At 35.7% G+C, this 57671-nt stretch carries 53 protein-coding genes (2 of these 53 running past the window's edge); 4 read left to right on the top strand and 49 right to left on the bottom strand.

The window, feature by feature from the left end:
- The 3 genes from addB to AC07YC_RS12595 all read right to left on the bottom strand — a co-directional run.
- Positions 1-971: the 5' portion of a helicase-exonuclease AddAB subunit AddB gene (gene addB / locus AC07YC_RS12585; protein ID WP_494919555.1), read on the bottom strand. Its footprint begins 2539 nt before the window's first position; only the first 971 of its 3510 coding nucleotides appear in the window; it begins with the start codon at positions 969-971; its stop codon lies beyond the left edge, outside the window.
- Positions 972-1253: 282 nt separating this feature from the next.
- A complete protein-coding gene (locus tag AC07YC_RS12590; protein WP_080709363.1) occupies positions 1254-1892 on the bottom strand; it encodes a TVP38/TMEM64 family protein in 639 nt (212 codons plus the stop codon).
- An 11-nt stretch (positions 1893-1903) separates the two neighbouring features.
- A complete protein-coding gene (locus AC07YC_RS12595) occupies positions 1904-2455 on the bottom strand; it encodes a helix-turn-helix domain-containing protein (RefSeq protein WP_336636220.1) in 552 nt (183 codons plus the stop codon).
- A gap of 125 nt (positions 2456-2580) precedes the next feature.
- Here AC07YC_RS12595 and AC07YC_RS12600 point away from each other — a divergent pair, with 125 nt between their 5' ends.
- On the top strand, positions 2581-3315 hold the full coding sequence (locus AC07YC_RS12600) for an AzlC family ABC transporter permease (RefSeq protein ID WP_494919556.1): 735 nt from the start codon (positions 2581-2583) through the stop codon (positions 3313-3315).
- Positions 3312-3638, top strand: coding sequence for an AzlD domain-containing protein (locus AC07YC_RS12605; protein WP_036123398.1), 327 nt, complete (start codon positions 3312-3314; stop codon positions 3636-3638). Before AC07YC_RS12600 ends, AC07YC_RS12605 begins: the two co-directional genes overlap by 4 nt.
- Before the next feature lie 31 nt (positions 3639-3669).
- Here the strand turns inward: AC07YC_RS12605 and AC07YC_RS12610 are convergent, their stop codons facing one another.
- The 12 genes from AC07YC_RS12610 to AC07YC_RS12665 form a co-directional block, all read right to left on the bottom strand.
- Positions 3670-3891, bottom strand: a complete 222-nt coding sequence (locus tag AC07YC_RS12610; RefSeq protein ID WP_096363606.1) for a DUF2198 family protein — start codon at positions 3889-3891, stop codon at positions 3670-3672.
- Complete coding sequence (locus AC07YC_RS12615; protein ID WP_336636219.1) at positions 3891-5072, bottom strand: PDZ domain-containing protein; 1182 nt, start codon at positions 5070-5072, stop codon at positions 3891-3893. The genes AC07YC_RS12610 and AC07YC_RS12615 overlap by 1 nt, the downstream gene beginning before the upstream one ends.
- A gap of 121 nt (positions 5073-5193) precedes the next feature.
- Positions 5194-6636: a S41 family peptidase gene (locus tag AC07YC_RS12620; protein ID WP_036123391.1), complete on the bottom strand. Its 1443-nt coding sequence runs from the start codon at positions 6634-6636 to the stop codon at positions 5194-5196.
- A 234-nt stretch (positions 6637-6870) separates the two neighbouring features.
- The gene (locus AC07YC_RS12625) at positions 6871-7458 is read right to left on the bottom strand and encodes a redoxin domain-containing protein (RefSeq protein ID WP_036147185.1); all 588 of its coding nucleotides are present in this window, start codon (positions 7456-7458) and stop codon (positions 6871-6873) included.
- A 2-nt stretch (positions 7459-7460) separates the two neighbouring features.
- Entirely contained in the window at positions 7461-8090 is a 630-nt protein-coding gene (locus AC07YC_RS12630; protein WP_494919557.1) for a hypothetical protein, read from the bottom strand.
- A gap of 289 nt (positions 8091-8379) precedes the next feature.
- On the bottom strand, positions 8380-9690 hold the full coding sequence (locus tag AC07YC_RS12635) for a murein hydrolase activator EnvC family protein (protein ID WP_336636217.1): 1311 nt from the start codon (positions 9688-9690) through the stop codon (positions 8380-8382).
- 59 nt (positions 9691-9749) lie between these two features.
- Complete coding sequence (ftsX, locus tag AC07YC_RS12640) at positions 9750-10634, bottom strand: permease-like cell division protein FtsX (protein ID WP_008178795.1); 885 nt, start codon at positions 10632-10634, stop codon at positions 9750-9752.
- Complete coding sequence (ftsE, locus tag AC07YC_RS12645) at positions 10624-11310, bottom strand: cell division ATP-binding protein FtsE (RefSeq protein ID WP_008178797.1); 687 nt, start codon at positions 11308-11310, stop codon at positions 10624-10626. Before ftsE ends, ftsX begins: the two co-directional genes overlap by 11 nt.
- A 240-nt stretch (positions 11311-11550) precedes the next feature.
- The gene (locus AC07YC_RS12650) at positions 11551-12738 is read right to left on the bottom strand and encodes a DUF4097 family beta strand repeat-containing protein (protein WP_494919558.1); all 1188 of its coding nucleotides are present in this window, start codon (positions 12736-12738) and stop codon (positions 11551-11553) included.
- A 141-nt stretch (positions 12739-12879) separates the two neighbouring features.
- Positions 12880-15747, bottom strand: a complete 2868-nt coding sequence (uvrA, locus tag AC07YC_RS12655) for an excinuclease ABC subunit UvrA (protein ID WP_494919559.1) — start codon at positions 15745-15747, stop codon at positions 12880-12882.
- A gap of 7 nt (positions 15748-15754) precedes the next feature.
- Positions 15755-17734, bottom strand: coding sequence for an excinuclease ABC subunit UvrB (gene uvrB, locus AC07YC_RS12660; protein WP_336636214.1), 1980 nt, complete (start codon positions 17732-17734; stop codon positions 15755-15757).
- Between the two features lie 327 nt (positions 17735-18061).
- Complete coding sequence (locus AC07YC_RS12665; RefSeq protein WP_144788464.1) at positions 18062-18310, bottom strand: IDEAL domain-containing protein; 249 nt, start codon at positions 18308-18310, stop codon at positions 18062-18064.
- 226 nt (positions 18311-18536) lie between these two features.
- Between AC07YC_RS12665 and AC07YC_RS12670 the strand changes: the two genes are divergently transcribed.
- A complete protein-coding gene (locus AC07YC_RS12670) occupies positions 18537-19046 on the top strand; it encodes a competence protein ComK (RefSeq protein ID WP_144788465.1) in 510 nt (169 codons plus the stop codon).
- 40 nt (positions 19047-19086) lie between these two features.
- Here AC07YC_RS12670 and prfB read toward each other — a convergent pair.
- The 11 genes from prfB to AC07YC_RS12725 all read right to left on the bottom strand — a co-directional run bounded on the left by prfB (position 19087) and on the right by AC07YC_RS12725 (position 32305).
- Positions 19087-20191, bottom strand: a protein-coding gene (prfB, locus tag AC07YC_RS12675) for a peptide chain release factor 2 (RefSeq protein ID WP_216604756.1) whose coding sequence is annotated in 2 segments (ribosomal slippage) — positions 19087-20115 and positions 20117-20191 — 1104 coding nt in all. Because the reading frame shifts where the segments join, the coding sequence is not laid out codon by codon here.
- Positions 20192-20292: 101 nt separating this feature from the next.
- Complete coding sequence (locus AC07YC_RS12680) at positions 20293-20826, bottom strand: competence protein ComK (RefSeq protein ID WP_336636212.1); 534 nt, start codon at positions 20824-20826, stop codon at positions 20293-20295.
- Positions 20827-21187: 361 nt separating this feature from the next.
- Complete coding sequence (gene secA, locus AC07YC_RS12685) at positions 21188-23698, bottom strand: preprotein translocase subunit SecA (protein WP_336636211.1); 2511 nt, start codon at positions 23696-23698, stop codon at positions 21188-21190.
- Positions 23699-23839: 141 nt separating this feature from the next.
- Positions 23840-24391 (bottom strand): ribosome hibernation-promoting factor, HPF/YfiA family, encoded by a 552-nt coding sequence (gene hpf, locus AC07YC_RS12690; protein ID WP_336636210.1) that lies wholly within the window; start codon positions 24389-24391, stop codon positions 23840-23842.
- Positions 24392-24490: 99 nt separating this feature from the next.
- Positions 24491-24871, bottom strand: coding sequence for a PilZ domain-containing protein (locus tag AC07YC_RS12695; RefSeq protein WP_336636209.1), 381 nt, complete (start codon positions 24869-24871; stop codon positions 24491-24493).
- 195 nt (positions 24872-25066) lie between these two features.
- Positions 25067-25477 carry a flagellar export chaperone FliS gene (gene fliS, locus AC07YC_RS12700; protein WP_494919560.1) on the bottom strand — a complete coding sequence of 137 codons (411 nt, stop codon included), beginning with the start codon at positions 25475-25477 and terminating at the stop codon, positions 25067-25069.
- 210 nt (positions 25478-25687) lie between these two features.
- Positions 25688-26047: a flagellar protein FliT gene (gene fliT / locus AC07YC_RS12705; RefSeq protein ID WP_336636207.1), complete on the bottom strand. Its 360-nt coding sequence runs from the start codon at positions 26045-26047 to the stop codon at positions 25688-25690.
- Between the two features lie 23 nt (positions 26048-26070).
- The gene (fliD, locus tag AC07YC_RS12710; RefSeq protein ID WP_494919562.1) at positions 26071-28314 is read right to left on the bottom strand and encodes a flagellar filament capping protein FliD; all 2244 of its coding nucleotides are present in this window, start codon (positions 28312-28314) and stop codon (positions 26071-26073) included.
- Between the two features lie 56 nt (positions 28315-28370).
- The gene (locus AC07YC_RS12715; protein WP_336636205.1) at positions 28371-28736 is read right to left on the bottom strand and encodes a flagellar protein FlaG; all 366 of its coding nucleotides are present in this window, start codon (positions 28734-28736) and stop codon (positions 28371-28373) included.
- Between the two features lie 661 nt (positions 28737-29397).
- Complete coding sequence (locus AC07YC_RS12720) at positions 29398-31098, bottom strand: phospho-sugar mutase (protein ID WP_336636204.1); 1701 nt, start codon at positions 31096-31098, stop codon at positions 29398-29400.
- Positions 31091-32305, bottom strand: coding sequence for a glucose-6-phosphate isomerase (locus AC07YC_RS12725; RefSeq protein ID WP_336636203.1), 1215 nt, complete (start codon positions 32303-32305; stop codon positions 31091-31093). Before AC07YC_RS12725 ends, AC07YC_RS12720 begins: the two co-directional genes overlap by 8 nt.
- Positions 32306-33056: 751 nt before the next feature.
- Here AC07YC_RS12725 and AC07YC_RS12730 point away from each other — a divergent pair.
- Complete coding sequence (locus tag AC07YC_RS12730) at positions 33057-34958, top strand: glycosyltransferase (RefSeq protein WP_336636202.1); 1902 nt, start codon at positions 33057-33059, stop codon at positions 34956-34958.
- Positions 34959-35260: 302 nt separating this feature from the next.
- Here AC07YC_RS12730 and AC07YC_RS12735 read toward each other — a convergent pair whose 3' ends face one another.
- The 23 genes from AC07YC_RS12735 to AC07YC_RS12845 form a co-directional block, all read right to left on the bottom strand.
- A complete protein-coding gene (locus AC07YC_RS12735; protein ID WP_336636201.1) occupies positions 35261-36202 on the bottom strand; it encodes an NAD-dependent epimerase/dehydratase family protein in 942 nt (313 codons plus the stop codon).
- Between the two features lie 161 nt (positions 36203-36363).
- The gene (locus AC07YC_RS12740) at positions 36364-38160 is read right to left on the bottom strand and encodes a thiamine pyrophosphate-binding protein (RefSeq protein ID WP_336636200.1); all 1797 of its coding nucleotides are present in this window, start codon (positions 38158-38160) and stop codon (positions 36364-36366) included.
- A 32-nt stretch (positions 38161-38192) separates the two neighbouring features.
- Entirely contained in the window at positions 38193-39203 is a 1011-nt protein-coding gene (gene dmpG / locus AC07YC_RS12745) for a 4-hydroxy-2-oxovalerate aldolase (RefSeq protein ID WP_494919563.1), read from the bottom strand.
- A 4-nt stretch (positions 39204-39207) separates the two neighbouring features.
- A complete protein-coding gene (locus tag AC07YC_RS12750; protein WP_336636198.1) occupies positions 39208-40092 on the bottom strand; it encodes an acetaldehyde dehydrogenase (acetylating) in 885 nt (294 codons plus the stop codon).
- 205 nt (positions 40093-40297) lie between these two features.
- Positions 40298-41389: a CDP-glucose 4,6-dehydratase gene (gene rfbG / locus AC07YC_RS12755; protein ID WP_336636197.1), complete on the bottom strand. Its 1092-nt coding sequence runs from the start codon at positions 41387-41389 to the stop codon at positions 40298-40300.
- Positions 41386-42186, bottom strand: coding sequence for a glucose-1-phosphate cytidylyltransferase (gene rfbF, locus AC07YC_RS12760; protein WP_336636196.1), 801 nt, complete (start codon positions 42184-42186; stop codon positions 41386-41388). Before rfbF ends, rfbG begins: the two co-directional genes overlap by 4 nt.
- A gap of 9 nt (positions 42187-42195) precedes the next feature.
- The gene (gene rfbH / locus AC07YC_RS12765) at positions 42196-43698 is read right to left on the bottom strand and encodes a lipopolysaccharide biosynthesis protein RfbH (RefSeq protein ID WP_336636195.1); all 1503 of its coding nucleotides are present in this window, start codon (positions 43696-43698) and stop codon (positions 42196-42198) included.
- A 325-nt stretch (positions 43699-44023) separates the two neighbouring features.
- Complete coding sequence (locus AC07YC_RS12770; RefSeq protein WP_336636194.1) at positions 44024-44872, bottom strand: class I SAM-dependent methyltransferase; 849 nt, start codon at positions 44870-44872, stop codon at positions 44024-44026.
- Between the two features lie 6 nt (positions 44873-44878).
- Positions 44879-46369, bottom strand: coding sequence for an N-acetylneuraminate synthase family protein (locus tag AC07YC_RS12775; protein ID WP_336636193.1), 1491 nt, complete (start codon positions 46367-46369; stop codon positions 44879-44881).
- Positions 46370-47392, bottom strand: coding sequence for an acylneuraminate cytidylyltransferase family protein (locus tag AC07YC_RS12780; protein WP_336636192.1), 1023 nt, complete (start codon positions 47390-47392; stop codon positions 46370-46372).
- Positions 47393-48616 (bottom strand): motility associated factor glycosyltransferase family protein, encoded by a 1224-nt coding sequence (locus AC07YC_RS12785; RefSeq protein ID WP_336636191.1) that lies wholly within the window; start codon positions 48614-48616, stop codon positions 47393-47395. It abuts the gene before it with no gap.
- Positions 48613-48963, bottom strand: a complete 351-nt coding sequence (locus AC07YC_RS12790; RefSeq protein WP_336636190.1) for a DUF8042 domain-containing protein — start codon at positions 48961-48963, stop codon at positions 48613-48615. Before AC07YC_RS12790 ends, AC07YC_RS12785 begins: the two co-directional genes overlap by 4 nt.
- Complete coding sequence (locus tag AC07YC_RS12795) at positions 48956-50677, bottom strand: motility associated factor glycosyltransferase family protein (protein WP_494919564.1); 1722 nt, start codon at positions 50675-50677, stop codon at positions 48956-48958. Before AC07YC_RS12795 ends, AC07YC_RS12790 begins: the two co-directional genes overlap by 8 nt.
- Positions 50678-50778: 101 nt before the next feature.
- Entirely contained in the window at positions 50779-51591 is an 813-nt protein-coding gene (gene hag, locus AC07YC_RS12800; protein WP_336636188.1) for a flagellin Hag, read from the bottom strand.
- Between the two features lie 200 nt (positions 51592-51791).
- Positions 51792-52010 (bottom strand): carbon storage regulator CsrA, encoded by a 219-nt coding sequence (gene csrA, locus AC07YC_RS12805; protein ID WP_336636187.1) that lies wholly within the window; start codon positions 52008-52010, stop codon positions 51792-51794.
- Positions 52010-52453: a flagellar assembly protein FliW gene (fliW, locus tag AC07YC_RS12810; RefSeq protein ID WP_336636186.1), complete on the bottom strand. Its 444-nt coding sequence runs from the start codon at positions 52451-52453 to the stop codon at positions 52010-52012. The genes csrA and fliW overlap by 1 nt, the downstream gene beginning before the upstream one ends.
- Positions 52454-52468: 15 nt before the next feature.
- Positions 52469-53032 (bottom strand): DUF6470 family protein, encoded by a 564-nt coding sequence (locus tag AC07YC_RS12815; RefSeq protein WP_336636185.1) that lies wholly within the window; start codon positions 53030-53032, stop codon positions 52469-52471.
- 57 nt (positions 53033-53089) lie between these two features.
- Complete coding sequence (gene flgL, locus AC07YC_RS12820; RefSeq protein ID WP_494919565.1) at positions 53090-54004, bottom strand: flagellar hook-associated protein FlgL; 915 nt, start codon at positions 54002-54004, stop codon at positions 53090-53092.
- A gap of 71 nt (positions 54005-54075) precedes the next feature.
- A complete protein-coding gene (gene flgK, locus AC07YC_RS12825; protein ID WP_233301903.1) occupies positions 54076-55668 on the bottom strand; it encodes a flagellar hook-associated protein FlgK in 1593 nt (530 codons plus the stop codon).
- 16 nt (positions 55669-55684) lie between these two features.
- Positions 55685-56185 (bottom strand): flagellar protein FlgN, encoded by a 501-nt coding sequence (locus tag AC07YC_RS12830; protein WP_036225862.1) that lies wholly within the window; start codon positions 56183-56185, stop codon positions 55685-55687.
- Between the two features lie 27 nt (positions 56186-56212).
- Entirely contained in the window at positions 56213-56473 is a 261-nt protein-coding gene (gene flgM / locus AC07YC_RS12835; protein ID WP_036123292.1) for a flagellar biosynthesis anti-sigma factor FlgM, read from the bottom strand.
- A gap of 121 nt (positions 56474-56594) precedes the next feature.
- A complete protein-coding gene (locus tag AC07YC_RS12840) occupies positions 56595-57008 on the bottom strand; it encodes a TIGR03826 family flagellar region protein (protein WP_008178864.1) in 414 nt (137 codons plus the stop codon).
- Positions 57009-57087: 79 nt separating this feature from the next.
- Positions 57088-57671 carry the 3' portion of a ComF family protein gene (locus AC07YC_RS12845; protein WP_494919566.1) on the bottom strand. 7 nt of this gene lie beyond the right edge of the window, so the window shows 584 of its 591 coding nt (coding positions 8-591); the start codon falls outside the window, past its right edge; its stop codon occupies positions 57088-57090.

The raw sequence follows: 57671 nt of genomic DNA on the forward strand, positions 1-57671 counted from the left end.
CGGGCAATCGCGTGAACCTCCGCTCGAAGATTCGATGCTTCAAACACCATTACATCTCCAGAAGTTTTTTTCGTTTGCGGCACCCTATTAGCAAAATTTGCCTCCACATGTTGTAAATCTTCAGATTGAAATCTTTGAGTATAATAAAAATGTAAAGGTGCCTCGACGTCTATGCCTTCTTCATTTGCAATATCATGTAGTCGCTGATTCGTTAACGCTGCTTCATGAAAAAGAGCCTGTTCATCAAAAGCTTCGTCTATATGATCAAACGGAAGAACGACGGTTACCTGTTTAGTTACCTTAAGCAATTCTCGTACCAGCTCTAACTCTCGCACTGTGAAGGCTGTAAATCCATCAATATAAATGGTTGCTTGCTTCATTGTTTCAGCATACTTCAAGTGCTCCGTTAATATCGGATAATAGCCCTCACTATCAACATATGTCGTACCAAGTCGTTCTTCTAATGCCTGCAAAACGACAAGTAAATCATTCGTTTTGGCTTGTAAGGTATTTGGCGCGTCAATCGCCTTTAAGGATTCTGTTACCTCAGCTAAAACAGAGCTATTGACACTATAACGACTAAATTCTTTTAAAAGTGTTTCAATTTCCTCCGTAAAACCACGTTTTCCAGCAGCTTGTCTAAATAAGGAGAACTCACTTTTTTGTTCCTCCAAAAGTTTACGAATCAGCATTCGATAACCATAGCCATTCACTTCTTTACGAGCAATACCACCTGTCTCCTGTAAAACGAGCCATGCTAAACGCTTAAACGTCATCACTTGCGCACGAATCAAGCCCTGCAAACCATGCTTATTCGTTAGCTCATATTCCGTAGAATAAGACATCTGGTCAGGAACAATGACAAAAATAGGTTGACCGAGTGGATCAGTCTTTAGCTGTTCAACAATTTCTTGATGAATAAATACGGATTTCCCTGTTCCCGAGCGTCCCGAAACAATTCGCAATGTCATATCGTTCCCCCTCCTCTATCAAATACTGTCTAACTATTTTGATTGCGTGTTAGCATCCATTCACTAACATTTATATATAGATTATTTTTTATCATTTCTATCACTTCATCTGATTCCATTGTCAGAGTGATTACGCTATAAACATCAATGAGCATCTATCTTAAATTCTATCGAAAATAACTAGCAAATACTATCTATCAACCTTCGATAGACAATAAAAACCAATGATTTCATTTCACAAAAAAACAGCCTCTTCAACAAATCAAAGAGGCTACAACTATTTTATCTTGCATGGTGATCCTGATTTTTCGTCAAATTTCGCGCTTGTTTTAAATCTCTTTCTACACGAGCATTCAAGCGCTTCTCAATTAGCTTTCCAATAAACCATAAAATAACAATCGCAACAGCCGCAATTATTAATTTCACAGGGCTTGTTAGTAATGATTTTAAATCATATCCCAATACACTCATCCCTAAAATCATCACGAATTTTCCTGCTAATAAAACGACCAAGTAAAACTTTTTATGAATATGGGATAAGCCCGCCACAATATTCACGATGACAGAAGGTGTAAAAGGGAAACATAGGAGGACAAAAAGAGGGCTTATGCCATTCATATCCACCCACTTAATAAGTTTCTGTACTTTTTTACTGCCAGTTATAAATCGCAGCCTTGGATGTTTACCAAAATGTCGGACAAGCAAAAATACCACATATGATCCAGCCGCAGAACCCAACCAAGATAATAAAAATCCAAGCCATAAACCAAATGCACTTGCATTAGCTACAACAAACACCACTAATGGTAGGAATGGTAAAAACGCTTCTAGAAAAGGTAGCAGTAAACCAATGACGGGGCCGAGTGTTCGATACTGCGCCGCAACAAGTTCAATATTTTCTACTGTAAACCATTCTTTCACTATCGACACCTCTATTTATACTGTAAAATTAAATGAAAAATTGTTAACCCTTCAGATGTATTTCGATATTCATGGGGTTGATGCCCCGAGAATACTAGTGTATCCCCTTCATCCAGTAATTCATGCATATCTCCAGCAGAAATAGCAGCTTGTCCTTTGATAATCATGACAGTTTCCTCTACCCCTTCTGTGTGGGCTTCACTCCTACTAATGGCTCCAGGCTCCATTTCAACCTTGTAGAATTCCCAACCTCGTTCAGGATTATACGGAATAATCGAATAGACACGATAGCGTCCCTCATCCTCATCAACATGTGGGACATCCTTACCGCTATAACGCATGTAATGAGCTGTTGGCGGCTGTAATAAAGAAGAAAATGAAATACGCATTCCAGCAGCTATTTTCCAAATAGTTGATACAGTAGGATTCGCTTCTCCCTTTTCTATTTGAGCGAGTTGCGCTTTACTAACACCCGTTGCTTTAGCAACATCATCTAAGCTTAAATGACGTTGTTGTCTAATTTTCTTTAATTGAAAGGCTAAATTTCTGCTCATTTGTTCCATTTTTAATCACCAATTTTCTATTGTTTATTTTATCAGACATATGTATACTTTAATAAACATCAAGAACTATCAAACTATTCCATCAACAGTATACATGGAAATTTTTAAGAAAGGATGACCTATTTATGACAAGTACAACAGAGCTTCATCATGATCCGGCAACAAACTCACCCAACGATAGCTTTATACAGGGCGTGAAGGATTGTGTACCTACTTTACTCGGTTATATTAGTATAGGACTTGCATTCGGTGTTGTAGGTTCCGCTTCAGGACTATCAGTACTCGAAATCGCCCTTTTAACTATATTGATTTACGCAGGCTCTGCACAATTTATTTTTTGTGCGCTACTTTTAACAAGTAGTCCTGCTTCTGCTATCATTGTAACCATTTTTGTCGTCAATTTACGCCATTTATTAATGAGTTTAACATTAGCCCCTCATTTTACGCGTTATTCCATGCTTAGAAATGTAGGCTTCGGTACTTTATTAACAGATGAAACCTTTGGGGTGGCTGTGACCAGGCAAATGCAAACCGGTAAATTATACGGTAAATGGATGGATGGGCTTAACTTAACAGCGTATATTTTTTGGATTTTATCTTGCGTCACGGGTGCCTTCTTAGGGCAATGGGTGGCAAATCCTGAACAATGGGGACTAGATTTCGCCTTAGTCGCTATGTTTGTCGCTCTTTTAGTTTTACAATTGAGTAGTGTCGGCAAAAGTAAAATCATGCATTATATTAAGTTAATCGGCTATATGGCTGTAATTATGTATGGTCTTTCTTATATAGTACCTTCACATGTGGCTGTTTTGCTAGCAACGGTGATCGTAGCAACTATTGGGGTGGTGACCGACAAATGACAACAACCGCTTATATGGTATGGCTGATTATTGGCTGTGCGCTTGTCACATGGCTACCACGTGTCATTCCGTTTATTTTTGTACGCAGTGTCACACTCCCAGATGTAGTGCTAAAGTGGCTTAGTTTTATTCCTGTTTGTATTTTAAGTGCTCTTGTCATCGAAAATTTAATCGATACCGAAAGCGGCAAAGTTGTGACTCTTGATTGGCCAGTCTTTATTACATTCGTGCCAACGCTAGTTATTGCGCTTATTACAAAAAGTTTATCTATTACTGTCGTTGCAGGAGTTATCATAATGGCAGCTGTGCGATTTTTCATGTAAAAAGGTCAGTCCCCTGGAGGACTGACCTTTTTTATTGCTTCATTTTACTGGCTAACCAAAAGCCCACTGTTAATGAAAATGCATCAATAACGAAAATAATTGGTGGGGATGTATACCCTGCATATACTGAGGCAGCGATAAGCGCAATAGCCAATAATAGAGCAACATAGCGATTATACGTGATTCTTGTGAATAATAGCACCAATAAAGCAGGTATGAAGAGCGCCAACATCATTTTCCCAAAAACGTCCATTATATATCCCTCGGCTCAGCAAGTAGTAATCCAATTCGGTAATGATCATTACTATAAATGACATGCTGCGTTAAACGAATTTCATTGTTTCGATCTAGCACTTCCAGACGACAATGAGCGGCATTTAATTGTAATGCCTCGTATAATTCATTTTCAGTAAAAATAGAAACACCATTTACTTTCCGAATACATTCCCCTGCAAGTAAGCCCATTTTCTCAGCTGGCGAATCAGGAAGCACTGCTGCAATAATGGCACCCTTTGTGCTAGGTGCTACCGCATAATGATCTGTTTTATCCTGCTGCGCATAATAGATGGAGATGATGATACGGATAATTGCTCCCAACCCAAGCGTCATATAACCGATCATTGGTTCAAGATATGCAGCCAGTCCTCCTATTAAAATAAGCTGTCCAAGTATAGCTACAGAACGCCCAATTTTAGGTAATACTAGGGCAGGTAATTCCCTTCTTAGCAGCTTCGAAAAGCCAATTACGAGTGGGAAAAGGACCAATGCAAAGCTAGTATCCCCTATCGTAAACTGTGGCCAGTACGGGAATACAGCAGAAATCGCATCACCAGGCATAACAAAGAAAATAGGCAGTACCCAAACATTTCTTGAACGATAGACAATCGCCTGCATACCTCGTTTTGTTTTTTCCACGCAAGGTGTTGTGACCTTCATTGCTGCACGTCGAATTAAAAGACCTTCAGCAATCACACAAAGACCTACAAGTATAGAAATGGTAACGATAGCCCCATTCTCTAAATCGACACCTGCTAAGGAAATGTTCCACCAAGTAAAGGACCAGTTGTAGTAAGACATAGCCCATATTGCTAGCGTTGCTATACCCATTGTTAAAATAGGTGACATAGCATTCAGGAAATACAATACGAGCCCTACTACCGAGACCGCTATTACAAGGATTAAAAAAACTTTTGGAACAGTAAGCCCTGCCGCCACACTAATTAGCGAAATAAGCAATGCATAAAGCCATCCATCTTTCCATTGTCCGACTAACTCTGTCCAGCCCCAAATAATCCGTCTATTAAAATATTTACGCTCCTGCTTTACGCGACGATAACCTAATAAAATAGCAAATATGATGGCTACATACAGTAATGGGTTGAGTAAAAAGCGGCCAATCGCTGTTACAATTTCTAATAATATATCACTAACCATACGAACACCCGCCGTTTCTATCTTGAATACTATGAATTTATTGTATCAAACGACTACACTCTTGCGTAGTACAAACTCATAGAAAGCTCTGTATTATGGTATTTTTGTTCTACTAGCGAGTTCATTGTTCAATTGCGTGTAGTAAAAAACTAGTTGCCATTTGGAATTGTTGGTCGTTTTGACGGTCTACTTTATAATTTTTTAATGTTTCATTCAAGCTATTAAAGAAAGTCGTATCCATATAAAATTCATCTTCTGCTAGTTTTAATTTTTTCTGTTTTCGATAAAGGTTAACCGCTTCAGCCGTTGTATCATCCATATAACCATCTAAGCGATCAATCTGATAGCCAAGTTTCTGTAAGGCGTTTTGAGAATAAGAAATTTCCTCGCTCATATCGCCCACCTTAAACTTCCCTGTCAGTGGATGTAATTGGAAAGCGAATAATTCATTTTGCTCGATTACCAGGCTTGCCTCGATGCCCTGCCCATGAATCCATTCACGTTTTGGTGTTAACCATTTATTCGTGGATAATTTAAGCTCTCCGCCATTTGAAAGCTCCCAGGATTCCTGTACAGTTCCTTTCCCAAAGCTCTTCACCCCAACAAGAGAAGCACGCCCCCAGCTTTTTAAGGCTCCGCTCAATACTTCACTTGCAGAAGCACTACCTTGATTTTGTAAAACAACAATCGGAATTTTGTTCATTTTTTCTAAATACTTTTCATCGATACCTTTTGTTTGTGTTTTTAATGGTTCCATAGCACCTTCAGCATTTTGCATATATGCAAATACCTTGCCACTATCTAATACTGTGCTTAGTAGCGCTGCGACGCTATGTAAATACCCCCCTGGATTATCACGAACATCAATAACAATTCCTTCAACATCTTTCCGAAGTAATTTACTTGTTTCAGCAACCCATTCATTTGCCGTCTTCTCACCAAACAGTGAAATCGAAACATAGCCAATTGCTGTATCCTCTACTTTTACAACTTCACTCGAGACAGTCTTGTTAGAGATTGCAGCCCGTTCCATTGTCATCTTAATATGCTTATCCTCACTTGGACGGTAAACAACAATGGTAACCTTCGTCCCCTTCTCCCCTTGAATTAAATGCATTAATTCGCTCATCGTTTTACCATCTACACGAACGCCATCAACTTGTACAATTTCATCGAGTGAACGCATTCCAGCCTTCTCTGCTGGTGATGAACGAACAGGGGAAACTACGATAAATTTCCCTTTATTTTCTGAGAGTTCAATCCCAATACCTACTCTTTCTTCAGCTAGCATTTGTCGATGTTGCTCAGCCTCTTCCTTGGAATAATAAGTGCTGTAAGGGTCCTTAATGGCATCTGCCATACCACGAAGGGCTCCTTCCACCAAAGCATCCTTTTTTGTACTGTACACTGATTTTTCTTCAATGAGGGTTATGGCCTCACCAATTGTGTCAACCTCCGTAACAGGCTCCTTTTTATCACCAATATTAAACCAATCAAAGTAAATACCACTGCCTACCACTAAACTACTAAGTAGGACACCGACACCGGCCGTTAATTTGCGCAAATCTTCCCTCCTCCGTCTCTTTTACTGTATGACACTATTTTTTCAAACATACAAGATTAGTTTTCAAAATTATGATTTGAGGAGATACTTTCTCTCACTTTGCGAGCAATCGGCATTACTCTGTGGAAATGTGGAAAACTTCTCTGCAAGATGAGATTCCCCACCACGGTGTCACCGTAAAATAAAAAAAATCTGCTCGTTTCTACGATAGAAACTGAACAGATTTTTTATAAATTAATCTAATGCGTCTACATATTCTTTTAACATATCCACGTCCATCGGTCCTTTAATGGCACGTTGAATATAGCCGTTTGAATCAATAAAATATGTTGTCGGAATGGTGATAATCTGGTAGTCTGAGCCTGCTGAATTTTCAGGATCCAATAAAATTGGGAATGTTAGCTCAAAGCTATCTCTAAAAGTCATCACCGTATCCACTTTCGCATCTGCTGTCACATCACGCTCGGCTGATGTTAAATTGACAGCTACGATTTCTACATTTTTTTCTTTGCCATATTTATCATAGAAGCTTTGCATATGGGGCATTTCTGCCTTACACGGTGGACACCATGTCGCCCAGAAATTCAATACAACCTTCTTTCCCCGAAGATCACTTAATGTAATATCTTCCCCATCTAAGCTTGTTAATGTAAAATCAGGCGGTGTATCTCCATTGCCTAAACCAATTTCTCGCTCCCCTATATCCTTGCCAAGAGCAGATTTTTCTATGGCTCGGTCTTCATTAATTTGCTGTTTCACATATGTACCAATCATCGCAACTACTAGAAGCACGACAATCAGTAGTCCAATATTTTTTTTCATTCTTACCCTCCCACTTTGATTCGTTCTCCTTGTTCTAAAACAATACCAAGACAAAGCAATATTAAACTCATACCTACAGCTGTTTGCTCTATACCAAGTGGCTGGAAGAAGGCAACAATGATTAGACCGGCTGTATACAGTATTAAGCCTCGTTTTACTCCCTGCATTTTCCATAGTATGAAGATGGTCAATACACTTAGTACCATTAATGTAGTCACTTCACTCGTTGTAGAGTTGTCGTTGAACAGCACTACAAGCCATTGATAAACGGATTGAGTTAAGATGATCGCCCAGCTATACGCCATTATATGATGGCCTTGAAACGAGAGCTTATGTCGCTTCCGCCATACTTGCAAAGATGCAGCGATGGCACCTAGCAAAACACCAACTGTACCTCCATTGAAATAAAGTAAGGAGATAGGCTGCGCTACCACTGATTTAAAGTCAGTAACAAGCAAGCTAAATTTCCACACAAGTATAAATGTAAAGGCTGCATCACTATATGCCTCAGACCACTTTTTTGAAAATTGTAAGCGCAGAATAAGCCAAACTATGAAAAATGTAATAAGTAGAGCAATTGCAGTTGCTGGTAAAGTTAGCGCTCGGATGGAGTACCAATCTGTATTGATCACTCTCTAATCCACCTCCGAAAGATATATACAGCATAGCATAGAACTTTACAACAAAAGCCAATTTCACACTGTGTTCAGAAAATCTTAAGAAATATACCCCACTACGTATATATTCATCATAACATTAAATAGAATCTGATCATAGGAAAAGGGAGGAGCTACGCTAGTTCATCACGTCCTAACAATATTGCTGTCTATCCACATAGTTACGGGTAGCTAGTAAGACCTTCATAATGCTGAACGACAAAAAAAGCTACACACTAGATTGCTCTAATGTATAGCTAATAATTTACAATGGAATATATTTTAGCGGGTTTACACTACCAACTGCTTGTCCTCTCCAAGGTCCAATATGCACTTCGAAGTGTAAGTGTGGACCAGTAGAACGGCCAGTGCTACCCATTGCAGCAATTTGCTGACCTTGTGTTACTTCTTGTCCTACACTTACATTAAATGAATTTAAATGTGCATAGACAGTTGTATAAATTTGCCCATCCACCGAATGCGTCAGAATGACAACATTTCCATAGGAACTTAGTGGTGCAGCATAAGCAACTACTCCATCCGCTGCTGCCCAAATTGGTGTCCCTGTTGAATTGGCGAGATCCACACCATAATGGAATTCAGGGCCTGCTCCAAGGTTCCGCCATCCATAGGGTGATGTTAAACGACCATTCGTTGGTTTTATCCATGTGCCGTTCGATTGTGGGGCATTAACTGTACCACCTGATGAGCCTCCACCGCCATTGTTGGCAGCTGCTGCAGCCGCTGCAGCTGCGGCTGCTTTACGTTTCGCTTCTTGCTGACGAGCAATCTCAGCCAAACGCTTTTGCTCAGAAATAATTTGATCCTGTAATTCTTGGCTTACTTCCAAAGCCTCTGAATATTCTTTTTCAAGTAATACTTTTTCTGATTTTAGCTTTTCTTGCTCTTTTTCTAATTGGTCAACTAATTTATTTTTCTCAGTCTTTTGGCTATTTAAGGAAGCCTTTAATCGTTCAAGCTCCGCTCGTTGGCCTTCCAACTTTTTACGTTTGTCTTCTACAATTTGCTTTTGTTCTTCTAATGTTTGCTTATCATCTTTTTGATCTTGAATAATTTGACGATCCGCTTCCATTAAGGCATTGACCGCAGAGAATCGATCAATAAAGTCTACAAAACTATTAGAACCTAATAATACGTCTAAATAGCTAACAGAGCCTCCTGCTTGAATTGCTCGAGCCCGCTCTTGTAATAAAACATCGCGCTCTTCAATTTTATGCAATAGTTCTTTAATAGACTCTTCTAGTTTTTTTATTTCTTCATTCGTTGCTTGAATTTCAGCTTGTACTTTTTTTATATCACTATTTGTTTTGTCGATTTCAGCGTTTAATGCTTGAATTTGATCTATGATTTTTTGTTGTTTTTCTTGATTCGCTGTAATGGCATTTGATTTGTTTGAAATGGATGAATTTAATTCATTTTTCTTTGTTTCAATTTGCTTTTTCTCTTCTTTTAAATCCGATAAACTTGTTGCAAACGCTGATGGAGTTTGGATAAAAAGAATTAGAGCAGATGCTACTGCAAGTGTTTTCAATGTGTTTTTCGCCTTACTTTTCACCGATTGAACTCCCCTTCGACTATTTTTCCCACTCACAAATATCCGCTGTGAGTGCTAAATTAAATTTTTAAAAACTTACGCACTGACATGAAGCTTCCCCAAATACCGATCAACACACCAATAAGTAACAGAAGACCGCTCACCTGATACACGAGTGGAGAAAAATCTAATACTTGAATGAGCTCCCCCTGTAAACGAGGTGCAATAATTTTATATATATTGTGGTAAAGGGTTGTGACAACCGCAATCGGAATAATAGAACCTAAAATTCCGAGCCACATACCTTCCAATAGGAACGGGATACGCACGAATGAGTTCGTGGCACCTACTAGTTTCATAATTTCAATTTCATCTCGACGCGCAATAATCGTAATTCGAATAGTATTTGAAATTAAGAAAATCGCTGTGAATAATAACCCTAAAATAAGCACGATTCCTACATTACGACTCATATTTAAGAAGTTAAATAGTTTTTCTACTTTGCCTTCACCATACATAACGTCATATGTATACTCATATTTATCAATCGCCTTCGCCACTTTTGCCGTTTGCTGAGGCTCTGTTGCTTTTACATAAATTACATTACGTAATGGGTTACTTTGTTCAAATAGCTTAAAATCGTCACCAAAATCTTTGACTAATTTGGTTAACTCATCTTCCTTGGTTGAGTAGTTCATTTCAGAGACACCAGGCAATTTTTTAACTTTCTCAATGAGCGCTTTTTCTGCCGCCTCATCTGCTGTTTCATCAATTAACACTTTAATCTCAACGTCGTTTTCTAAATCCGATGCCACTTTATTTAAATTCATCATAATAAGCGCAAAAACGCCAACTAGGATAAGTGTAACTGTGACTGCACTGACAGACGCAATGGTCATCCAGCTATTTCGTCCAAGAGACTTAATACTTTCACGGAAGTGACGCTTTACAGTACTAAATTTCATAGCCGTATTCACCTCCGTGTTCATCACGGACAATTAACCCGCCCTCAATAGCGATCACTCGACGTCGAATCGTGTTCACAATCTCGCGGTTATGGGTCGCCATTACAATGGTTGTCCCCCGCGCATTAATTTCTTCAAATAAATTCATAATCTCCCATGAAGTTTCAGGATCAAGGTTCCCTGTAGGTTCATCGGCTATCACAACCTTTGGTACATTGACGATAGAGCGTGCAATGGACACACGTTGTTGCTCTCCCCCTGAGAGCTCATTCGGAAACATTCTAGCTTTATGCTTTAATCCTACAAGCTCTAAAACTTCCATAACGCGACGTCTAATCTCATCAGGTTGTTCCTCGATTACTTCTAGCGCAAACGCTACGTTCTCATAGACATTCAAACGAGGTAATAATTTAAAATCTTGGAAAACAACTCCAAGTTGACGACGCAAATATGGGACTTTCTTATTCTTTAACGTTGCTAAATCGATACCATTCACAATAATCTGCCCCGATGTTGCTTTTTCTTCACGGTACATCAATTTGATAAATGTAGATTTACCTGCACCACTTGGGCCTACTACATACACAAATTCACCCTGCTTTATATTTACAGAAATACCATTTGTCGCAACAACGCCATTGGGGTACTTCTTCGTTACATTTTTCATTTCTATCATGATTAAACCACCTAAAACTCTCACTATGTAAGAGGTATTTCATTTACTATTATAGCACTCTATTTCTGTTTTTTTATTACAGTTTCATTTCAATCCGTGGCAGTTCCTTCTATTTCGTTCTTTCCTTGCCATAATCCTTAAAAATATGACATAAAATAAAAACAGCAATCGACGACATATAGTGTCGATTGCTGCTTCACAAGAAAAAAGCATCCAGGCAATCAGCCTGAATGCTTTGTATTAAACTTGCTCCTCTTCTGTTGTTGTGTAGCGAATTAAAACAGCACCTGTTTTTGATTCTCCTTCGATAAATAAGCGATTTGCATGTTCAACTTCTTTATCAAAACGAACAACTTTAGAGAGGAATTGATCTTGCGACTCCATTTTGGAAACATCATGTATACCGACGTCTACTTTCCCAAAATTCGTCACCACTTTACCACTTAATGAAATAGTTCGAGGCACATATAATTCAACCGCTCCTGCAACCGTTTGAGCTTTTATTTTGGATGAATTTGTTGAACATGTCGTCACCACAACATGTCCATTAACAGACTTAGCTTCTACTTCGTCCAGCGCACCATCTAAATAAACACGTCCATTTAATGTTTCAGCTTCTAAATCTTTCCCGCGAACCTTTGTTAATTCAATGGAGCCATTAGAGGAATCTACTTCCGCTTTTCCAAAACTGAACTTAGTCCCTTTAATAGCACCGTTTAATGTTTTCAACTTTAATTCTTCCACATCTGTATCCTGTAATGAAACACTACCATTCATCAATCGGACAGATAATTTTTCAAGTTTATCTTTTGGAACTAGTACCTTTGCATTGACTTGAACAAGCTTTAATTGACTCAAAATTCGAAGTGAATGCTCATCTTCTTTCACAACAAATTGCTCCAAAAAGTGATTGCGCGTTTCTTCTTCACTATCATTCATAAGCGGTGCCTTCACCTTGCAAATAACTTGAATTGTATCTCCTTCACTGGATTCCAATGAAAAGTTACCATTCGGTAATTCAGCAATAATGCTTTCTACATTGGCAGCAGCCACTTCTTCTGTATGCGTAAACTCAAATTTATCGCCAAACGGAGAAGCTACATCAAATTCCTTCACCTTTTTGACAGCTGTATTCATCATATCCATAAAGAGAGAACCAATCTGTGTTAAATCCTTACGGAAATCTTGCATCTCATCTTGGAAATGTTTCATAAAATCTTCTTTTTTCTTGTCGCCATCTTTAGTCTTTTCTTCAAATAATGACTCTTTGTCAGATGAAAATGACTGTGACTCTTTAGACACATCATCCATAACATTTTGAGTAGATTTGCCGGATTGCTCTAATGCTTCTAATAATGTAATCGCCTCTTGTGCCGAAATCGTACCTTTTTCTACAAGCTCTAAAATTCGTTGACGTTCATTTTGCATAACTAAATAGCCTCCCTCAGTTCGTTATACTATTTATACGATTCTTTTTTTGAAAAGTTTCACTGCAAAATTGAATTTTATTACAACGTTTTAATTCTATGGATCGAGTAGAGCTTTTCGCACTCCGATTGAAGACTGGGATTAAGATTTAGAAGCTTCTGCTAATACTGCTTCCATTCTCATACGGTCACGTTCTAAAATTGGTTTTAAATATTTTCCTGTGTAAGAACCTGGCGCTTCTGCTACTTCTTCAGGTGTACCTGTTGCGATAATCGTCCCCCCTTTGTCTCCACCCTCTGGACCTAAATCGATAAGAAAATCAGCCGTTTTGATAACATCTAGATTGTGTTCAATGACTAATACGGAATCGCCATTTTCAACAAGACGTTGTAGCACTACAAGTAAACGTGCAATATCGTCTGCATGTAAGCCTGTCGTTGGTTCATCTAGAATATAGAATGATTTACCTGTTGAACGTCGGTGTAATTCAGATGCTAATTTTACACGCTGCGCCTCTCCTCCGGATAATGTTGTGGCAGGTTGTCCTAATTTCATATAACCTAAGCCAACATCAACAATAGTTTGAAGCTTACGTTGAATCTTTGGAATGTTTTCGAAGAATACTACTGCATTTTCAATTGTCATATCTAAAATATCTGCAATACTTTTATCTTTATATTTTACTTCAAGTGTTTCGCGATTATAGCGTTTGCCGTGACATACTTCACAAGGAACATACACATCCGGAAGGAAATGCATTTCTATTTTAATAATTCCATCTCCACGACATGCTTCACAGCGACCACCCTTGACATTAAAGCTAAAACGCCCTTTTTTATAGCCTCGTACCTTTGCTTCATTCGTGGTAGCAAAAACATCGCGTATATCGTCAAAGACTCCCGTGTAAGTAGCTGGATTCGAGCGTGGGGTACGGCCAATTGGAGATTGGTCAATATCGATGACTTTTTCAAGCTCATCCATCCCTGTTACCTCTTTATGTTCTCCCGGTTTAACCTTGGAACGATTCAGCTTCTGTGCCAATGATTTATATAAAATTTCATTAATCAGCGTGGATTTCCCTGAACCAGATACACCTGTCACTGCGACAAATAAGCCAAGTGGAACATCGACTTTGACATTGCGTAAGTTATTTTCCTTGGCACCCTTAATCGAAAGCTTACGACCATTTGGTTGACGTCTTTCAACTGGCAATGGGATAAATTTTTTCCCGCTTAAATATTGTCCTGTTAAAGATTTATTATTTTCCATGACTTCCTGTGGTGTACCTGCTGCAACAATTTGGCCACCATGAACACCTGCACCTGGTCCAACGTCAATCAGATAATCAGCTGCTAGCATCGTATCCTCATCATGCTCCACCACAATCAGTGTATTACCAATATCTCTCATGTTTTGTAAGGTGCTAATCAAGCGATCATTATCCCGTTGGTGTAAGCCAATCGATGGTTCATCTAAAATATATAGAACGCCTGTTAATCGTGAACCGATTTGAGTAGCAAGACGAATACGTTGTGCTTCCCCACCAGATAATGTACCTGCTGCACGACTTAAAGTTAAATAGTCTAAACCTACATTAACCAGGAAGCCCAGTCGTTCTTCAATTTCCCGTAAAACTAGACGAGCAATTTTCATATCCTTTTCAGAGAGATCTAGCTCTTTGAAAAATGTGTCGGCTTCCTGAATTGAATATTGTGTCACCTCACCAATATGTTTGTCGGCAACTTTTACAGCTAATGTTTCTGGCTTTAACCGATAGCCTTTACAAGAAGGACAAGCCTGTTGTGCCATATATTTTTCCATTTGCTCACGAACATAATCTGAAGTTGTCTCTTTAAAACGACGCTCTACATTTCGAACAACACCTTCAAATTCAATCATTTGGTCTCGCACATTGCCAAATTCATTTTCATAATGGAAGTGAATCTTCTCTTTACCTGAGCCAAATAACACTTTGTCCATCTTGTCTTTTGGTAAATCCTTCACAGGCACATCCATTGGAATATGATAGTGATCACAAACTGCTTTTAATAATTGAGGATAGTACTGTGAACTTGTTGGCTCCCAAGGTGCAATAGCATGCTCTAATAAAGAACGATCCCAATCCGGCACCACTAAATCTAAATCCACCTCTTGTGTCGAGCCTAAGCCGTCACAGCTTGGACAAGCACCAAATGGACTATTAAATGAAAACATGCGTGGCTCTAGCTCACCGATAGAAAAACCGCAAATAGGACAGGCATGATGTTCACTAAATAGTAATTCCTCATGCTCCATAACGTCTACAAGCACACGACCATCGGCCAAACGAAGAGCTGTCTCTAAAGAATCACTTAAACGTGCAGCGACACCTTCCTTCATTACAACACGGTCGATCACTACCTCAATAGAGTGTTTTTTATTTTTATCAAGATCAATCGCATCATCTAAATCTCGTAAATCTCCATCAATTCGCACACGAACGAAGCCTTGCTTTTTTAAATCTTCTAGCAGTTTTACATGTGTTCCTTTACGTCCAGAAACCATTGGAGCAAGGAGTTGCATTTTGGTTCTTTCTGGATAAGTTAATAAACGGTCCACCATTTGCTCTATCGTTTGGGAAGTAATTTCTATCCCGTGATTCGGACAAATCGGCTTACCAATACGTGCATATAGTAAACGTAAGTAATCATAGATTTCTGTAACCGTCCCTACCGTAGAGCGTGGGTTACGACTCGTTGTTTTTTGGTCTATTGAAATAGCAGGCGATAATCCTTCGATTGCATCAACATCTGGTTTGTCCATCTGCCCAAGAAACTGACGTGCATAGGCGGAAAGAGACTCGACATAACGTCGTTGTCCCTCCGCATAAATCGTATCAAATGCTAATGAAGATTTACCTGATCCTGATAATCCTGTTAAAACGACTAATTGATCACGTGGAATTGTGACATTAATATTTTTTAAATTATGAGCACGTGCACCTTGCACGACAATTTCAGTATTTTTCACAAGTCATTCACCCTTCTACCTTCAATTCAAATATCGTATCTCGAAGCTCAGCTGCACGTTCGAAATCTAGCGCTTTTGCCGCTTCCTTCATTTCTATTTCTAGAGAAGCTACGAGCTGGTCTCTTTCTGCCTTTGTTAGCTTTTTGCCCTTCGTCGCCTTTGTTACATAGGATTTTTCTTCTTCTGCCACTTGTGTAGCACGAATCACTTCTGGTATTTTTTTACTAATAGTTTGAGGCGTAATACCATGCTCTTCGTTATAGGCCATTTGCAATTCACGACGACGTTTTGTTTCATCGAGCGCCTTTTTCATCGAGTCGGTTACATGATCTGCATACATGATGACATGACCGTTCGCATTACGCGCAGCTCGGCCAATCGTTTGAATGAGTGAACGTTCCGAACGTAAAAATCCTTCTTTATCCGCGTCTAATATGGCTACAAGTGATACTTCAGGAATATCGAGTCCTTCACGCAATAAGTTAATGCCAATTAGTACATCATAAGTGCCCTTCCGCAGCTCACGGATAATCTCAATACGCTCTAATGTCTTAATCTCAGAATGCAAATATTCAACCTTTAAGCCCATTTCCTTCAAATAGGCCGTTAAATCCTCTGACATCTTCTTTGTTAGCGTTGTTACTAATACTCGCTCATCACGTGCAATTCGACCTTGAATTTCATCGATTAAGTTATCTATTTGTCCTTCTATTGGGCGAACATCAATTAATGGATCTAGTAAACCTGTTGGTCGAATAATTTGCTGGATCATTTCAGGAGTATGCTCCAACTCATAGGGTCCCGGTGTGGCAGATACATAAATCGCTTGATGTACTCTATTTTCGTATTCTTCAAAACGTAATGGACGGTTATCTAGCGCAGATGGCAAACGGAAACCATGCTCAACGAGTACCCCTTTACGCGCTTGGTCACCGTTGTACATCCCTCGTACCTGTGGAAGAGTTACGTGACTTTCATCTACGACGAGCAAAAAGTCCTCAGGGAAATAATCAAGCAAAGTATATGGAGTCGCACCTGCTTCACGTAAAGTTAAGTGACGTGAATAGTTCTCAATCCCTGAACAAAAGCCCATTTCGCGCATCATTTCTAAATCATAGCGTGTCCGTTGCTCTAAACGCTGAGCCTCTAATAATCTATCCTCGGCACGCAATAATGCCAATCGTTCTTCTAATTCATTTTCAATGTTTTCAATCGCTTTTCGCATTTTTTCTTCTCGTGTAACGAAGTGGGATGCGGGGAAAATAGCGACATGCTCTCGATCTGATAGTATTTCTCCAGTTAAAGCATCTACCTCACGAATGCGATCAATTTCGTCCCCAAAAAACTCGACACGAATACAATGCTCATCACGTGAGGCTGGGAAAATCTCTACTACATCTCCTCGTACCCGAAATGTCCCGCGTGTAAAACTAACATCATTGCGCTCATATTGAACATCTACAAGTTTGCGCAATAGCTGATTACGTTCAATTTCCATACCCGTGCGGATCGAGACAACCATTTCACGGTATTCTTCAGGAGAACCAAGACCGTAAATACAGGATACAGATGCAATAATAATGACATCATCACGCTCAAATAATGCAGAGGTTGCAGAGTGGCGCAGCTTATCAATTTCATCATTAATGCTAGAATCCTTCTCTATATAAGTATCTGTCTGCGGTACATAGGCTTCTGGTTGGTAATAATCATAGTAACTAACAAAGTATTCTACAGCATTATTTGGAAAGAACTCTTTGAATTCACTATATAATTGGCCCGCCAACGTTTTATTGTGTGCCATAATGAGTGTCGGTTTTTTAACCTGCTGGATTACATTTGAAATTGTAAATGTTTTCCCAGTTCCTGTTGCACCAAGTAATGTTTGATGACGCTTGCCTGCTTTCACACCCTCCACTAATTCCGCAATTGCCTGTGGCTGATCTCCATTAGGCTGATATGGCGCTTGTAAATCAAAAGTTTGCACACCTGTCCCCGTCCTTTCTTTCCAATTTGTACATATATTTTAGCATAGCAATATTAAAATTTCGAACATTTAACGAACGAATGTTTGTAAAATTTTTTTCTATCTCTAAAATGGAAGATGGATTCTCAACCTTATACTCTCATAATAGCCGTTTCGTCAGGTTTTCAAGCCTTCTCTAGTAATGAGATGTCCATTGTAGAATGATAGTCGTTCCTTCTCTTTTCTCATTTTTTAGAGCAATACTTTTTATACATTAGGTGAATGGCACAGCCACTCTATCATCTCCAAAAAAAATCCCGCTCTCCATAGTCGCGGAGAGCGGAATTATTAGTATGATTCATCTTCTGTTTGCTGCAAGGAATTGAGTTCGGTTGCGTATTGATAAAATGCGTTTTCATCTTTTTCATCGAGTGCTCTATCTATTAACATGATGAGCTGCTCTTGTCGATGCATACGCTGGATACGATTTAAAAATAAATCTAAATAAATCTCGTTTAATAATTTCTCTGCCTCATCAACTTTTTTTGACTGACCAACGGCTTTTAGAAAATCTGTGTACGAATAATATTTATCCAACGATCTCACCCCGATCCTTTTCTAAATTATATGAAAATTGAAATTAAAAAGCAATGCTTACGATTTGAAAATAACTTGGATTAACTAGTAAACTCGTGAAATTTAAAGCAAACTCTCTAAGCATTTCATTCATTTATCAACCTTGTTTCATTACTTTGTATATTTTTTGAAATTCATTTTATGTACTACACTACGGTTATCAATAGAAAAGGGAGGCACTTCCAAAATGACTAGTAAATTTGTAAATGGCTATTTAATTTCCTTTAACACTTACTTGCTCCAACCAGTTCAGCATGACACTAAAGTTTTCACTCATGTTATAGACAAACATAATGAGCTCATTGTTACTCGGAAGCCGATGCATGTACTGCGAAAATCTTGTATTTCATTAGGCTCCACCTATGAAGCAGCAAAGCAATCTGCAAAACGCTTTTTTGGTAATCAACATAAGCTACCAATCGTCGTGGCCTTTGATTATGGGTTTCCTTGCATCTTTCTACCAACCTATTCACCTAATTCCATTCATAATATATGGATAGGGCTCCATGCGATTATCAATATTACGCCGAGCGAAACAGGATGTGTGGTCACATTAAAAAACGATCAACAGATTGAGCTACCTATTCAATACGCTTCTATTAGTAAACAGTTTGTGAATGCTTCTATGCTCTACAAACATTACATGAACGAACGAAAACAACTTAGTCAAGACTCACCCTATCATCCATTCTTTTAACTAAAAAATCCCCCAAGAAACAACTCTTGGGGGATGACTATTAGTTAATTTTTGAACGTAAGTAAGCATTAATAAATGGATCTACATCCCCATCCATTACCGCTCCGACATTCCCTGTTTCTTCATTCGTACGGTGATCTTTTACCATTGAATATGGATGGAATACATACGAGCGAATTTGCGAGCCCCAACCAATGTCCTTCTGTTCACCACGGATCTCATCAAGCTGCGCCTGTTGCTTCTCTAACTCTAATTGATATAATTTTCCTTTTAACATAGCCATCGCTTTCTCACGGTTTTTAATTTGTGAACGTTCTGCTTGGCATTGTACAACCGTACCAGTCGGGATGTGTGTAATACGAACAGCTGAATCTGTTGTATTAATATGCTGACCACCCGCACCTGTCGCACGATACGTATCAATTTTCAAATCCTCTGTACGAATATCAATTTCAATATTTTCGTCAAATTCTGGCATGACATCGCAAGAAACGAAAGAAGTATGACGACGGCCTGATGAATCAAATGGCGAAATACGCACTAGGCGATGGACACCTTTTTCAGCCTGTAAATAACCGAAAGCATTATGACCTTTAATCGAAATGGTTACAGATTTAATACCCGCCTCATCACCAGGAAGATAATCCATTGTTTCTACTTTAAAACCACGCTTCTCAGCCCATCGTGTATACATACGTAGTAGCATAGAGCCCCAGTCTTGTGACTCTGTTCCACCTGCTCCTGGATGCAACTCCAAAATAGCATTGTTTTGATCGTATGGACCACTCAATAATAATTGCAGCTCAAAATCAGCCATTTTTTGTTGGAATTCGACCAGTTCTTTTCCTAACTCTTCCTGCAATTCTTCGTCTGGCTCTTCACGTAAAAGCTCCAGTGTCATATCTAAGTTCTCATGTATTTCTTCTAACTCTTTATATTCATTGACGATTGCTTTTAAGCCATTGCCCTCATTAATGATCACCTGTGCACCTTGCTGATCATCCCAGAACCCTGGCTCTAGCATCATTTCATCTAGCTCCTGTATACGTGCCTCTTTGTTTTCTAAGTCAAAGAGACCCCCTGAAGTCCACCAATTTTTTGGCTGTAGTGTCTAACACATTGCGTACATCTGCTAATTCAATCATTGTAAAATCCTCCGAACGTTAGTAATGGAGCCTAGTATGAAAGCTCCGTATCTTTTTATTATAACGTTTTTACAGAGGAAAACATACATAAAAACACGATCCTACGTCTCGTCCTCCAGCATATCAAGTGCAAAACGTTGAAATACTTTCACACGATCATATTGAACAAGTAAATGCTTCGTTCTTCTCTCTAATCTATATTTTAATAAAAATGCCCGCTGAATACGATACTCTATCGTTTTGACACTAACATCTACAATAATTTCCTCACTATTCGTAAAAATTATCTTTGTGCTCTTTTTATCCACAGAGATATACTCATCAATATGATGGACAGCAAACCATATACATTCCGGGTGTAGTGGCGATTTGCTTGGAAACCATAAAATATTCCCACGCTCATCCACAACGATTGGGTTTTTATTAAGTTTACCTAAAATCATTTTTGATCCATCGAAAGCCCCTCTTAAGCTTGAACCATAATAACGAAGATTATAGTCCATTAACTTCGTCGGTGGTAATTTAGAAATATAGTCATTATTTTTTTCCATCACCCGAGTACATAAATTTCCAAAGGAATCATACACAGGCATATACAGCATAGTTTCACTACTCATAATATCCTTCTTATGCATCCTTATTCCCCCTTTATGCACTTATGTTTTCAGCCTAAATAAAAAAGGAATATACCAAGTTCCGTACATTCCCGATTTTTTCTACAAGTCGAAATTGCTTGGAAAACTTTCTTTTCCCTCATTTCTCCCACCTCAGCTTCTCCAATACTTTTATCACTCTCAATCCTTAGTAATCCACCCCACCTAATTATTTAGGATAATAATAGAAGAATTCACTAAACCTAAATCCCTATTATTACAGCTATTGTATACCCACATTTTACTATTGTCTATAAATTCTGACTTTTATGACAAGAATTTATTTTTCTATAGAAAAAAAGATCATTTCAACATACCGTTAAAATGATCTTTTCCATTTCTATTATTGAGCTGCACCATGACAGTTTTTAAACTTCTTACCGCTTCCACAAGGACATAAATCATTGCGTCCAACATTTTCAGCCTTACGAACAGGTTGCTTTTTCGGAGCAGGACCGCCATCTTCTTTCGGATTAACAGCCTGACCTTTCGCCACCTCTTCACGCTCAAGATTACTGCGAATTTCGGCCTTCATAGCATACTTCGCAACATCCTCGCGAATGGAAGCGACCATATCTTCGAACATCGCAAAACCTTCTTGTTGATATTCACGTAGCGGATCATTTTGACCATATGCCCGCAGATGGATACCTTGACGAAGTTGATCCATAGCATCAATATGATCAATCCATTTTGTATCAATAGAACGTAATAAAATAACTTTTTCAAACTCACGCATACGCTCTGCTGTAAGCTCTTCCTCTTTTTCATCATATCGAGCGTGGACAGCTTCTGAAATCAATTGGTTAATGTCTTCTGCAGATTTACCTTGGAAATCAGCTACTTTTAGTTGACCTTCCTCTAGCAAATTAGCAGCCACAAAGTCTTCAATAGCCTTGAGATTCCAATCTTTTTGCTCACCTTGTGTATAGAGTCCGACAACATTGTCAATCGTCTCTTGAATCATCGACTCCACAAGCACGCGCATATTTTCTGTTTCTAGAACATCATAACGCTCTTTATAAATAATTTCACGTTGCTGACGGAGAACATCATCATATTGTAATAAACGCTTACGAGCATCAAAGTTATTACCTTCGACACGTTTCTGCGCTGATTCTACAGCTCTCGACACAACTTTTGATTGCAACGGCTGTGTATCGTCCATACCTAAACGCATCATCATCGCCTTCATATTATCTGAACCGAAACGACGCATTAAATCATCTTCTAGTGATAGATAAAATTGTGTTACCCCTGGATTCCCTTGACGACCAGAACGTCCACGTAGCTGGTTATCAATACGACGAGATTCATGTCGCTCAGTACCAATAACCGCTAACCCGCCAATTTCTAATACACCTTCACCAGGTTTAATATCGGTACCACGACCCGCCATGTTTGTAGCAATCGTTACAGCACCCTTTGAACCAGCATTAGCAATAATTTCTGCTTCGCGTTCATGGTTTTTTGCATTCAGTACATTATGAGGAATTTTATGTTTATCCAGCAATTGCGAAATAATTTCAGATGTTTCAATCGCAACCGTACCAACAAGCACAGGTTGTCCTGCCTTATGGCGCTCTGCAATATCAGCTGCTACTGCTTTATATTTTCCTTCCATAGAAGCAAAAATTAAATCTGGACGGTCATCACGAGCAATTGGCTTATTCGTAGGAATCGCAATAACGCTCATATTGTAAATATTGCGGAACTCTTCTTCCTCTGTTTTCGCTGTACCTGTCATACCTGCAAGCTTTTGGTACATACGGAAATAGTTTTGGAACGTAATAGTAGCCATTGTCATTGATTCATTTTGAATCTCAACGCCTTCTTTAGCTTCAATAGCTTGGTGAAGGCCATCCGAATATCGGCGCCCTTTCATTAAACGACCAGTAAAGCCGTCAACAATGACAATTTCGCCCTCTTGGACAACATAATCGACATCATTATGCATACTCACATGTGCCTTTAACGATTGGTTAATGGCATGATTTAAGCGGACATGTGTTAAATCAAATAAATTGTCAATGCCAAATGCCTTTTCAGCCTTTTCAACACCGGCATCCGTTAATGTAACACCTTTTGTCGACTCTTCATATGTGTAATCTGTTTCTGCACTTAACATACGTACAAAAGCATTAGACTGTTTGTACAACTGTGCTGACTTTCCAGCCTGACCCGAAATGATTAATGGCGTACGCGCCTCATCAATTAAAATCGAGTCAACCTCATCGATGACAGCATAATGAAGCGGACGTTGAACACGCTCTTCTTTATAAAGCACCATATTATCACGTAAATAGTCAAATCCTAATTCATTGTTTGTACTATAAGTAATATCCGCTTCATACGCCGCACGCTTCTCTTCTTTAGACAGGCTATTTAAATTTAAGCCTACTGTAAGACCTAAGAAATTGTACAGCTGTCCCATCTCAGCAGCATCACGGCTAGCCAAATATTCATTGACTGTGACAACATGCACGCCTTTACCAGTAATCGCGTTTAAATAAACCGCCATCGTCGCTGTTAACGTTTTACCTTCACCGGTCTTCATCTCTGAAATATTACCTTCATCAAGGGAAGCCGCCCCCATAACTTGAACACGGAACGGATACATCTCTAACACACGTTTCGACGCTTCGCGACAAACAGCAAAAGCCTCTGCACGAATCGAATCTAACTGCTCCCCATCCGTATAACGCTTTTTAAACTCTTCTGTTTTCGCTTGTAATTGATCATCTGAAAGCTGTTCCACTTGAGAAGCGAATCCCTCAACCTGGTCAGCGATTTTTTCTAATTTTTTTAACTCACGTTTATTGAAATCAAATAATTTATTTAATAGGTTTGCCATGAATGTTTTTCACTTCCTATATAGATTCAACTTTCATTTTACCATTGTGTAACAGTTTCATGCAAACAGTCACCCTATTTGCAGAAGAAAGTCATACAAAAAAGACTCTCGCCATCGCGAGAGCCTTTGTCATCATGAAGTTTAAGTTGTTTCGATTAAGCCATATTTTCCGTCTTTACGTTTATACACAATATTTGTGCCGTTTGATTCAGCATCTGTAAAGACATAGAAATCATGCCCTAACATATTCATTTGTAATACAGCCTCTTCTTGATCCATCGGTTTTAAATCAAATTGCTTCGTACGTACAATGGAGTATTCTTCGTCATCCAATGTCGTATCAACGACTGCTTGAGTAGTAGCAAAATAAAGGCCTGCCCCTTCACGCTCACGGAATTTACGGTTTACTTTCGTTTTATGCTTACGAATTTGACGCTCTAATTTATCAACAATGAGATCAACCGCAGCATACATATCATTATGACGCTCTTCAGCACGAAGAGTTAAGTTCTTCATTGGGATTGTAACTTCCACTTTTGTTTGCTTGTCATTATAAACCTTTAAATTTACGTTAGCATTGGCGTTAACATCTTCGTTAAAATAACGTTCAACTTTTTCGATTTTATTCTCAACATACTCTCGAATAGCTGGAGTTACCTCAATATTTTCACCACGAATGTTAAAGTTTAACATGTAAACTCCTCCTTTATAACTGCTATACTATCTATTTCTACACAAGTGTGTGAAATTCCTCTAAAATAATTCTTTATTTTACAAAAAACTTTTATAAAATTAATATTGGCTTTGCTTTTTCGCTTCTGCCGCTTCTTTTTTACGTCGTAGCTTTAATTCATCTACAATCAACTCTTCAACGCGACCTTGATCATTAAAATAAACGCCATAATGCTTACCACTGCCAAATGGGCGACTCCAAATCACTTCGCCATAAGCCCGTACCTCTTGCGTATCAAGCACAAAATGGATATCCAATGGTGGAGGATTCACACCTAAATCCACTTCTGTATACATCTTTAACCCACGCGGACTAATATCCAGCAATTCAGCCATAGCTGTCTGCCCATGATTAACTCGCCCATTTTCATAAACAGCAAAAGTTATTTGAACAGGCTCCTCAAATTTAAATCGGAAACCTTCTTGACGCTTAAAAATCATATTCCCACCCCAGTATATTGTTAAACATTTATATTGCTTTGATTATGACACGATGCCCATCTTACAGCTAGGGGAATAAGTAACATATTTTACCGTTGAACAGCCTAATTTATGACTATTTAATGATAATTTCTAGCAGATGATTGTTGTCTTATAGAAAAGAGACCATCATTTATTGATGGTCCCTAATGGTGTCTAAATTTGTCCGCTGTTTCCCTGACCGAATTGCTGTTGTCGATTAATGCGAATAACTTCTTTCCACGTATCGCGGAATTCCGTCACCAATCCTTCTACTTCTTCAATAATGGCTATATCATTTTTAATATTTGCTTCGACTAAACGACGACTCATATATTCGTAAAGAGGTAGCATTTGTTTCGAAATCTCAATATCCATATTAAGCGTTGCCATTAATTCACTTATAATTGCCTGTGCCTTAATAAGATTTGTATTTTTTTCTTGGATATTTTTTTCTTGAATAGCTTGTTTCGCCTTATTCAAGAATTTTAAACATCCATTATAAAGCATTAACGTCAGCTCGCCAGGAGAAGCAGTGGTTACACTATTTTGTTTGTACGCATTTTGTGCTGTTAAATTTGCTGCCAATAAAGGACAACTCCTTTGAAAGGTTACTTATTTACTAGTTTAAACCATTTTCCGAAGAAAAGCTATTTGATCAATTACGCCTCGGCGTAATTGTGTCGGGATTTTGAATTGTGATAGCACAATTCACTTCTTTTAAAAATCCTTGACATACGCCGGGGCTTTAACTTCAGTCAGCTTGCGGCTTCCACCAAGCTGACTGAAGTTAAAGTGTTAATTCTTTTTGTCATAATACATGCCGTCCATCACACGAACATTTGCATAGGGATTGAAGTATTGCTCTTCACTTTTTTTCGTTTTCTGTAGGTTAGCCATGTCTTTTTTTACAGCTTCCATGACAGCAGCCAATCGTTGTTTAATACCATTATCTAATTCGAGCAATGTACGATGAATCCGATTTGGTTCATCGAAATGAAAGCCTTCCTTAACTATACTTTCAATAATCATTCCTCGCTTGTCCAACATAGTATTGATGGTCTCAATATATTCATCACGGTCTTCACCCTTTGGAATATCGCCCAAAAGCTTAAATAAATTTGCTGATACCTGCAATAGTTGCTCTGTTAGTTGCATTATAGTTCTCCTACTCTAACTTATTATTGCATAAACATGCTCGATTGCTGATTCGCTTTATTTATTGCCTGTTCCATTGCAGTGAATTGTTTCCAGTATCTAGATTCAATATCCTGTAAACGAGTTTGTAGTTTAGTAATGCGATCATCAGTTGAAATTAAAGATTTACCTAACGCATATTGATTGTCAGTCATCGTTGAACGACCTGCTTTACGTTCAATCTCACGTGTGAAATCTGTAATAGAATCACGCAATCGTCTTACTAGTCCACGTGTGTCCTCACCAGTTGCACTATTTTTTTCGCCATCTTGAATTAATGTATTAACAACACGATCCGGATCTTCAGCTAATGCTTTACGGAGTTTTGTTTCATCTATTACTAATTTACCACCATCGTTATAAGAACTTGATGTCGTAATACCCATCTCAGCCAGTGTATCAATTACTTGATCTCCCATTCCATTTACACGTCCGCCCAGAGCATTACGCATGTCGCTTAAGCCATTTCTTAAAATTGAATCACTACGTAATAAACCACTCATAGCCTTTTCATCCCATAATTTTTGCTCGCTTTCAGACATCTCTGCACGTTGTTCTGTTGTTAATGGGGCATAGGCACGATACCGAGTTTCTTTCAATTGATTATTTAATCCACCGATTAGCTCATTATATTTACTAACGAATTCTTTAATTTTATCTACCGTAGAGTCAATATCATTTGTAGAAGAAATACCTATACTATTTGTAGGTGTTCCTACAATGCTATTATTTCCATCAATATTTGATTCGTTAAAAGTACCATTTAGTTTAATTTCATAGCCAGAAATATTAACCGAATTACTTTTACTTTCCATAACTAGTCCATTTACAGCGTAAATTGCATTTTGACCTCTTGTAGACGCTAGATCTACATTGCCAGAAGTAGAGGCCTCGGCTTGCGTTAGGAAACCTAACTTTTCTAATAATTGTTTACCGGAACTATTAGCATCACCCACAACTTGAATTTCACTTGTTACTGATGCATCATTAGCTTTACCCGAATTATTTGCAGTCATCGTTATTTGCCCATTTGAAAATAACGCAGTTACACCAGCGCCCGAAGTATTTAAACGCTTAATAAACGAATCAATTGTATCGAATTTACTATACGAAAAAGTCGTTTCTTTCATCTCGCCATTCGCCTGTAAGACATTTAAAGAAAGTTTTCCATCCTCTAGACCTAAATGACCTAATACATTGTTTCCATTTGGTTGTTGAGGTGAATCACCAGGTTGATTCGCAATAATATGTGGAGAACTAGTAGTAGCTGTTTTTTTAATACCTAATTTATTTAATATTGTGTATGAATCATTATCGGCTGCTGTTAATGGTTTTTTAGCATCTGTAGAAGCAATAGAAAACTGTCCAGTTTTTTCATTATAAGATGCTTTTATCTCATTTCCTGTAGCATTAAGTTTATCTAGCAATGATTGAATCGTTTCATCGCTGTCAATTACAACTGATTTTGAGTCGTTTCCTACTTTTAATTCAAAGTTTCCAGCTGAAATACCTAATTCTGATAGTAAAGTGGTTTTTGAAGCAATGGTTTTACCGTCTGTAAGCTTAATACTTTGTGATATAGTAGAAGTTGAAAAACCAAATGCTTTTAATTTCTCTTCACTAGCACTATCTGCGAAAGAGTAACTTACATTTGCACCACCAATGTTAAATTTCCCTGTTGTTGCGTCATATTTTGTGTCAGTTAAACCAGCAGCTTTAAGCTGATCAACAAAGCTATCAATTGAATCGTTGCTATTGATTGTTATTGTCTTAGGCACCGTTGTTTCTACACCATCAGCGCCTTTTGTTGTTATATTAAGATTTATCACACCTCCAGTAATTGGATTTCCTTCACTATCCTTCAATAAATTTAAAGAATCTGTGCCTTTTGCATATCGATGACTCGTCTGATTTATATTGCTAACACCTGTGCTTGCATTTGTCGCAAGTTGTTTAATTGATTGAATATCTAAGCTTCCAGCAGCCCCAGTCCCTGATTTTACTGATACTTTACTGCTGTTAACACCACTTACTGTAGTATTTTTTTTCACAAAATTACTTGATAAAATCATATTATCGAAAGTATAATCACTGAAAGTCTTTAGTTTTGCATTTATACTGCGGTAGGCATCACGTTGCCATTCATATTTTGTCTTTTGTTGTTGTAGTTTATATAACGGAGCACGCTCTGCCTTCATCAATTTATCAACTAAACTGTCGATATCCATCCCTGAGGCTAATCCACCAATTCTATTTACCATCTCTTTATTCCTCCTAGTTATCTTTATATTTTCTCGTCTATAATCATTCCAACCATTTTTTGCATTTCATAGAAAGCATCTAATAATTTTTTCGGTGGAATCTCCTTGATTACTTCATCAGTATCTCTGTTCACTACTGATACATAATATCTGCCTAAACCTTCATGGTATATAAATTTTGAAGAACTGTAATTGATCTCTAGAAAATCATTTACTGCATCAACGGCTTGTTGCAGTTTCTCTTTTGAAATTTCTTGTTCTTCACCAACAGCAGTTACTTTTTCCACTAATTGCTGAGAGTTAGGTTCAGAGGCAAAATTAGTCTTAACGTTTTCTTCCCCATTAACAGCTTTTGTATCGATTGTTTGTCTTTGCGCGGTAATACGCATTAAACTCAACCTCCTTAGCTTTTCATTTGCTTACCATTAATATCGGAAGCATTTAGTATTATTTCACGTTTTTGGTTAAACAAAATGATTAGAGCTTTTTCGTCTAAAATTAATTATTAATTTTTTAAAAATAAAAATTTATAGGCTCAATCCCATATATTACTTTTTTCAAGACCTAGACTACTCCTCTTTCGAAAAATTGCCTTTTATTAAATTATTCTGCCGTATTTTTCACTTGTACATATAGCATTGTTAAAGTCTCTTTATACAGTTATATGCAAAATTCAAAGCCCTTGCTGGATACTAAATTTTCTTAATCTGTGTCATACTTATTTTTGAGAACCTACAGACAGTGAGAATAATCACATATCGATAGTTTGCACATTCCTTTGTTCTTATGAATAAGTGTTTTGTACTTTTCAACAAATATGCCACTTGGGTGCTTCGCGTAATTGATAAATATCAATTAGAGTTTTTCTGATCTTGACTTTTTTTGTAATGACAAAAAAATACCTACCTTTTAAAAGATAGGTATAACTGATCGACCAATATAATTATTCAAGCGAAAATCAAATATTCCTTATTTGTGCTGAAAAATATTGCAATTTTTTTATTTGATACTTTCATTTTACTAACTTTTACTGCACACTATCCAGCTCCATCATATTATAATTTTTTTTATACTATGCGCTATGCTATTAATTTTTTTTTGTGCTTCAACCTTGGTAGATTTGTGAACACCGATATAAACCTTGCACTTAGGTTCAGTTCCTGAAGGTCTAATACAAATCCACGAACCATCTGCTAATAAATATTTCAAAACATCTGCTTTTGGGAATGACAATGCTTTTGCTTCACCGCTTGCTAAATGTGAAATACCTTCTATGTAATCTTCTTTGGCTGTTATAGCAATGCCGTCAAATTCTCTTAACGGTGCTTTGCGGAATTCCCTCATAATACTTGCAATTTTTTTCTGTCCCTCTACGCCTTCAAATGTGAAAGATAATAATTTTTCTTTATAGTACCCATATTTTTCATAAAGTGCATTGAGTGCATCTAACAATGTTTGATTTTTTTCAGAATAATAAGCAGCCATCTCTGCTGTTAGTAATGCTATTTGTACAGCATCCTTATCACGTACAAAGTCACCTGCCAAATATCCATAACTTTCTTCATAGCCAAAGATAAATTTATGTACACCCGTTGCCTCAAATTCTGCTATTATTTCAGCGATATATTTAAAGCCAGTCAATGTATCAATAGTTGTCACACCAAAGGATTCTGCAATAGCTGTCCCTAATTCAGATGTCACAATCGTTTTCAACATTGCCGCATTACTAGGTAATGTACCTGCTTTTTGTTTACTTGATAAAATATACTGTAAAAGTAGTGCACCTAATTGATTGCCATTTAACAATGTATAACCCTCACCATTGTGAATCGCTACACCAAGTCGATCTGCATCAGGATCTGTTGCAAGTAGTAACTTAGCTCCAATTTGTTGTCCAAGTTCCATTGCCATCTCGAACGATGCTACTTCTTCAGGATTCGGATAACTTACTGTGGGAAAATCTCCATTTGGGACTGCTTGCTCAGTCACTACCTGCACATTTGTAAAGCCCCCTACCTCTAACGAACGCATTGTTGGGACAAGACCAGCTCCATGGAGCGGTGTGTAGACAATAGGTAAATCTTTTGAGTCAACTGCATTCTGTACTAACTTTTGAAGTGCTTCTTGATATGCATCATCTATTCGTTCAAGTATTTCTATACATAATTCTGAAGTAGTTAATTCCTCTTTAGAACAAGAATAAATAGAAAAGATATCTGTTACTCCCTTCATATGTTCTACAAGTTCATCAGCAAATTGTGGCGTCAATTGTGCTCCATCCTCACCATAAACTTTAAAGCCATTATATTCTTTAGGATTATGACTCGCTGTAATAACAACACCGGCAAAAGCACCTAAATAGCGTACAGCAAAGCTTAACTCTGGTGTTGGACGGCTTTCCTTGAAGACATAGCTTTGAATCCCATGTGCTGCCAAAACACCGGCAGTCTCATAAGCAAAATCCTGCGAAAAATGACGTGTATCATAAGCAATTACAACACCGCGTGCTTTCGCGATCACTCCTTGAGACTCTATTTGACGAGCAAGCCCTTCAGCTACTAAACGAATCGTATGAATATTCAGTCGGTTTGTACCAGCCCCTAGTTTGCCTCTCATCCCACCTGTACCAAACGGGACATATTGATAAAAACGTTCTTCTATTGCCTGGTCATCATCAGCAATGGCACAAAGTTCCTCCTGATAGAAACAGTCTGCCATCTTTCGCCATAGTTCATATAATTCTTTACTCACGAACGTTCACCACATCTTCCTTTAACAACTCAAGCATTTTCTTTTTATATGCCTCGACACCTGGCTGATCAAATGGATTAACCTCAAGGAAGCTAGCGCTTATACCACAGGACTTCATAAAGAACATCATTAAATAACCAACATGATATGCGTCCAACTTTGGCAGCTCTATACGAATAACTGGTACTCCACCTTCTTCGTGTGCAAGTGCTACTCCATCTTTTGATGTTGCATTAATATCATTCATAGAACGTCCAGCTAAATAATTGAGCCCATCCATATCATCTAATGAAAATGGAATATCTACATCTTCGTCTATTTCCTCAAAGTGAATAAGCGTCTCAAACATAATACGGCTACCGTCTTGAATAAACTGACCGATGGCATGTAAATCCGTCGAATAGTTCACTGTGGAAGGGTATAAACCTTTATGCTCTTTCCCTTCACTCTCACCAAATAACTGCTTCCACCATTCATGTAGTTTATTAAGCCTTGGCTCAAATGATGCCAATATTTCAACCGAATAACCTTGCTGATACAACGCATAGCGCGTACATGCATAATCGATAGCACTATTAGAGTCACCAGAAAAATCTAACTCTGCTTGTCTACCACCACGTACAAAAGCCTCTATATCAATACCTGCAACTGCAATCGGTAACAACCCCACCGGTGTAAATACTGAAAAACGGCCACCCACGTCAGATGGTACAACAAATTGACGATACCCTTCTTTTTCTGCAATCATCTTTAAAATACCTTTTTCGGCATCCGTTGTTACTAGAATTCGTTCTCGTGCTGTTTCCCCGTAACGCTGTTCCATGTAACCTTTCATTACCCGAAATGCTAAAGCAGGTTCCATTGTCGAACCGGATTTTGAAATAACATTAACATACACTTCTTTTGTATCTAAATAGACTAATAATTCCTTTAAGTATGCACCGCTCATATTATTTCCAGCGTATACAATCTCCACACCCTTCTTGTTGCAGAAATAAGGAGTTAAAGCGTCGATGACAGCTCGTGCACCGAGAAATGAACCACCTACACCGATGATAAGAAAAATTTGAGCTTGTGAATTCACTTCATTGGCTACTTTTTGAATCGTCAGAAGATTTCCGATTGTAACAGGATTATAGTGAGACATGTTGCTTGAATTGTTAAATTTAATTTTCGGAATATTGTTAATGGATTGATAATTGATCATATTCTCAACTCCTGTTAAAACAGCTTGTTCTTTTTAAGATCAAGTTTCGATTATTGTTATTATATCGACAGAGATAAACAATTTTTCACTATTATGTTCCGTATCCCTATTATTAAGATTACAGACATATCCTAATGATCTAGTTTTTTTATTCATGACGAACTTTTAAACTTAAGTAACACCATGTAGAGTAAAAAAATACTTACTTTACAATCGTTTATTAAAGGTGAACAAAAACGAAATAAAGAATGGCACACTACGTCATAAAAAGCACCTTATTCACAACCAGCCTGTACTAGACGTTTTTAGGGATGGCAAAAACACATAAGTAAATATTAGGATTTAAAACCAATAAATTAAAAAGACTTTTTAATCTAAAAAGGTGGAGGAACCTTACTCCAAGTCATTTGAACTAGCCGAAAAGCACTTGTCTATTTATGACTTCATCAATAGATTCGAAGACAATGCTATTATATACATAACAATATACATCTCCTTAAGATTACCCCATCTCTGTGATTGGAAAATAAATTCCGTAAATATTAAACAATTGTGTCACCTCAAGTGAAATTAAGTATTCAAAAAATGTTGATTCTTTGCTATGCTTGTCACGTATTAAAATTACTCCTTATTGTTGAGATTTGGACAGGACTGCCCATCACAATTGTAAGGGATTTTTTTATCTTAAAAATTCACTGTATTTTCAACTTTATTAGTAAAATTTATACTTAACATCTGGAGGTAATATTCAATGCAAAATGAGGCAAGTAAAGAATTTTTTGAACAATTATTACAACATATTTCAAGTTTTATACAAAACGAAAAATTAGAAGAAGCAAAGAATCTTTACGAAGAATACATAAAAAATTATATTTTTGAAATAAAAATAACTAATCAATCACTAGCAGCAGAAATCTATTATAATTATGCGATATTACTATTTAACATGCACGACTATGAAGGCTTTTTAGACAACTTATACTTTGCACAACAAAATAATTATAATACTAACATCATTCACAATATTATTTGTGAAGCTTTTATTACGCCGAATATAGAGGAATTTCAAAAAAATTATCAAAGTAACATTTTGACAATTAAAAAACGATATAAATTTTTAGACATTCCAACTTTTAAGGAGCTAAGATATTGGCTATTACCTTTTTTGGAAAGTAAATTTTATATATATGATAAAGAAAACAAAAAATTAGTAAATAAGTTGAATTTACATAATGATTTTGAACTTTTAATTAAAGAAGAAAATTTCGATGAGTTTTCTAACTTTTGCATTTTCACAGAAGGCAATCTTGACAAAGTTTTATATGTTTCTAAATTCATTTCTAAAAAAAATAAAGTTGGATATTTTGTGATAGAGGATATAATGTTATTTTATTCCTCGCTTCAAGGTAAAAAAATAAACCCTAAAGATTGGGAATCGATAAATATTTTTCATTGTATTAAAGAATTAACTGATTTTATTAAAAATGAAAACTTAATTATTCCAAGAAATATTATTAATTTTTCATCTAAAATCACTTATCCTAAAGCGTTTTTAGATGAAATCCACCAAGAACGTCTAAACTATCCATTCGAAAAAGATAATGTTCTGATTAGCATTTGTATCCCCACTTATAATAGGGGACATAGAGCTTTAAATACAATTAAAAAACTATTAGAATTCAATTATGACATTGAAATTGAAATTGTTGTTTCTAATAATGGGACAAAAAATGAGACTAAATATCACTATGATCAATTAAAGACAATTAATGATAGTAGATTAAATTATTTCGAATTTAAAGATAACATGGGTTTTGCAGTTAATTTATGTAAAGTATGCGAACTTGCAAATGGTAAATTTATATTATTGCTTAGCGATGAAGATTTAGTTAATGAAAAAATACTAGGAAAAATACTAAACTTTATTTCAAAAAATAATCAAGAAAATTCACTTGCCTTATTAAAAACTTCTGTAGAAAATTATTACAATTTACCAGATATAGCTAAAAAGAAAGGCAAAGACGCTCTAGAACAATTTATGTTAACATCCAACTATATATCTGGACTTTTAATGAATAGAGAATTATTATATGCATCTAGTGCATTAGAAAATACACTGTCTAATTTAAATAATTCTGTCTTTTATTACTATCCACATATGTATTTTGAATTGTTATTATGTGAAATGGGAAATGTCTGCTCTACTTCACTTCCTTTAATCCAACAAGGTAGTGCAGAAGAATTTGATGGAAATGACAACCAACATTATATTACATACAATAATGTTGTAATACCTCAATATGCAACTATAGAAGGTAGAATGTCTCAACACAAAGAATTTTTCAACATTATCTATAATCTCGAAGTGTCAAAAGATAATCCAGAGTTATTTAGAAAATTATATATCCATTTAGTATCAAAAACTTTATTTTTATGTAAAATAAATATTTTAATTTATTATTCCAAAATTACTAGTTTAACTTTTTGTAAAAAGGAATTTTTCAAAGTTTATAACTACTGTATTAGTGAAGAGTTCTTCAAAGGGTCAATACCGGAGAGGGATTTTGATATAAACGTTATAAACCAACTTATTATATCCAGTGACTTTGCAGGGCTAATTGAAGACGATGAATTAATATACAATATTGATTAGCGAATGGTGTTTATTGCAAAATAAAAGTGGTATTAAAAATCACCAAGAGCGCCCAGTAGATTTACTGTGGGCGCTAATTTTGTGATACTATTTTCAAATCATATATTCATGTGATGTTTTAATTCTGAAAATAAATCATAAGGTGAAACTCTTATTTCATTTGAAGTAGCTGAGCTGATGTCGATTTAGACATTGTTACTTTTCAATTCGACTTAAATTGAAGAATAAGTTTCCTCTTTTTCGCTATGGTTGGTATTGAATGGGTTAGTCGATTATCAAAGATTCACTGAAAATTACATACATTATTTTATACTAAGTTTACTATTTAATTCAAAAAGAACCGCGTCTAACGAACTATAATTTGGCTGATACCCTATCTCTTCAGCTAATTTACTTATAGAATAATAGTTTGATTTAATACCAGTAACAGAGTTAGGAATGGTTCCATGCTCAATTTCTACTTCTAGATAATATCTTTTAGATAAATAATTTAGTAAGTCCCATTTTGAAATAGGTTGAAGGCTATATACATCATAAGTAGTGTTAATATTCTTTATTTTCATTACATTCTGCACCATTCTTACTAAATCTGAGGGATGAATAAAGTCTCTTTTAAAATCGAAATCTGTAGTTATAAATTTCTTTTTATTTTTCAAACTATTAAATACTTCATTTAAAAAATATGGCATATCCTCGTTTATAAAACGGCTATAGAAACCAAATATTCTTAAATCAACAATATTTAATTCAGATAATCCTCTGTGCTTAGCTTCAGAATTAATCTTGCTAACAGTATAATAATCAGCTGAAGAAATATTATTAATATTTATCATTGCACCTTTATTTTCATCTGCTGGATTTGTAAAATCAGTACCATACGCTGCACCACTACTAAAGTTGATGTAAAGAGTATCTGAATTATTATAAAGATAGTCGAGGATTAAATTATCGAACTTCTCTGTAAGTATTAATATTTCTCCACCCATTTTTTTTAGAATTTCAGGATTTCCAATTCCAACACAGTTTATAATCACATCATATTCTCCAAGAGAAAAATTTTCGAATTTTTCAACTGTAATTTTGCTTGAAGTAGATATATTTAGGTTAATAAAACTCCTCAAATGATTAAAATCCCGAGCGAATAATACCATATGCACATAATCAACTGAAAAATAATATATTAAATTTTTGGCTACATGACTAGTAGCTCCGAGTATTGCTACTTTTTTATTATTATTCTCCATTACTCAAAACTCTCCCAGTTATCAACATATACACCATTTAAATTAATAATTCTAATAACTATATAAGTTGAAATAAAGATACTTAATACTCCAACAAACTAAAAAACAAAAATAAATCTACTAACTAAGTTTAAGTACATTAAATAGTTTATATAGGGATATTAATTTTTTATAATGCAATTACTTAGGTATTCATCTCTTGGCAGAAACGGGTACATATCATCATAAGGCATTGACATCATTGTTCCATCAGATAATTTTTTTGATGACACTCTTGGAATCAATAATTGATTAGAAGGTGTTATTACTTCACATATAATAGGACCTTGATATTCCTTAAGTTTAGAAATTTCACTATCTATTTCCGCAATAGACTCAATTCTCATATACTTGATTCCGTAAGTATCAGCAATTTTCTTAATTTCTGGGAAGCTTATTCCGGAATCCTGGCTCTCACCAATAAATCTACCATCCATAAAATTGTTTTGTGTGTGTCTGATTAATAAGTAACCATTATTATTTAATATAATAAATTTTACTGGTAGTTTATTATGGACTATCGTCTGAAACTCTTGAAGATTCATCTGTATAGAACCATCCCCAGTCAAACAATAAACTTCTTTTCCTTTATTTGCTACTGCAACCCCTATAGATGCAGGTGAGTAACCCATAGTAGATAATCCACCTGTTATTATGTGTCTTTGTCCAAATTTCACCTTAAAAGCCTGAGCATGAACATGAAAACAAGATCCAGTATCTACTACAAATACACTTTCATTTGACATATGTTTAGATAATTTATCAACAAAATAATATGAATTTACTCCCTCTTTTTCTTCTGCATAGGACGGAAGAACAACTGGATATTTTTTTTTCCAAGTTTGAGTTCGTGTTAACCAATCCACATTATCAAATCTATAGTCTTCTAATTCTTCAATTAACATCTTTATAAAAAGATCTGCATCGGCTTGTATTGAAATATCATTAACTACAGACGGCTTAGAGATTTCATCTTTATCTATATCCACATAAACCTTTTTGGCATTTTTGGCAAAGTCCTCAAAATCATATCCAACTAAACCAATTCCTAACCTGCAACCTATAGTTATTAGTAAATCTGAATTTTGGATGGTAAAATTAGCAGGTCTATCTCCGTATGTACCTGGTCTACCTATGAAAAGAGAGTGATCGTAATCTATTAAATCCATTCCAAGTCTCGAAGTGAGCACTGGAATTCCAACATTATCAATTAATTTATGAAATGATTCTATCCCGTTTGCTAGGCGCACCCCAGCTCCTACAAGGATACAAGGCCTCTTACTTCTCAAAATTTCTTTTTTTACTTTTTTAACTTGCTCTTTTAACGAAACTTTTTCATCTATTTCAGAATTACTATTTATATCTTCAGGTTTAAACCCTTCAAAATTGTCTGGATTAAAAAATGCACCTTGAATATCTACTGGTATTTCTATATAAACTGGACCTACTCTGTCCAATTTAGCTAAATAGATACACTTTTCTATTTCATATTTAACCTTTGATATATTATCAATCATTACCGCGTATTTGGTAATATTATCAAACATCGGTAAACTATTAAATCCCTGTAATGGGAACTGTCTTACACCTTGCACTTTTGCCAAAGCAGCCTTTGATTGGCCAGCAATTAATATACATGGGGAAGAATCGACGTATGCACCAGCTATCCCCGTTATTGCGTTCAAAGCACCTGGTCCTGCCGTAACATAAGCAACACCTAGCTTCGAGGTAAATCTTCCATATGCTTCGGCAGCCATAGATGCGGCTTGTTCGTGGTGACAACAAGTATATTTTTGACTTTCATGTTGTTGTAATGCATCTGTCAAGTGCATTATCATCCCACCAGTTACTAAAAAGACATGCTCCCCCCCTGCTTTATACAACATATCTGTTATATAATCAGCAACTCTAATTTCCATTTTTAAACCTCCTATTTTAAATTTATATTAAACTATATTTTATCTCTATTCTTTATTTTATTTACTACTTCAATTATTATATCTTCTTGTCCTGCAACGATTCCTTTTTGCCCAAGTTCAACTAAAATATCTCTAGGGTTTACCCCTGATTCATTAGCTATTCTTAAAACATGCTTTTTGAAACCTGAAAAAACACCTACTTTTCCACTTATTATGCTTAGAGAATCTGAAAACGGTAATTCCTTCGAAAATTCTTTTTCTATATATTCTGCAGCATCTAACATTTTATAGAAATCAATATCAATTTTAAAACCACTTTTATGAAGTACTGCAATTAATGATTCAAGTTGCGCATTCCCTGAGCCAGCTCCAAATCCGCGAGATGTACCATCAATTATTGTCGCACCTTCTTGTGCTGCAATTAGACTATTCGCAACTCCTAAACCTAAATTATTATGTGCATGGAAACCTACACGAATATCCAGTTTATTTACCAAACAAGATATTCGCTCTTTGACATCTTCAAGTAAATAAGCGCCTGCAGAGTCCATCAATATAACTCCCAACGCTCCATAAGACTCCATCTTTTTAGCTTCCTCCACTAACAAATTTGATGAAGCCATATGCGACATCATTAATACTCCATAAACTTCTTTACCTTTACTTCTCGCAAATTCAATATGTCTTTTTGTGATATCCGCTTCAGTGCAATGGGATGCGACTCGTACAACATCAACTCCATAAGAAATTGCAACATCTAGATCTCTTTTGATTGTAGCGAAACCAGGTATAACATGTATACCTAACTTAGTATTTTTTAAATTTTGTTTTGCAGTTACAAGCATTTCTTCATCAGTTAGTAAACTCTCTCCTACCTGAAGTGATGAAGCACCTAACCCGTTACCATGTCCAACTTCAACAATTGGAATATTTGCTCTCTCTGCTAATTTACAATACTCCTCTATCTGCCGCTTACTTAATTGATGGCCTATAGCATGGGAGCCGTCACGTAAAGTCGGATCACTTATCAATATTTCATTCATTATTTTACGTCACTCCTATTTTTTTTGCATATTCTTCAGCAATGGCTATCCCTGCACAATTAATAATATCTAGATTACCTGCATATTCAGGGAGATAATCTCCTAAACCTTTAACTTTCACCATAACTACTATTTTTTCATTTTCAATCATTGGTGGAACTATAATATTATAGCCAGGTACATATCTTGTTATGTTTGTTATTAGTTCACATAACTCTTCATTTAGTTTTTCAATATTAGGATTTTGAACTTTTGCAAAAATGGTAGTTTGCATATCAATACAAGGTTCTACTGGATTTAAATTTAATAATGCTTTAGTTCGTTTTGCATTTGAAAATTGTTTTAAACCTAGTTCTGTAGTTTCTATATATTCATCCAAATTTAATCTAGTAGCAGCTCCTGCGCTTTTTGAAGAAATACTAGAAATTACCTCGATGTAATCAACATTTGAATGGGATTTACCAATTGCATAAGCAATCGGTATGGATGCTTGTCCACCACAAGTAACCATATTTACATTATTTTCAGATAAAGCTTCATTTAAATTTACTGACGGAATACACATAGTACCTATTTTTGCAGGAGTCATATCTATAACAAATTTATTCATTTCTTTGAGTATTGAAGCATGATACTTATGATCCTCTGCAGACGTAGCATCAAAAACAATATCAAATTCGTTTGGATTATCTATTAAAGCGTTAATACTTTGATCTGATACATTAACACCTAAATCAATAGCTTTTTTGATACCTTCTGAATTTATATTCCTACCTACAAAAAGGGAACACTCTAAATATTTCGAACGAATGGTCTTTACTAATAAATCAGTACCTATTTTCCCACTACCTATTATCGCAACTTTTATTTTACTAGGATTATGTAGCATTTTTATCAAACCTCCTTGTTTCCAAAGTTAATAATTACCATCTATAAATAATGTTAGAAAATTCCAGACCTAATGACTAGTTTATCTTTTATTAAACAAGTTTTCATTCATATGGCAATCTTTTTATGTCGATTTAGAATATAGATTGATATTATTACTCTGGTAGCTTTCGATATGTAAGTAAAGATCTTTAGAAGGACTTTTCTCAAAAGTTCTCATTTAGCCGTTCAACTTTATTATATAATTCCAATTGTTGCAGACATACATCTAGCATATTTTTACCCAATTGATATTGATTCGTCCATTCTACAATCTTTTCAATCGTCATTTTTAAACACCATCTCGGTTGCCATCCTAGAAGGATTTTTGCCTTAGAGCAATCTAATTTCAAATAATTCGCTTCATGTAAAAGGGTTTCTCTTTCCACCTTATATTGCGCTGGACCATCCCACTCTTCAGTCATTTTTTGTACAATCCATTCAACCTGCTTTGCATCTTCATCATTAGGGCCGAAATTCCAGGCATCTGCATACTTTGGTCCATAATTATACAACTTCTCTGCGAGTAATAAATATCCACTTAATGGTTCTAGTACATGTTGCCATGGGCGAATTGCATGTGGATTACGTATAATGATTGTTTCATTTTTTTCTAATGAATTGATACAATCAGGGATAAGACGATCTTTCGCCCAATCACCGCCACCAATGACATTACCTGCTCTAGCAGAAGCGACAGCTACTCCATGATTATCATAATTAGCTGGATTAAAAAAGGAGCTACGGTATGACGCAGTCACCAACTCCGAACAAGCCTTACTATTTGAATATGGATCATATCCCCCCAGTTGTTCGTTTTCGCGATAGCCCCATGTCCATTCTTTATTTTCATAACATTTATCTGTTGTTACATTAATTATCGCTTTCACCGAGGTACATTTTCTAATACTCTCAAATAAATGAACCGTGCCCATAACATTTGTAGAGTAAGTATCTACTGGATCTTTGTATGATTCCCTTACTAACGGCTGCGCTGCCATATGAATAACGATTTCCGGATCAGCTTGCAACAAAGTTTTTTCCAAAAAATTTCTATCTCTTATATCACCTATAACTGAATGGATTAGCTTATTCACACCAGCTACTTCAAACAATGAGGGTTTAGTGGGCGGTTGCAGAGCATACCCAGTTACATTTGCTCCCATTGAATGTAACCAAATAGACAACCATGATCCTTTAAAACCTGTATGGCCCGTTAGAAAAACTTTTTTATTTTTCCAAAATAATGGATCAATCATATTTTTTTACCTTTATTTTCAGTTTTTTTAATCTTCCACGGTGCTTCATCTTTCTTCCATAGTTCCTCTAGATAATTTTTATCTCTCAACGTGTCCATAGGTTGCCAAAAACCAGTGTGTTTAAAGGCTTTAAGCTGTCCATCACATGCTAATTTCTCCAATGGAGCTTTTTCAAGAATTGTTTCGTCACCATCAATATAATCTAGTACTTCTGGTTCCATAACAAAAAATCCTGCATTAATCCAGCCACCATCTCCTTTTGGCTTCTCTTGAAAACCAAATACTTCATTATTCCCTCCTAATTCTAGCGCGCCAAATCGACCACTTGGCTGTATGGTTGTAACACTAGCTAGTTTCCCATGAGATTTGTGATACTCTATTAGATCTTTAATATTCACATCAGAAACACCATCACCGTATGTGAGCATAAATGTTTCATTATCAAGATAATCCTTTACTCGCTTTAAACGACCACCAGTCATTGTTTCTAATCCAGTATCTACTAATGTAACCTTCCATGGTTCAGCTGTCACATGATGGATAATTTGCTTATTTCCATTTCTAAAATCAAATGTAACGTCTGATTCATGTAAAAAATAATGTGCAAAATATTCTTTTACATAAAAAGATTTATACCCTAAACAAATTACAAAATCATTAAATCCATAATGCGAATATGTTTTCATAATATGCCAAAGAATAGGCTTACCGCCGATTTCAATCATTGGTTTTGGTTTAAGATGAGATTCTTCACTAATACGTGTTCCAAATCCACCAGCTAAAATAACTACTTTCATTTTATCACCTCAAAGTTTTGCGAATTCTACTGCTTCTATAATCTTCTTACTCATATAATCAATCATTTCATCAGTTAATCCCGGATATACACCAACTAAAAATGTATCATTCATAATCTTGTCCGTATTCTTTAAATCACTTGCAAGACGATATTCAGAAGTGACAAATGCAGGTTGCTTTGTTAAATTACCTGCAAATAGCATTCTTGTTTGAACTTTATTTTTTTCAAGATATTGAGCTATTTTATTGCGCGAAACCTTACTACCATCTTTTACTGTTAAAATAAAACCAAACCAACTAGGATCACTATTATGTGTTTTTTCTGGTAATATCAGATCTTCTTGAAGAACTATTAAATTTGACTTAAGTCGATTAAAATTATGAATTCTCCTTTCAATGAATTTAGGAAGTTTCTTTAACTGCTCTAAACCAATAGCAGCTTGCATATCTGTAACTTTTAAATTGTAACCAATATGTGAATATGTATATTTATGATCATACCCTTGAGGTAATTGTCCAAGTTGCCAATCAAAACGTTTGTTACACGTATCATCACAACCAGATGGGCACCAACAATCACGTCCCCAGTCTCTAAACGATTCAATAATCATCTTTAATTTCGGATTATTCGTATATACTGCTCCACCCTCACCCATAGTCATATGATGTGGAGGATAGAAACTAGAAGTACCAATATGACCATGAGTACCTGTTAATTTACCGTTATATTTTGCACCAAGAGCATCACAATTGTCTTCAATTACCCATAAACTATACTTATTAGCTACTTCCATAACTGTATCTAAATCAAAAGGGTTCCCCATTGTATGTGCAATTACAATAGCTTTCGTTTTGTCTGATAAGGCTTGCTCAATTTGATTTGCAGAAATATTATAAGTTCCTAAATCAATGTCCACAAAGACAGGGATTAGTCTATTTTGTAAAATTGGAGCTACAGTTGTAGGGAATCCCGCTGCAACTGTTATTACTTCATCGCCAGGTAGTAGACGTTTATCTCCTAACTTAGGTGAAGTTAGTGCCGAAACTGCTAATAAGTTTGCCGATGAACCTGAATTCGTTAGGAGTGCGTATTTTACACCTAAATACTTTGCAAAGTCGGTTTCAAATTGATTGCAGAAACGGCCTGAAGTTAGCCAAAAGTCTAAAGATGCATCTGTTAAAGCTATCATTTCATCTTTGTCATAGATTCTACCTGCATAACTTAATTGATTTTCTCCTGAAACAAATTCCTTTTTTTGATGAAATAAATCATGGAATTCTTCTACTTTGTTGAAAATCATTTTACGCTTTGCCTTTTCTAATAATTCTTGTGAAATTGAGCCTACTAAATTAATGGATTTCTCTTTTAATTCTTCAAATGTGAATTCTTCTATTTGATTAGAAATAATACTTTGATTTATATAACCCATTGTAACAACCGTTTTTTTATTACACTCTACAACTATCTGTAATTCATCTTCTATTTTTAGAATATCTCCTATTTTAACCATCGTATACTCCTATTTAGTTAAGTATTATTGAAGAGTTAATCAACATTTATATACTTGCTTAATAATAAACTTTTGTATTTTTTTAGTATGATAAGTTAACTTAAATAAATTACTTCATCTTTTATTTTTTTGAATTCTTTTTACGCATTTCACTAGTTATACTGTCGTTTCGGCTGCAAACTTAGAACTTACAAGCATTAAATTTACAGCTGTTAGAATTATTTTAGAAATCGACAGCAAAAAGTGAGTCTTGAAGATCTTGTTAATAACAATAATGTTACTACAAAAAATTATTTACTACTAAACCCCTTAATTTGATTAACTCTTAATCAACTACTTGAAATTCACCAATTATAGTATCGCATTTACCAAGTGCAGCTAATGAACTTTCATAAGACTGCCTTAATAATGGATTATCTAATATACCAAAATGATTATGTCCACCAGGCATTCCCTTACTGAGCCAATACAAATGATTACTTAAGGGATACCTTTGAATTTGTTTCACAGCTTTCACAGAGTACCCAGCATTTTTTAACAACGACTTTAATGTAAACTCATTATATAAATACAGATGACAACTCCAATATGTAAAATTGGCAAATGCCTCATTGTTGAATAATGTCAATAGAGCATCATCAGCATTAGGAACTTCTATCAATAAAATTCCATTTGGTTTCAAATGTTTCTTTAATTTCCCAAGTGTTTCTATAGGATCAACTAAATGCTCAACAACGTGAAATAAAGTAATTATGTCATATTTTTCTTCAATTTCATCTATATTAGAATAGCATTTAATTCCCTCCTCATTAATAATTTTATTTAAAGCTTTATCTAATTCAACACCATGAATTACTTCACATAGCTCATTTCCTAGGTGCAAGAAACCTCCAGCACCACATCCAAAATCAAGAACTTTTTTACCTATTATTTTATTTTTCAAATCATTAAATCGACGTCTATCATCAACAATTGATTGTTGACGATAATTCTTTATATAAACTTTGCCATTCATCATACCTGATTCTTCATAAAATTCATCTGATATATGCTCAAATGAAGACAAAAATACTAATGTACATCTCTCACATTCCAGAACTTGGATATCACTTCGATCCCTTACACGTTCAAAACGCATTTTTATTTTATCGGATCCACATAAAGAACATTTCATTGATACTCACCACTCTCTAATAATTGTCTTTCTCTCAATCAAATCTAATTTAGAAATTTCTTTTTCCTGATAATAAGAATCGCCTTTAACATGAGTTGTAGAAATCTCTTCGAAAATCGCACCTGTTTTAGATGAGAAGGAATGAATTTGACCTCGTAACACTGTTTTCATATCCCCTGGGTGCATAATGGATTTCGAACCATTTATCTCAACTTCTAAATCTCCATATAATAATTGGAATGTTTCTTCTTTTATTTTATGAAGATGACGTGGGTGTTTTTGTCCAGGTAAAACAATGATTAATTTTTTACAGTATTCGCGATTTACGATATTAATAATAATGGCTCCAATTTGTCTGAAATTTTTCATACCATAATGGTGCGATAATTCCACTTCGAAATCATTACCCAATGCAATACCCGCCTCGAACAGCATACCTTTTGCATCATGAATAACGCTTCTAGCACTTTTTATATCAGATGTATACTTTTTTTCATAAATTGGAGCGTTTACGCTATATTCTTTTGTCGCAACTAATCCATCATACATATCCCCACTGCTTAGCTGTCCTTCTTGATATGGCATCGCAAAGAATACATCATTTTCCGTAATCTTATCTCCAATTGCAATCGTTTTTTTCGCATAAACTCCTCTCATCAAAGAGTTTAATGAGTCAAGTTCTGATTGGCTGATATATTTTGTATTTTCTTTCTTCAAGCCACAAATATCTCTTGCAGTAACAATAGATTTTACCCATCTATCAGCTTGTGATGGATTCATTGAATATGTATTGAGTGTGATTGTTTCTGTCGGTAAACCTACATGACGCTCATGGATTTTTGCTCCTTTTGCTGCAGCTAACATCGAAACGATATTATCATCAGGATTTTCATGCCCTGAATACCCAATCGTAATATTTCGATAACGCTTCTTCATTCGGTCTATAAAATCTAGCTGAAGTCTTTCCATTGGTGCTGGATATTCTGCTACACAATGTAATAATGCAAACTCACAATTTCTATGAGTAAAGAAATTATATATTTTATCAATATCAGCTATTGTTTTCCCACCCGTTGAAATAATAAGGGGTTTGCCTGTAACAGCAGCAGCTTCAAGTAACGGCCAATCCATCGCACTACAGCTTGCTATTTTAATGACATCTAATCCTTGTTCAACGCACCAGTTAACACCCGTTTCATCAAATGGTGTACTCATCGCAATCATACCTTCTGATTTAATAGCATCTATTAATTCACAAAATTGCTCAAAATTTAATTTTGTACTCATAAATCTTGGTATGTGATTTATATCTGTTCTTTCTTTAAAGTCTGGGTGTACAAAGGAATCAATATCACGATATTGCAATTTCACAGCAGCTTTCACATTGTATTTTCTAGAAATTTTGCCCATCTCTTTAATGATGCTAATGCCATGTTCTACACTACCTTGGTGGCTATTCGCCATCTCAAAAATTATTAAATTATCAAATATACTCATTTAATTCATCTCCATTCTAGTAAAGAAACTATATAAATCGTTCATATGTATCATTTTATCATCGACATAAAAATCAGCATTTGGTTTACCGAACAGCAACTCATGATACTTTAAACCCCAATCTGACATCTGCTTCGCTGTTACTTCACGCCAATCTTGCTTCGTAACATATCCTCTCGCCGTAAATAAAATAATGTTATTCCCTGCATCATAAAGCTGATTAATGATATGTATCATTTTCTTATTAGGCGTTGCAAAGCGATAATCCAAATCTTCTCTAAATTCAGCTATTACACCATCGATATCAAATACAAAACGATAGTTTCCTTCCATCAAGCGTAAATACTGCTCCGCTTTTAAAAATTCATCCTCTGTGTCAATATCAAAGTTATGATTTAATTCATATCCTTTAATCTTTTGACCAGACATTGAATTTTTTTCAGTAATAACACTCGTTCTGATTATATCAATACACGCGTTTTGATAAAAAATCTTGGGCAATTGCTGTCTGGGCATATTATAAGCTTCTTCAATATCAGTAAGTAATGGTGTTAAAGTTTCATCATCATTTTTACGCCACATTTTATAGGCAATTTCTTTTGCTGCTACTATACAACGAACAGAATCTATTTGGTCATCTGACAATATTAAATCAATCATTTGATCAATATCCTGCACATTTCTAATAGGGTAAGTAGGTCTCAATTGAACGACAATATCTGGAACATACCCCTCTTCTTTTTTTAAATAGGCAAGGGCATGTTGAAATACTTCAATATCTAAAGATAAATCTCCTGAAATTTCTTTTGGTCGAAGAAAAGGAACTTCTGCACCATACTTACTCGCAATATTTGCATATTCCTCACTATCTGTACTTACAATCACACGATTTATTTTGCTTGAATTTAAAGCGTGCTCTATGGAATAGGCTAACATAGGTTTTCCATTTATAGGTCGAATATTTTTATCTCTTACACTTTTTGAACCTGACCTAGCAGGTATGATTGCAAGTATTTTTGTCATTTATATATTTCCTTTACTAATTAATTCACAAAATTGCTTTTCGTTTATCAATTGAGTCCCTTCGATTTTAGCACCATATAAAGCCGTATTATAAACTTCTACTCTAGTATCCTGAACTACACTATTAAACCATTTTAAATAGCTATAAAGTGTATTTGTTGTATTTATCTCTTTACCCGCATTACACTCTACCGTTAAGAGTTTTTCTATATCTGAAACAGTCCTTCCCGATGTTGACCCTATTACATGCGACTCGTTACTACTAAATCCCAAATCTTGACCAAATAATACAAGTCGTTTAAATTCAAGATATTCTAAAAGGCTGAATGCTAAAGTTGCTACCGAACCACCAGTATCTAGAGTTGGGTACTTTAATTCAGTTGCTAATTTTTCTGCCAATGAATAGCCATTTTGTAATAATACACATCTATTATATTTGTGATTATTTACTGTATTATTATCAGCTGTGCATAGGTAAAATAAATCTCCTTTAAATTCAAGCTCGCTAAATTGTTTCATTATTAATTGTTGGGGATCAGAAATTATGGCTGCATTAGGTGTGATTCCAGCATCTAATAACGGTTTCAATGCAGAACCTACACTCAAAATAAAAACATCTTCATTTACTTTTTTTAACCAATTTTTTGTTTCATTCAGTGAAGGACCACTAGAAACTAATGCGGCTATTTTCTTGTCTTTTAAACTCTCCTTTATAGTCATAAGTTTAAAATCATCTAGCTGAATATTAATTTTAAAGTTTTCTTCCATTAATGGAGCAAATCGTTTATATGACATTTGTTTCATTTTAATATCCATCAAAAAAGAATACAAAGGATGATCTTGCCCTATTACTGGTAGCCAAACATGTGGAATGATTACTTGATAGTCTGTATTCAATGCTAAATCACTAATATTAACGAATAATTGTATATTTTTTTTATGGCTTAATTCCATTTCAAATTCAGAACCTTTATAACAATTAAGCTCCTTTTGATCTAAAACCAAAACAATAATTTCTTTATGTGGCTCTACTAAATCTTGTAGTGCCTTCAGGTGATATCCAAGCCCTAAACCAACCAGTAGATATCCTTTTGCTTCTTGAATAAATTCTTTATCAATAAATCGTCTTGCATCTTCAACTGGCCGATATTTACTATATAAAAGAAGATTATTAACTTTTACTGTATCTTCTCCATTCTTTGCCTTTAATATCTCAAACTTCATGCTGTTGGCGTACTATCAATGTCTTGTAGTTTGGAAAAGAAAGGAGCAATTTCATATTCAAATAAATCTGCTACTAAATTGTAATCTTGAATTTGAAGACCATCATTAATTTCGCTTAAATATGATTGAATTGAATTGATAACTAAATAAACAGTAATTCCATTTTTCTCAATTAAGTTCCCTGCATCTATTAACCACATAACACCTTCTGTAAAATCTTTAATAAAATTTAATGCTTCCGTAATTTGATCTTCACGTAGTTTTTCTGCAATGATTCTACTACCAACTGGTAATTTATTAACATACTCATTGTAACTTTCAATCGTTTCTTTTAAAATATCATCCATTTTCTTTACCTCTCTCATTTCTTTTTGCTTTATCAATGGTATCTAGAGAATATTGTTTTGTTTTTTTTATTGCTTCTAATAATCTAGAGTAAAGTTCTTTAGATTGATTATACACCCTTGTATATGTTTCTATTGAACTCTCATTTAATTTTGGTTCATAGTTTCTTAAGATATCCAGAGTAATTGGATCTGTTAAATAATTCAATGATACTTGTTTTAATTTTTTATCCAAATTTTTATCAATCTTACTCAACTCTTTTAAAATGTCCTTATTAAATGTGCCTATAGTATTATTCTGGTTCAAAAATTTAAGTGCTAATTCCAATTGTTTTATCAAATAGTTATATATATTAATAATCGCATTCATTTTACTAATAAAAATTGAACTATTTATTTTTTTATAATTATTTTCTTTTACGATTTCTTTATTAACACCATGTTGTTGATAGACATATGATTCACAAAAATCAACAAAAGATAGCTGATTCATACCTTCAATCTTTGCTCCTCCCTCCGTACAATTAAAAATAGGGGAATCATGTTGCATTTTTTGATGTAGGACTTCAAAACTTTTTTTCATTGATAAAAATGGGTAATCCGTAATAACCATGCCTTCATAATACCCTGGTATTTCTATAATTGTTCTAGATTCACCAAAATCTAGATCTATCTCAGTAAAACGTTTATTACTTTCTGCATGGGATTTACCATCTGTATATGCTAAGTCTTGGCCTATAAGTGCTATTGGTCCTGACGTAATATACGCAGCTATTGAAAAGGCGAAGTTTGCGACTGATCCGCCACCACTTATGAGAGGTAGATCAATTGAAAATACCTTGTTAATATGTTCTCCATATACTTTATTACTAGCAGGTAGAAAGGCATATTTATTATTTGTGTATTCATCTTGAATTTTATAATGACTAGTAATAGAATAAATTAATTTTGATTCTATTTTCCTTATATCTTTAAAATGATTATAGTTTGCAAGCCCTCCATCTATAGTCACAATATAATCTGGCTCAATTTCATTAGCAAGAAGCGAATTAATGGTGGAACCAGCCGCTATTATAATTACTTGATTTTTTATTTCCTTTAACAGTGACAACTGTTTAGTTAGAGAAGGACCACCCGATGCTAAGATTACTGGACAGGTATATATATTTTTTAAATTTCCCAACGGATTATCTTGGCTTACATTAAATAAATTTTGTATATAATTTTCCTGCCAATTGTCTGAAAACAGCCTTATAGTATTTTCTTGAACTTGAAGCATTCTTTGTACTTCTTTTATTATTTCTAAAACCCTTTTCATTTCGTTTGGAAGAACTTTATCATAGTTAGGTGAACAAATTACCTTTATTTTTCTACTTAAATTTCTAAGAGCACCAGCAATTAATACTTCTAATTCATTTTTTTTAAGTTCATGAATAATTGTAAATTTACCTATTTTTTCTTCTGCATTTATTAATGGGTATATGGGATCAATAATAATTAGTTTTGTTGCATCTTCAATTTTTTCATATAATACCTCTGCTAAATATCCTAAACCGTATCCAAATAAAATATATACATAACCCTGTTCAAATTCTTTTTCAACTATTCTTGAAGCTTCTTGAATCGGATCATATTTACTATGTAATAAATAACCATTCACTGTAACTGACTCTAGATTATTTCTAGTCTTTATGTATTCAATTTTATATTCTGACAAAATGTCTCACCTCAATTACTTTATCGTCAAAATTCGAAAAAAATAAAGGAATCCGTTCAAATATTGAACGGATTCCTTAAAAATTTAATTAGATGAAATTATTATCGTAATAATTGAAGTACGCCTTGTGGTTGTTGGTTTGCTTGAGCTAACATAGATTGTGCCGCTTGCATTAAGATGTTGTTTTTAGTGAAGCCCATCATCTCTTTAGCCATGTCTGTGTCACGAATACGTGATTCAGCAGCTGTTAAGTTTTCAGAAGTTGCACCTAGGTTATTGATAGTATGCTCTAAACGATTTTGGATTGCACCTAATTTAGAACGCTCAGTTGATACTGATTCAAGTGCAGTATTAATAGTTGTGATTGCCGCATTAGCACTACTTTGTGTTGTAAGATCAATAGAAGCTACTCCTAATGATGTTGCACCCATGTTTGCAATTGAAAGCGTAAGATTTTGTGATTCATTCGCACCAATATGGAATACTTTTCCTGAGAATGAACCGTTTAATAGATTTTGCGTATTGAACTCAGTATCAGTTGAAATACGAGTAATCTCTGTTGCTAAAGCATCAATTTCTTTTTGTAATGCACCACGGTCAGAAGATACGTTTGTATCGTTCGATGATTGTACTGCTAATTCACGCATACGTTGTAGAATTGCATGTGTTTCATTAAGAGCACCCTCAGCTGTTTGGATTAAAGAGATTGAATCTTGAGCGTTTTTAGTCGCCATGTCAAGACCACGGATTTGCCCGCGCATTTTTTCAGAAATTGCTAAACCAGCAGCGTCATCGCCAGCACGGTTTACTTTGTAACCAGAAGATAATTTCTCAAGGTTTTTAGATGCTTCCGTGTTGTTGAAAGAAAGGTTACGGTGAGTATTTAAAGCTGAAATGTTGTGTTGAATTCTCATTTAGAATTCCTCCTTGAATGTTTGTTTTGTCATCCCACATCCATGTGGAATATCGGATTAGGTAGTATGTACTTCCTGCCCCTTACAATCTATATATCGTAATTAGTTGGAAATGTTTAATAGTTTTTCGAAAGTTTTTTTATTTTTTTATGTATTAGATTACAAGTTTTAAATTTCAGCTTAACTAAAGCACATATGCTTTAATTCTTCTTTAGCTGTTCTAAGAAATTTGATGATGTTGATAAAGCTTCCTTATTCTGTGCTTGGATAGCTTCAAAAACTTCGGAGCGATGTACTTTCACTGTTTTTGGTGCAACAATGCCTATTTTAATTTGTTCACCATCTACTGCTAATATTTTAATTTCTATTTGATCACCTATCATTATAGATTCATCTTTTTTTCTTGAAAGTACCAGCATTATTTCGCACTTCCTTCCAACGTTTGCATTGGGTATCGTAGTGGGTAGTGCTTATTATCTTGTAGAACAATTTGCTTACCGAGTTTTTTATCCATATTTATGATTAAAGGGGCTAGCAAATTAATAGTAGAATCCTGGAAAGTTTCCTTTATTGTAACAACAGCATATACAAGAGCATCCTCTTCTTTTTCAATTTGTAGTTGCTCACGATCCTCTTCACTAATATCAAAGCTATAGTCTTTTTTAAAGACAAAAGGATAGGCTATTATAAAGCCAATTTCCATTTGATCAACTGATTGTAGTAATACTAATGGAAGATTTGCATCAATAGGTAGTAAAATGAATTTTTTATAATCTTCAAAACCTAATAAACCTTGCTCAAATGTTAGAATTTCTTGTTTTTCAATTTCGATTTCACCTAAAAATTTAGTAGTTATTTTCATTCTTTCATACGCTCCTTAAATAATGACGTCAATGTTAACATCTGGTCTTTGTATCATTGTACTAGTTACTTTACCAGGTGTGTAGTCATGAATAGGTTTGTTCACCTTTGCGCCAATTATTGGTTCTCTTCTTTCTATATTGATGTCTGTAGTACCTGGTGTATAGTCCACTCTAACAGAGCCTACAGAAGGTACAAATTTTATGTTAAATGGCACACGATGAGGACCATGGTTTTGTTTAGCGATATTTTGAATAATCGCACGTCCTTGTCCTTTACCTGCATTCTCCATTAGTTGACGTCCCTCACTTGCTCTACGGGCCATCCCCTCTAATGCCCCTTGTTTGCCCTCCTCAGCATAGTTTGCACTTGATTCTAAAGGACCTAACATCCCGATATCCCTTCTTGCTTGAGAAGAGTCGATTTGTAAAACTCCTCTAGTTGTACGAATCTCCAAGATAGCTGCTGGTTGTTCAATCGTTTGGGTAGCTTTCGGCTGTTCAATAGATTGTTGAGGTTTGTTAATTTCAAGCTCTATCTTTGCATCAATTGTCTGAATTTGAATTTGTGGAATTCGCATTATAATTCTCCTTTCAAGAAAAGCGTTTGAACAAATTGTTCAAACGCCTTTTATTAATTAGCGGATAAAATCCACTAGTGTTTGTTGAATAATTTTTGAACCTACTGAAAGTGCAGCCTGATGAATAGATTCATGAGTCACCATTTCTGTAATAGCTTTCGCATAATCGACAGACTCATTATCTCTTAGCTGTTTTGTCACATTAACCTCACGGATACCTAGACGATTTTCCATCATCTCTACACGATTTTGACGAGCACCGATATCAGCTTGTGCCTCAAGGACTTTATTATGCATTGTTGTAATATCATCATTTGTACTGGATGATGAAACACCACCAAGCATATTACCTATTTCTTCACCAGTTTTTGTTGAATCTCCTAGTAAGTCCGAAATTTTCCCCATCATATCATCTAGATCTTTAAATAAATCATTACCTGGTGTATTTACTGGGATTTGAATGCCATCATATATTTCAATATTCACTGCATTACCGTTAATAGCAGGATCAACTACTTTACCACTTCCTCCTGGTACAAACAACGGCTGATTTGTATTTGTTCCACTAAATATGTAACTACCACCAATATTCGTATTTCCTACATCCTGTAATTGCTGACGAATTTGATCAATTTCACTTTTAACCTTTTCACGTTCTTCAGGTGTATTTGTATCATTTGCTGCTTGAATAACCAGTTCACGAACTCGCTTCATCTGCTCACCTACCTGATTTAGAGCTTCATCAGTAGAATCTAACCAACTTCCTGCCGTAATCATATTACGTGTGTATTGTTCTACTTTAGCTAAATCTCGGCGATAGCCCATTCCTTTTACTGCAACTACTGGGTCATCAGATGGACGAGTGATCTTTGAACCAGAATTGATTTGATCTTGAAGCTTAGACATTTTACCATAGCTGATATTTAAATTGCGTAGCATGTTACTTGATAGCATTGATTGTGTTACACGCATCTTGTATAAAACCTCCTTCTTATCAGTTGGAGAAAGTATCTCCATTAATTACTCTTAATTTTTTTCTATCGTTATAATCCAACTCGGCCCATACCGTTAATAATTTTATCCAATGTTTCATCGACAACCGTAATCATACGTGCATTTGCATTATACGCCTGTTGGAAAGTAATCATATTTGTCATTTCTTCATCTAACGAAACAGCACTTACAGAATCCCGGCTTTTGAACACCATTTGAAGTTGGGATTCAGACGAGGCTGCTAAACGTAATGCTTCTTCACCATCTACACCAACTTTACCGACAATCGCTTGATAGAATGATTGTAAGCTTGCATTATCTATATCTGCATATAATTTATGCTGCATATTGGCAAGCTCGTAAGCATTTTTACCATTTCCTTCTTCTGTCGGGTTAGACGATGCTGCTAAAAGATTAGGATTTTTTTTGATATCCTCATTAACCTTAATTCCACCAGCACCAGTTCCTTCAAAGAAAACGCCACCTGGCTTAGAAGCATTGATGATGTTTCCGTTCGCATCTTTTTCTTCAAGGGTATATCCTTTTGCATGCTGCGCATTGAATTCTTTAATAAATGCATTAGCCAGTTGATCTAATTTTTGTAAAGTTTCCGAGTAGTATCCTTTAATATCGCCGCCTGCACTTTGATAACCAAACGAATTAATGAGTGAAAGTAATTTCCCTTTTGATGCTTCAAAGTCTTGCTGTTTAATGGCTGTTTGTGTACTAGTGACAGCACCAGCTTCGTGTGCATCTAAAGATTCCAATCCTGTTAATTGTAATTCAGAGAAAGAATTTGTAATATCGTCGCCTGTCACCTTCGTACCATTCGTACCCATTGCTGTGAACTGAGCGAAATCTTTACCGTTTACTAAATCTCTGACAACACCATCTGCGCCTTTAAATGTAATTTTTAAGCTGCCCTCTGCAACCTCTGATGCTAAACCACCAGAAGGAATACGTTCAATTGATACCGGGATATATTCATTTAATTTATCGACTAACGTATCACGAACATCATATAAATCATTTGGTACATGTCCACTAGGTTCAACCTCTTGAATCTGTTTATTAACAGCAGCGATCTGTTTAAGGATGGTATTAATTTGAGTTGTCGAAACATTAAGCTCATTTCCAAGATTACCTTGAATCATTTTTAATTGCTTATCAAGATAATTAAAGGATTCAGCTAAGTGCTCTGCACGACTAATGGCTACTTGACGAGAAGCCCCGTCCGCAGGCTTTGTCCCCAAATCTTCAAGTCCCTTCCAGAACTGTTCAAAAGCCTTATCTAAACCAAATTCCGAAGGTTCATTCATAACATCTTCCATTTGGGCAATGGCATTTGTTCTAGATTCCCAGTAACCTAACTTATTCGTCTCTTGACGATATTGGCGGTCGATAAATTCACTGCGGATACGTTGAATCGAACTTGCTTCCACCCCAGTACCAAGATGTCCTGGATAAGTTGGTTGGTTTAATCCAGCAGTGGGAAAACCAGGTGTTGCCTGCATGTTTACTCGTTGGCGTGAGTAGCCTAATGTGTTGGCGTTGGAAATATTATGTCCTGTTGTATATAAAGCTGTTTGTTGTACGAAGAGGCCTCGTTTACTTGCTTCTAGCCCCATAAATGTTGAGCGCATGTTTCTTCCTCCTTTGTTAGGCTTGTGAATCGAAATATGATTTTTTTGCTATGTTATTTGTGCCGAGCACCTCGTTGCTAGAGTAGTTCATTTGCTCTGTACGAGGTCTTACGGCATCTAATGTTAGGTTGACGATTTGTAGTGATTGGAACACGAGCTTTTGATTTAAGTCATTTTGTGTGCGTAGGTCATTGATAATTTGCAATAGGCGATCGCGAACTACTGATAATGTTGCTTTGTCCGTTTGTTGTTCAGCAGCCTCGATGACGTCCGCGACAGTTGTTTTGTCAGTTGAAGCAAGTCCCTTTGCTTCAAGGTAGTCCGTTACCTGTTTCTGACGCTGTTGTTCGAGCTTATCGATGGCCGCTACGTGTGCCTGCTCATCCTTGAGCAATTGGTCTAGCGCTTCGATATCGCCAGCTTTAATGATCTCTGTTTTTTTGAAGGCTAGTTCAAGTAAGCTTTTATGCATTCTCTCTAGCATCGTTAATGTAGAATTAATCGCTTCTACAGACATTTCGCTATACACCCTTTCTGCTATACCCTAGAAACGATAATATTTCAGCATATCCTCAGCTACTTTACGAGCATCGACTTTGTATTCTCCAGAATCAATGTCTTTTTTCAGCTGTTGAACACGGTCAGCTCGCTCCGTATTGTAGGTTGAAACGCTTTTCATGTCTTGAGCAGCTTTTGAAATTTCGATTTTATCTGCAAAAGATGTTTTGTTTGTATCGGATTTAACATTGCGAACCTGGTTTTTATAGGCGTTCACTGCATTAATTCCATAAGATGTAATTTTCATCTTGAAACCCCCCGTCTAAAAATCTTATCTTACTATTATTTCGGATTGTCTCACATAATGTTAAGTTTTCACATATAAAAAAGTGTGCTAATTTTGTTTAAAATTAACACACCTTCAATTATTAACGTTTTCGGTCTGCGTGATATGTGACACGATCGCGTTGCTCTACACTATCACGGAATTCCTTAGCCGCTTCAAAAGTACGTAAATCAGCTTTTAATTCATCCTGACATTTTGTGCAAAGCTTGCCTGTCGTCGTCAGATGACCACAGTTATCACATGGGTAGCCTAAGTTAGGAAACATCGCTGGTTGCAAGCGACCTTTACGCACCCATTTATATAATAGCTCTTCCTCTGCTCCCGTCGCTTCTACAATACGCTCCACTGTTGCAGCACGGTTCTCACGTTTACGTAGGAAGCGATATACGATTTGATACAGTTCTTCTTCTGATTGTGCACATTTATGACAAACTTCCCGTACCCCTGTATAATTAAAAAACTCATTACATTTTGGACAATTTCGAACCTCTGCCATCTACTTTTCCTCCTCTAGCAAAATATCTTATCTACGCCTACTAAACTCTTCATCTATTATACATAATACATTGGAAAATTCATCCTTCAATTAATGTGAAGTATTGGACATTTTTTGCACCTGCTTGCATTAAAACATTTGCAGCATGCTGTAATGTGGTTCCTGTAGTTTTTATATCGTCAAATAGAAGGTAATCTTTATCCGCTACATTTGCGCCCTCCTTTAAACGAAATAGTGGTGCTACACGTAAGCGCTGTTCTCTATTTTTGGAGCCTTGTGTTTCCGTTGTGGTCTTTTCGAGCAGCTGAATATAAGGTATGTCTGCTGCCTTTAATAATTCATTAGTATGCGAGAAGGTACGCTCCTGCTGTTTGAGGAGATGCATGGGAATCGGTAGAATCATCGCCTTTTCTTTATTGAAACGGGTATACAGCTCCTGCCGAAATACTTTTGCCAGAGCTACATCTTGTAGAAATTTAAATTGGTGTAAATAGTCTTTCATAGCCTCATTATATTGATAGAGTGCTGTAATGGACTGTGAATGCTTAAAGCGAGCAGTGCATCTTATACATATAGTTGGAGTAAATTGCTTTATTAATAACGATTTCCAAGAAACTGAGGTTTTTAATAGCTGTGAGCATAATAAGCAATGGGATTCTGTTT

The sequence above is a fragment of the Lysinibacillus sp. GW247-5R2A genome, assembly GCF_059424475.1.

Excerpts from the sequence above, each read along its gene's own strand:
- AC07YC_RS12770 (WP_336636194.1), bottom strand. The coding sequence starts at position 44,872 with ATGAAATGTTCTTTATGTGGATCCGATAAAATAAAAATGCGTTTTGAA.
- AC07YC_RS12750 (WP_336636198.1), bottom strand. The coding sequence starts at position 40,092 with ATGCTACATAATCCTAGTAAAATAAAAGTTGCGATAATAGGTAGTGGG.
- AC07YC_RS12815 (WP_336636185.1), bottom strand. The coding sequence starts at position 53,032 with ATGCGAATTCCACAAATTCAAATTCAGACAATTGATGCAAAGATAGAG.
- AC07YC_RS12780 (WP_336636192.1), bottom strand. The coding sequence starts at position 47,392 with ATGACAAAAATACTTGCAATCATACCTGCTAGGTCAGGTTCAAAAAGT.
- AC07YC_RS12785 (WP_336636191.1), bottom strand. The coding sequence starts at position 48,616 with ATGAAGTTTGAGATATTAAAGGCAAAGAATGGAGAAGATACAGTAAAA.
- secA (WP_336636211.1), bottom strand. The coding sequence starts at position 23,698 with ATGGCAAACCTATTAAATAAATTATTTGATTTCAATAAACGTGAGTTA.
- dmpG (WP_494919563.1), bottom strand. The coding sequence starts at position 39,203 with ATGAATGAAATATTGATAAGTGATCCGACTTTACGTGACGGCTCCCAT.
- AC07YC_RS12600 (WP_494919556.1), top strand. The coding sequence starts at position 2,581 with ATGACAAGTACAACAGAGCTTCATCATGATCCGGCAACAAACTCACCC.
- hag (WP_336636188.1), bottom strand. The coding sequence starts at position 51,591 with ATGAGAATTCAACACAACATTTCAGCTTTAAATACTCACCGTAACCTT.
- AC07YC_RS12735 (WP_336636201.1), bottom strand. The coding sequence starts at position 36,202 with ATGGAGAATAATAATAAAAAAGTAGCAATACTCGGAGCTACTAGTCAT.
- fliW (WP_336636186.1), bottom strand. The coding sequence starts at position 52,453 with ATGAAAATAACTACTAAATTTTTAGGTGAAATCGAAATTGAAAAACAA.
- AC07YC_RS12670 (WP_144788465.1), top strand. The coding sequence starts at position 18,537 with ATGACTAGTAAATTTGTAAATGGCTATTTAATTTCCTTTAACACTTAC.
- hpf (WP_336636210.1), bottom strand. The coding sequence starts at position 24,391 with ATGTTAAACTTTAACATTCGTGGTGAAAATATTGAGGTAACTCCAGCT.
- fliT (WP_336636207.1), bottom strand. The coding sequence starts at position 26,047 with ATGCAACTAACAGAGCAACTATTGCAGGTATCAGCAAATTTATTTAAG.
- ftsE (WP_008178797.1), bottom strand. The coding sequence starts at position 11,310 with ATGATAGAAATGAAAAATGTAACGAAGAAGTACCCCAATGGCGTTGTT.
- AC07YC_RS12725 (WP_336636203.1), bottom strand. The coding sequence starts at position 32,305 with ATGATCAATTATCAATCCATTAACAATATTCCGAAAATTAAATTTAAC.
- flgK (WP_233301903.1), bottom strand. The coding sequence starts at position 55,668 with ATGCGCTCAACATTTATGGGGCTAGAAGCAAGTAAACGAGGCCTCTTC.
- AC07YC_RS12650 (WP_494919558.1), bottom strand. The coding sequence starts at position 12,738 with ATGCAAAATGAACGTCAACGAATTTTAGAGCTTGTAGAAAAAGGTACG.
- rfbH (WP_336636195.1), bottom strand. The coding sequence starts at position 43,698 with ATGGTTAAAATAGGAGATATTCTAAAAATAGAAGATGAATTACAGATA.
- flgL (WP_494919565.1), bottom strand. The coding sequence starts at position 54,004 with ATGCGTGTAACACAATCAATGCTATCAAGTAACATGCTACGCAATTTA.
- AC07YC_RS12790 (WP_336636190.1), bottom strand. The coding sequence starts at position 48,963 with ATGGATGATATTTTAAAAGAAACGATTGAAAGTTACAATGAGTATGTT.
- AC07YC_RS12840 (WP_008178864.1), bottom strand. The coding sequence starts at position 57,008 with ATGGCAGAGGTTCGAAATTGTCCAAAATGTAATGAGTTTTTTAATTAT.
- AC07YC_RS12625 (WP_036147185.1), bottom strand. The coding sequence starts at position 7,458 with ATGAAAAAAAATATTGGACTACTGATTGTCGTGCTTCTAGTAGTTGCG.
- rfbG (WP_336636197.1), bottom strand. The coding sequence starts at position 41,389 with ATGATTGATCCATTATTTTGGAAAAATAAAAAAGTTTTTCTAACGGGC.
- AC07YC_RS12775 (WP_336636193.1), bottom strand. The coding sequence starts at position 46,369 with ATGAGTATATTTGATAATTTAATAATTTTTGAGATGGCGAATAGCCAC.
- AC07YC_RS12715 (WP_336636205.1), bottom strand. The coding sequence starts at position 28,736 with ATGCGTATTACCGCGCAAAGACAAACAATCGATACAAAAGCTGTTAAT.
- AC07YC_RS12680 (WP_336636212.1), bottom strand. The coding sequence starts at position 20,826 with ATGCATAAGAAGGATATTATGAGTAGTGAAACTATGCTGTATATGCCT.
- AC07YC_RS12830 (WP_036225862.1), bottom strand. The coding sequence starts at position 56,185 with ATGTCTGTAGAAGCGATTAATTCTACATTAACGATGCTAGAGAGAATG.
- AC07YC_RS12730 (WP_336636202.1), top strand. The coding sequence starts at position 33,057 with ATGCAAAATGAGGCAAGTAAAGAATTTTTTGAACAATTATTACAACAT.
- rfbF (WP_336636196.1), bottom strand. The coding sequence starts at position 42,186 with ATGAAAGTAGTTATTTTAGCTGGTGGATTTGGAACACGTATTAGTGAA.
- fliD (WP_494919562.1), bottom strand. The coding sequence starts at position 28,314 with ATGGATATCGACAGTTTAGTTGATAAATTGATGAAGGCAGAGCGTGCT.
- flgM (WP_036123292.1), bottom strand. The coding sequence starts at position 56,473 with ATGAAAATTACATCTTATGGAATTAATGCAGTGAACGCCTATAAAAAC.
- AC07YC_RS12695 (WP_336636209.1), bottom strand. The coding sequence starts at position 24,871 with ATGATTTTTAAGCGTCAAGAAGGTTTCCGATTTAAATTTGAGGAGCCT.
- ftsX (WP_008178795.1), bottom strand. The coding sequence starts at position 10,634 with ATGAAATTTAGTACTGTAAAGCGTCACTTCCGTGAAAGTATTAAGTCT.
- csrA (WP_336636187.1), bottom strand. The coding sequence starts at position 52,010 with ATGCTGGTACTTTCAAGAAAAAAAGATGAATCTATAATGATAGGTGAT.
- AC07YC_RS12605 (WP_036123398.1), top strand. The coding sequence starts at position 3,312 with ATGACAACAACCGCTTATATGGTATGGCTGATTATTGGCTGTGCGCTT.
- AC07YC_RS12615 (WP_336636219.1), bottom strand. The coding sequence starts at position 5,072 with ATGGTTAGTGATATATTATTAGAAATTGTAACAGCGATTGGCCGCTTT.
- AC07YC_RS12610 (WP_096363606.1), bottom strand. The coding sequence starts at position 3,891 with ATGGACGTTTTTGGGAAAATGATGTTGGCGCTCTTCATACCTGCTTTA.
- AC07YC_RS12595 (WP_336636220.1), bottom strand. The coding sequence starts at position 2,455 with ATGGAACAAATGAGCAGAAATTTAGCCTTTCAATTAAAGAAAATTAGA.
- AC07YC_RS12740 (WP_336636200.1), bottom strand. The coding sequence starts at position 38,160 with ATGGAAATTAGAGTTGCTGATTATATAACAGATATGTTGTATAAAGCA.